Here is a 57671-nt window from a genome sequence, read left to right as displayed (position 1 = left end):
AAGACCAAGAGCACCCAGCGCCTGGTCGATTCCAAGCGCCTGGTGCCGAACGAGGAACTGTCGCTGGAAGAAAAAGCGCGCCGCGAGCGCGCCCGCACTGCAGGCCTGTCGGGCATCATCGCCTATTACTGGTCGCCGGACGGCAAGCAGTTGCTGGTGCCGATCGGTGGAGACCTGTTCCTGGTCGATGCCGCAAGGCCGGACGCACCGCGCAAGGTCGCGTCGGGCAACGTGACCGACCCGAAGATTTCGCCGAAGGGCCGCTACGTCTCCTTCGTGCGCAACCAGAACCTGGTCGTGATCGACCTGCAGACCGGCGCCGAGCGCCAGCTGACGCTTGATGGCAAAGGCACCATCCACAACGGCGAAGCCGAGTTCGTCGCGCAGGAAGAGATGGACCAGCATACCGGTTACTACTGGGCGCCGGACGATTCCGCGATTGCCTACCGCCGCTATGATGAGAAACCCGTTCCGGTGGTGCGCCGCTTCGAGATCTTTGCCGACCGCACCGAAGTGATCGACCAGCACTACCCTGCTGCCGGCGACCCGAACGTCCTGATCGAGCTGATGATGGTCAACCCGGCCACCGGCCAGCAGCGCAAGGTCGACCTCGGTCCTGAAAAAGACATCTACCTGGTGCGCGCCGACTTCAGCGCCGACGCCAAAACCCTGGTATACCAGCGCCAGACCCGCGACCAGAAGCGCCTCGACCTGGTGGCGGTCGACGTCGACACCCTGGCCCAGCGCCCGCTGCTGAGCGAGACCTCGAAGACCTGGGTCGAGATCAATAACGACCTGCGCTTCCTGAAGAACAAGAAGGCCTTCATCTGGGCTTCCGAGCGCAGCGGCCGCAAGCACCTGTATGTCTACGGCCTCGATGGCAAGCTGCAGTACCCGCTGTCGAAAGGCGACTGGGGCGTGGACAACGTGCTGGCGGTCGACGAAGCCGCCGGCCGCGTCTACATCTCGTCGGGCAAGGACGCGATGATCGACAAGCAGACCTATGCGCTCAAGCTCGATGGCAGCAATGCCGGCAGCCCGGTCCGCATCACGGCCGGCGACGGCTGGCACGAAGCGGCGTTCGCGGGCAACGGCAAGATCTTTGTCGACACCTGGTCGAACCCGAACACCCCGCCACAGGTGTCGATCCGCCGCGCCGACGGCAGCATGGTGGAGTGGCTGGAAAAGAACGAGCTGAACGCGAACCACCCGTACGCCAAGCACGTCGCCGACCACCTGCCGACCGAGTACGGCACGATGAAGGCCAAGGATGGCCAGACCCTGCATTATTCGATCATCAAGCCGGCCGGTTTCGATGCGAGCAAGCGCTACCCGGTCTTCCTGTTCACCTACGGCGGCCCGCACTCGCAGCGCGTCACCCGCGCCTGGGGCAATTATTTTGACCAGTACATGGCGCAGCAGGGCTTCGTGGTGTTCCGCCTCGATAACCGCGGCTCGGGCCGCCGCGAACGCGCCTTCACCGACGCCCTCTACAACGACCTCGGCAAGGTCGAGGTCGAAGACCAGGTGGCAGGCGTCGACTGGCTGGCCAAGCAAAGCTTCGTCGATCCGAAGCGCATCGGCGTGTTTGGCTGGAGCTACGGCGGCTACATGACCCTGCGCCTGCTGGCGGCAGCATCCGACAAGATCGCGATGGGCGTGTCGGTGGCGCCGGTGACCGACTGGGCGCTGTATGACACCCACTACACCGAGCGCTACGTCGGCGGCACGCCGAAATCCGACCCGGAAGCCTACAAGCGCAGCGGTGTGTTCGCCCACCTGGACGGCATGAAGTCGCCCCTGCTCCTGATCCACGGCATGGCCGACGATAACGTCCTGTTCACCAACACCACGCGCCTGATCGACGAGCTGGTCAAGCGCAACGTGCAGTTCGAGCTGATGACCTATCCGGGCGCCAAGCACGGCATCTCGGGCAAGGTCAACCAGCGCCACGTGTACGGGATGATCGAAGGGTTCTTCAAGAAGAACCTGGGTGGCGTGCAGGCGAAATAAGCCGGCGTCATTGCAAGTAGACGAAGCAGCCGCGCGCACACCGCGGCTGTTTTTTTGCCCTCATGATGTGTGGTTCATGGAATGCCAATGCGATTCAAACGCCTGCTGAAAGCCGCTTTCTACGGAACCAGCGCCAGTTCTGCGCCCAGCCTGCAGCCGGTGCCGGCAAGCCTCGATCGTCCTGAAGGCAGGCGCGACTACCTGATCGCCACGCCGGGCAAGCCGGCCACAGTCAAGCGGGCGCTGGTCGTGGTGCTGCACGGCGCCGGCGCTTCGCCGGAACAGGTATTGGGCATGGCCTTCCCGCCCTCTCCCCTGTCCCTGTGGCTGGAAATCGCCGCGCGCGAAGACCTGGTCGTCGCCGCGCCTGGTGCAGGCAAAGGTGGCTGGAGCGATTGTTTCGCCAGCGACGCGCGCGTTGCCAGGAAAGACGATGTCGCCTTCATCGCTGCCCTCATCGACCTTGCCATTTCCGGGCACGAGGTCGATCCCGGCCGCGTCTATGTCATCGGCGTCTCGCGCGGTGGCCACATGGCCTACCGCGTGGCCACCGAGATTCCGCACAAGCTGGCTGCATTCTCGGCCGTGCTGGCCTCCATGCCGCCGCCGGGCCGGGCCCGGATGCCCGCACTGCCGCTTCCGGCCCTGGTATTCGGGTGCACTGCCGATCCCCTGATGCCCTATCACGGAGGCAAATTCTTCTACACACTGGGTTTTGCGGATCCGGTGGGCAGCATCGAGGATGGCGTGACGGTATGGCGCGAGCTGGCCGGCCTGCCTGCCGAGCCTGAGGTGGTGCGGATCGCCAAGCGCAAGGACTCGGACAAGACCACTGCCACCCGCTTCATGTGGGGCGACGGCAAGAAGGGGCTGCAAGTGGGCCTGTACAGGATCGAAGGCGGCGGCCATGTGGAGCCGAGCCGGCTCAAGCGCTACCCGGCCTTCATCCAGGCACTGGTCGGCCGGCAGAACGCCGATGTCGAGGTTGCGGAGGCAGCCTGGGAATTTTTCAGGGACAAACGGGCCGGCATGGGTTCCTGACCCAACAAAAACAACAGCCGCCCGGGGGCGGCTGTTCTTATAACGCGAAAACGACAGCGTTATGGACGACGGGTGGTCGTCGTCGTGGTCGTGGTCGTGCGGCCGTCGGTCGCATCATCGAGCGCTTCGCGCACGTCGCCCAGCTTCTTCTGGGTCTTGCCTTCCACCTGGTTTGCCAGGCCCTTGGCTTCCTGCTCTGGGCTGTCGATGGCATCGCCGAACTCTTCCTGAATCTTGCCGCCGATGTCTTTCAGTTTGCCCGCAACTTGGTCTTTGTTCATGGTCTTCTCCTAAAGAAAACATGCCCGGATGGCCATGCATTGAGACAAGAATAAACCAGCTTGCCGAGGACTTCTGTTCGCGCCCGCACATAGCGCGCCGTCCGCTCCCGCGCGACATTTTGCTGCAGTGAATGGTAATCTTTTGTCAACGCGGCGCTGCTGCTTAACAAGGGTTTGCCATGACCGACCAACAACAAGAAATCTCCGCCGATCCACCCCAGGTCAAGCGCCGTGTCGCGCGCCGCATGACGATGATCAGCGGTATCGCCGTGCTGTTCGTGGCGGGCGTTGCCGCGGTCGTGCTTGCAGCCGACGCGCTGCTGCTGGTCTTTGCCTGCATCCTGTGTTCCATCCTGCTCTACAAGCTGAGCGAGATCCTGGCGCAGAAGCTGCACATGAAGCGCAAACTCGCGCTGGGGATCGTGGTGTTGCTGCTGGCTGCGATCATCGGCATCGGCGGCTGGGCAATGGCGCCGCAGATCGCCGAACAGTCGAGCAAGCTGGCGAAGGAAATCCCCGCCGCGGTCGAGCGCCTGCAAAGCGAAGTCCAGCAGCACCCCCTGCTCAAGCGCGTGGTGGCGGAACTGCCGCCGCCCGAGCAGATCGTCAAGCAGATGGGCAGCATGGTGCCGAATGCCGGCCTGTTCTTCGGCGGTGTCATCGGCGCCCTGGGCAATGTCATCATCATCCTGTTCGTCGGCATTTACTTTGCCACCTCGCCCCAGCTCTATACCAACGGCCTCATCCGGCTGGTGCCGCAAAGCAATCGCCCCCGTGCCCGCGAGGTGCAGAAGGAACTGGGCCATACCCTGTCGAGCTGGCTGATGGGCAAGGCGGCCTCGATGCTGATCGTCGGTGTCGTCACTTCAGTCGGCCTGAGCATGCTGGGGGTACCGCTGGCGCTGATCCTGGGCATCATCGCCGGCCTGCTCGATTTCATCCCCTACCTTGGCCCCATCATGGCGGGCATTCCGGCCGTGCTGCTGGCGCTGTCGATCAGCCCCGACCTGGCCCTGTACACGGTGCTGCTGTTCGTCGGCATCCAGCTGGTCGAAGGCTATGTCCTGCAGCCGCTGATCGAGGCCAAGGCGGTCGACCTGCCGCCTGCGCTGGTGATCGTGATGCAACTCGTGTTCGGCACCCTGTTCGGCTTTGCCGGCGTGGCACTGGCAACGCCGCTGGCCGCCGGTCTGGCGGTGCTGGTGAAGATGCTCTACATCGAGGATGTGCTGGGGGACCGGTCCGGCTTGCAGAAGAAGCCGGGCTGAGGCCGCCCACCAAGGAAAAAGCCGCGCAGTGCGCGGCTTTTTCATGTGGAAGAGGAACTTACCGGTTGCCTTTGACGATGTTTTTCACATCGCCGACCTTCTCCTGCACCTTGCCTTCGGCCTGGTTGGACACGCCTTCACGCTGCTGCTGGCGGTTGCCGGTGGCTTCGCCGACCTTTTCCTGGATTTTGCCGCCGATGTCCTTGGCCTTGCCTTTTACCTGGTCCTTGTTCATTGCAGTCACCTCATTGGTTTGTGAAACGAAGCCTCACCTTAGGCGCGATTATCACGGCGCTCTGTTCGCCAATTAACACTCCGGCTTGCGCCAGAGACTGGCCAGCCAGGGCTGCTGCTCGCGCGGTAGGCCGGGTGGACGATAGTAATGGTGCAGCGGAATAAAACCCGCCGCGACGAGGAAGCCTTCCCAGGTGTCGTAATCGTAATAGCTGCCGTAGCGTGGGCCGTTCCAGCCTTCGCGGTTGTCGCCGCGCGGATTCGAGCTGAACAGGACACCGCGGGGCTTCAGCGCGGCGTGCAGGTTCGCCAGCACGCCCGGCAGTTCGGCACTGGGGACGTGGAACAGCGACGCGTTGGCGAAGACGCCGTCGAAGCTCGCTTGCGGCAGGTCGAGATGCAGGAAATCCTGGCACCAGACTTCGCAGCCGCTGTAGGCGCGCGCCATCTCCGCGAAACGTTCGCTGCCGTCGAGGCCGATGGCCTTGTGGCCGAGTTCGCTGAAGGTCTTGAGGTCGCGGCCCGGGCCGCAGCCGAGGTCGAGGATGGTGAACGGCGCAGGACCTTCGATAGAGCCGAGCAAGGCGTCGATGTTCTGGCGCACGTCGTGGTCGATTGTGCCGGCGAAGAAGGAGTCGGCGTTGCGGTTGTAGTGGTCGAGCGTGCGGTGGGAGATGTCGTCGGGGGTCATCGGGGTGCCTGGAGGTGATGACGCATTATCGCCGTTTATGAAGTGGCGAGTCGTACCGCAATCTGTAGCCCGCAACGACAGCACGTCGTCCCGGCGAAGGCCGGGGCCCAAGTTTCACGATCCGTCGAACAGCGTACGTTGACGATGGAGCGGCGAACTTAGGTTCCGGCCTACGCCGGAAGTCGTAGGCGCCAGTGGCGCGTACGACGGTCTTCAAGCAGGCGGCAAGATCAGAGGTTACCAATGATCCAGCCTTACCCCATCACCAGACCCGCACCCGCTGCTCCGGCGCCAGGTACAGCTTCTGTCCCGGCTGCACGTCGAAGGCCTTGTACCAGGCATCCAGGTTGCGCACGGTGTAGGTGCGGTACTGGCCTGGCGCGTGGCCGTCGGTCAGCACGACGCGGCGCATCGAGGCTTCGCGCATCTTGCTGCGCCAGGCATGGGCGAAGCCGGTGAAGAAGGCGCGGTCGGCGTCAAGCCCAGTGCCCTTGCCGCTGGGCGAGACCTTGAACGCGTCATAGGCCGCGGCCAGGCCGGCCAGGTCGGACAAATTCTCGCTCAAGGTCAGCTGGCCATTCACGGCCAGGTCGTCGAAGGGTTTGTAGGTGTTGTACTGTTCCACCAGCTTCTGCGAAGCCTTCTTGAAATACGCCAGGTCTTCCTTGGTCCACCAGTCGCGCAGGCGGCCCTGGGCGTCGAACTGGGCGCCCATGTCGTCGAAGCTGTGGCTGATCTCGTGGCCGATCACCGCGCCGATCGCGCCGTAGTTCTGCGCATCCGACGCCTTCGGGTCGTAGAACGGCGCCTGCAGGATCGCGGCCGGGAAGTTCAGCGCATTCTGCAGCGGCAGGTTGACCGCATTCACCAGCTGCGGCGGCATGGCCCAGTCGGTCTTCTTCGGCTTCTGCTTCAGTTTGGCGAGCTGCTGGGTATAGTGGAATTCCTGGGCGCGCATCACGTTGCCCAGCGCGTCAAGCGGCGAGACCTGCAGGCCGCCATACGACTTCCAGGTGTCCGGATAACCGACGCCGACATACATCGTGCGCACTTTTTCCTTGGCCTGGGCGCGGGTCGACGGCGCCATCCAGTCGAGCTTGTCGATACGGCGGGTGAAGGCGTCCTTGATGTTGGCGACCATTTTCTGGATGTGCGCCTTGTTCTCGGCCGGGAAATACTTGGCGACGTAGAGCTTGCCGACGGCGTCGTCCATCGCGCCATTGGTGGCGGCCAGGGCCCGCTTCCAGCGCGGCGACTGCTGCGGTGAACCAGTCAGGCCCTTGCCATAGAACTCGAAGCGCAGGTCCGCGTAGGCCTTCGGCAGCGTGCTGGCGTACTGGTTCATGCTGTGAAAGGCCAGGTAGTCCTTCCAGGTGGCCAGGTCGGTGGCCGCCACCTGCTCGGCCGCGCCCTTGAGCGCGCCCGGATGGTAGGCGATGAAGCGGTCCTGGCCGCTAAGCCGCGCACCCTTCATGAAGGCATTCCAGTCCATGCCCGGCGCCTTGGCGGCGAAGTCCTTCATGGTCCACAGGTTGTTGGCCTTCTGGATGTCGCTCGATTCTTCGCGGCTGGCGTGGCTTTCGGCCAGCTCGGACTCGAGCGCGAAGATCCTGGCGGCGCGCTGCTCCACGTTGTCGTAGCCGGCCAGCTTGAGCATGGCCACGATGTATTGCTGGTATTTGGTGCGCAGCTCGGCCATCTTCGGGCTGGCGTCAAGGTAGTAGGCACGATCCGGCAAGCCGATGCCGCCCTGCAGGAAGTAAGGGACATTGCGCGACGGGTCCGTCAGCCCCTGGTTGATCCACACGCCGAACAAATTCGGGGTGCTGAAATTGGTAGCGTTCAGCGGGTCGACGTCGGCGCGCAGGAATTCGCCCAGGGTGCGCGCCAGGGCGGCGCGGTCCTGGAGGGCCGCGATCTTCGCCAGGCGCGGCTTGAGCGCCGCCAGGCCGGCCGCTTCGATCGCGCTTTCGTTCATGTAGGCGGTGTAGAAATCGGCCACCTTGCGCGCCTCGGCACTGGCGGACTTGCTGGCCGCCGCTTCTTCGATCAGCTTGACGATGCGGCCGTTGCTTTCGTCGGCCAGCGCATACATGGCACCCCAGGAGCCGCGGTCGGCCGGGATCTCTGTCTTGGCCATCCACTCGCCATTGGCCCAGGCATAGAAGTCGTCGCCCGGCAGCATGACGGCGGCGGCAGGCCTGGCCGGCTGGGCAGCGGGCGAAGCGCCCTGCCCGGCCTGGGCCGGGACGAATGCGAAGGCGGCGCCGCACAGGGCGAAGGAGATTGCAGTCTTGATCGGAGTCCAGCTGGTCTTCATAGCGTCCCTTGACTAAAGTGGTTTTATTTAATTGTGGTGCAGGTATTGCAAAGCGGCGCGAACCTGCGGCAGCAGGCGCGCCTTCTGGGCAGCGCGCACGCGCACGCCGTTGCCGACGCGCTCGGCTTCGACCACGCCGTCCGGCCCGAAGTGTTTGCGCATATAGGCTTCCATCATCTCGGCATGCGCCGGGTTGCTCGACGAAGCCACGATGCTGGCGAACACGGCGTTGCGGCCCAGCGATTCCATATTATTGAGCAGCGCCTCGCGGTTGGCCATCGCGAAATTCCAGGTCTGCTCTTGGTGCTCGTTGGCGACGCCGCCCACGATATATGGCACCAGGTCAGGCGGGGTCTGGGGCGACAGCAGAGACTGCAGCGTGCGCGCGGCCAATGCCGGGTCTTGCGCGACGGCCAGCGCGCGACCATACCGGTTGCGCTCTTCGCTGGTCGGGGCGTTCGCGGCACGGGCAGCCAGGATGTCATAGGTGGCGGCGTCCGCGTAGCGGCCGGCGGTGGCCGTGACGAAGTCGATCATGGACGGCGGCACCGCGGCCGGGTCTTGCAGCAGCCGTGCAAAGCGGGCGCGGCCTTCCGCGATCGCCACCGGGTCGCCGGCACGCGCCAGCGAGGTCGCAAGCATGCCGCGCAGCTGGCCGTCTTCGATGGTCTCGCCCGGCTTCTCGTCCCAGCCGAGCTGGTCGAACTTCGGGCGCGCCAGGTCGATGAAGAAGCGCCGGATCAGCGCCCGTTCCGGCTCGCCGCGCGCCAGCGAGTCGAGCGTGCGCAGGTGCGAAAGGATCGCTTCCCACACCGCCAGGCGTGGCTCGTCGCCGTAGCGCCGTACCAGGTTCAGGTAGCCATCGAGACCCATGCGGCCGTTCGATGCCAGGCTCCAGGTATCGGCCAGCAGGCGCAGGCGCGTGCTGTCCGGCAGGCGCGGCGCCTGTTCGGCCAGGGCGCGGAAACTGACCGGGTCGTAATGCAGGCGGAAATAGCCGACGCTGTAAGGGTCCACCACCAGCGCGCCTTCGCAACTGGCCTGGGTCAAGGTGGTGCTGGGGCCGGACAGCAGCGTGTACCAGGCCTTGCCGTTGACGGTGCCGACCTGCAGCGGCACGTTCCACAGGCGTTTTTCGACAGGCGGTTCGTCGAGGCGATATTGTTCCTGCGAGAGTGTGACCTTGCGCTTGCCGTCCTCGCACACCTGCTCCACTTTAATCAAAGGGAAGCCCGGCTGGGTGGTCCAGTCCGATGCCAGCTTGGCGACCGGCTTGCCGGAGGCTTTTTCCAGCGCCGCCCACAGGTCGGCGGAGGTCGTGTTGGAGTACTGGTGCTTCGCCATATAGGCGCGTATGCCCTTGCGGAAGGGTTCTTCGCCCAGATAGGCCTCGAGCATGCGCAGGAAGGCTTCGCCCTTTTCATAGGTGATGGCGTCGAAGGCTGCAGCGGCCTGCGCTTCGGTGTCGATCGGGGTCTGGATCGGGTGCGTCGTCTTGCGCGCGTCCAGGTTCATCACGTATTCGCGCTCGGCGATGCTGTCCAGGTAGGGACGCCATTCCGGGTGGAAGTGCTGGGTCGCCTTGGATGCCATCCATGACGCAAAGCCTTCGTTCAGCCACAAATTGTCCCACCAGGCCATGGTTACCAGGTTACCGAACCACTGGTGGGCGACCTCGTGGGCATTGATGTTGAAGGTGAATTTCTTGACCTTTTCCGGGCTCTTCTTCGGGTCGTACAACAGGGTCGGCTCGTTATAGACCACAGCGCCCCAGTTTTCCATGGCGCCATTGAAGCCGCCGGGAATCGCGATCTGGTCGAGTTTCGGTAACGGATACGGGATGCCGAAGTAATTATTAAAGTAATGCAGCAGGTCGCGCGTCGCGGCCAGCGGGAAGACGGCCGAGCCGAGCTTGCCCTCGGTGGTGACGATACCGATGTCGACGCCGTCCTGCTTGCCGGCCAGGCGCTCCAGCTCGCCCGCCACCAGCACCACCAGGTAGCTCGGCATCTTCGGCGTATTGCCGAAGGAAATGCGTTGCATGCCGCCGGCCAGCTTTTCCTGCTTCTCGATCGGGGTGGTGGAATAGGCCTTGAAGTGGCCAGGCACGTCGACCGTCAGCTTGAAGCGGGCGCGGAAGGCCGGTTCGTCCCAGGTCGGCAGCATGCGCCGCGCATCGCTCGGCGCCATGGTGGTGGCGATCAGCTTCTTGTCCGCGCTGCCGGCCTTGTAATTGACATAGAACAGGCCGCGCCCCTCACGGTTGATCTGGCCACGGAAACTCATCGCAAGGTCGTATTTACCCGGCGCCAGCGGCGCGGGCAGGTCGAAGCGCAGGGTTTGCTGGGTCTTATCGAGGACCGGGGTCAAGACGAGTTTGCCGATGCCCTTGCCGGACAGGCTCGCCGCGTCGATCTCCAGGTTGTCGGCGTTCAGCATGATAGTCGAGGTCGTTTTCAGGACCTCGATCTCGACGGTTTGCGTGCCGCGGAAGGTATTGCCCGCGACGTCGGGCATGATGTGGGCGGCGTATTGCAGCGGGATCACGTCTTTCGGCAGCTTGCCCGGCGTGGCCGCAAACGAAAACGGCGCCTCTGCCTGCGCCGTGGCGGCGCTCAGCGCGAACGCGACCGCAACAGCAGTGCGAGCTACTCGCATGTCTCTCATAGAGTTCTCTCTCGAATCTGTTTTTATTTGATGTCGGCCTCGCGCCGTGGCGCAAAAACCCAGCCTGCAGGGTAAGCAAGCTCCTTGATACCTGCGCCCGGAATGCGACAGACTGCAAAAAACCGGGCCAAACTGCTGAATTCAAGGAATGGCGACCGGCATTCTGGCCCATGCATGCGGGGTTGACGATGCATGACTGACAACATCCATGGCTATCGAAAAATATTTCAACTATTTTTAGTCGAAACCCTAAAGTTCCGAAAAACGCATCCGTAAATGGCTTAGATAGCCGGTAATCCAGCCGGTGAACCTTGCCTCGGTGCCAACATGAAATCGAACGACGTTCTCTCGATGTACGAAAACCTCGCTGGCCTGAGTGGCCAGATGAAGAACGCGGCACAGGCAGGCGAATGGAATGCTTTCGACAAGCTGAACGTGCAGGCAAGCGTGGCTGCAGGCGCCGCGATCTGCGGCGTACCGGCCCTGGACGGCGCCAAGCGCCAGCGCAAGATCGACCTGCTCAAGCAGCTGATGGCCAACGACCGCGCAATCCGCGACGTGACCGAGCCATGGATGGGGCAGCTGGACCGCGCGATGTGCGCGCACTGATTTAGTACGGATTCAAGCGAAGGCACCTGCGGGTGCCTTTTTTGTTGGCTGCGGCCGCCTGCTTCCGATTTGCCGCGCCCCGTAGGGTGGGCAGATTCTGCCCACGCGGTCAGCTAGTGGATGAATTGTCGCTCGATCGTTCTTCCGCTGGCTGACCGCGTGGGCAAGGAACTTGCCCACCCTACGAAGCCCCGCTGCCCTACTCTTCCAAATTACTTAACTTCCCCAAGCACCGCCGCTGGAAACTGTTGAGCCCCTCCGCCACCAGCGGATCATCCTCCGACAGCATCCCCGCATCGATCAAGATCCGTAGCTTGGCAATATGGTCACCCTGCGCCACCGCCTGCGCCAAACTCGATCCGCCTGGATCCCCCGCCAGCGCAATCGCGTCCGCCACATCGTTCGGAAAATCCCAGTGCGTTGCAATCACCGCAGACAAAGCCCGGCTGCGCGCCAGCAGCTCGGCGCCGAAGGCCGCCGATTTCGGCACCTTGCCGTTCTGGCAGACCCGGTCGGCCAGCCGGAAAGCGACGATCAGCCCCACGTCCTGCATCAGGCCGGCCAGGCAGGATTCGAAAATATCGGCCGTCAGCCCCGGCGCCATCAGGCTGGCCGCCACCGCGCATTTCTCGGAATGGTTCCAGACCAGCGGCGCCGCGCGGCGCGCGAAGCCGGCGTCCTGCATCCGGATCACCGGGCGGAAGGCGACCCGGGCCAGCAACATGCGCAGGCCGTTCTGGCCCAGCAGCATGATGGCGGCGTCCAGCGTCTTGATCGGGGTAATCGGCCGGTAATAGGCGCTGTTCGCCTCGCGCAGCACGTCGGCCACCAGCACCACGTCTTCCGCCACCTGGCGCGACAGTTCGCCCGTGGTGACGCTCTCGTCGCGCAGGCTGCGCAGAAGCTTGGGGATGAGCTCGGGGACGCGCGGCACCAGTTCGGCGGCCACGGCAGGATTCTGGGCCAGGCTGCGGACCTGTTCAAGGATCAGTAGCTCGGTTTCGGCGGGCGCGTCGAATCCCGCCGGGCCCAGCAGCCAGCGGTAATAGAGTTCGTCGGCCTGGGCGGCGTCCGGCGGCGCGTCCGGGGCGCCGGCATCCGGATGCGCAGCCACGTCGGCGGCCGCGGCCTGGCTGTCGGCGCTGCCCATCAAGCGGGTGATCCAATTTTTCATAGTATGCGGCTGGTCCTGTAGACGCGATTGTAGCGCCGTTCAGTGGGCAACAGGTATGGCCGCCATGCAGGCTGCATGGCAAACCGGAGGCCGTAAACGACAAAAAGCGCCCGCAGGCGCTTTGGTCGAGCCCGAGCGACGGGCGCGGGCAAGGAATTCGGGAGAGCGAGCACCAGGTATCTCCTGGCGTCGCCTCTTGCCGGTTGCATCCGGCGTCCGCTGCCTTGGTTGGCGCACGAACTGCTTCCGGCACAGGCGTTTCTTCAACGTTGCCTGTTTTCCGCGCCACGCTATCGGTGGTGGCTGCGACAGGCCTCTATGCCGTTTGTGATCTAAACGACCACATTTTTAGTATAACGCAATTATCAAACTTGTGTAGACGACTCGTGCGTGGCTGTTTCGGCTGGCGCATTCGCTTTCGGCTGCTTTCCCAATCCACCCAGCCGCGCTTTCAGGCGCGCGCCAAGGGGAACGGTCGGCTCGACGTGGCGCGGCGGGATCTTGCGCTTCGCCGCCTTCCTGCGGCGCACGGCGACCAGCACACCGGCCAGCAGCGCCAGCACACCGGCGATGCCGCCGCCCACCAGCAGCCACGGGGTGTCGGCTTCCGGCAGCGGTTCCGGCTTTTTCTTCTTCAGCTTGTAAGGTTTTGCGGCAGGTACGACAGCGGCCGGCGCCGCCCCCATCGCTACCTGCAGCACCTTGACCTTGTCCTCGAGCTGGCCGAGCTGCTCGCGCAGGATGGCGTTCTTGGCGCCGAGGGCGACGCAGGCGTTCTGTTCCGGCTGGACTTGCGGCTTACAGGCGGCCGGTGGCGAAGCTGGTGCGGGCGCAGGCAAGGGAGCCGGTTCCGCCACGGGCTTGCGCGGCGCCGCCACCGGGGCGGGCGTCAAGCGGCTCGGTGCAGGCACAGGCTTTTCCACGTGCACCGGCTCGGCAGCGACGGCTTTGACGGCCACTGCCTTGGCGACCACGGGCGGCGCAACAGGCACGACCGGTACGGTCGGCACCACCGGGACCGGCGGCGGCGCAGGCTGCGGATCCGGCGACAGCCACAAGGTCGCCAGGCGCACGCCGCGCTGGGAACCGTCGGACAATTCCAGGTAGAGGTGCAGGTGCGCCGCCTCGACCGGCCTCAAGGAAGTGACGTGCAAAAACTGCCGCCCGTCGCGCCGCATGACCGAGAAATTCAGCGTCGACAGCACCGGCGGCATGGCGATATTGGCGCCGCGGTAGACGTTCGGGTTGGCCAGGCGCGCCTGCACCGGCGTGGCGGCGTCTTCCAGCATGGTGAGCTCGATGTCGGCCACCAGCGGCTGGCCGATGAAGGAGCCCACGCGCGGCTCACCGAGCTCGGCCGCCGAAGCGGCGCCGGCCAGCAGCGAGGAAATCAACAACAGGAAAAGGCGGCACGCCATAAAGTCAATGCGGTAGATGCAAAAATGAAGCCTGAGCGTCTTTAACGGACATTGCGATAAACTCTTTAATCCCAGCCTTGCATTCGACAGGACATGCCCATGGAAAACAGGATAGAAAAAGACAGTTTCGGCCCGATCGAAGTCGCATCGAGCCGTCTCTGGGGCGCCCAGACCCAGCGTTCGCTGCACCATTTCCACATCTCGACCGAGCAGATGGCGCCGGAACTGGTTGCGGCGCTGGCCCAGGTCAAGCGCGCCGCAGCCGCCGTCAACCGCTCGCTGGGCAAACTGCCGCGCGACAAGGCCGACGCCATCATCCGCGCGGCCGATGAAGTCCTTGGTGGCCAGCACCCGCAGGAATTCCCGCTCGCCGTCTGGCAAACCGGCTCCGGCACCCAGAGCAACATGAACATGAACGAGGTGCTGGCCAACCGCGGCTCCGAGCTGATCGGCGGCGAACGCGGCGAAAAACGCCTGCTGCACCCGAACGACCACGTCAACATGGGACAGTCGTCGAACGACATTTTCCCGACCGCGATGCACGTGGCGGCGGCGCTGGCCGTGGCGAAAAACGTGCTGCCGGGCCTGGCACAGCTGCGTTCCACCCTGCTGCGCAAGTCGCGCGACTTCGAGGATATCGTCAAGATCGGCCGCACCCACCTGCAGGACGCCACCCCGCTCACCCTTGGCCAGGAATTCTCGGGCTATGTCGCCCAGCTGGAATTTGCCGAAAGCGCGATCCGCTCCACCCTGCCCGGCCTGCTGGCGCTGGCGGCGGGCGGCACGGCGGTCGGCACCGGCCTGAACGCGCACCCGGACTTCGCGCCCCGCATTGCCGCCGAGCTGGCGGCACTGACGGGGCTGTCGTTCAAGACCGCGCCCAACAAGTTCATGGCGCTGGCCGGCCATGACGCGCTGGTGTCGAGCCACGGCGCCCTGAAGACGCTGGCCACCGCCCTCATGAAAATCGCCAACGACGTACGCTGGATGGCCTCGGGCCCGCGCTCGGGCCTGGGCGAGATCACCATCCCCGAGAACGAGCCGGGCAGCTCGATCATGCCGGGCAAGGTCAATCCGACCCAGTGCGAAGCACTGACCATGCTGTGCTGCCAGGTATTCGGCAACGACGTGGCCATCACGATCGGCGGCTCGCAGGGCAATTTCGAGCTGAACGTGTTCAAGCCGATGATCGCGCATAACTTCCTGCAGAGCGCGCGCCTCTTGGGGGACGGCATGCGCTCCTTCGACACCCATTGCGCCCAGGGCATCGAGCCGAACCACCAACGCATTGCCGAGCTGATGGAAAAATCGCTGATGCTGGTGACCGCGCTGGCGCCTCACATCGGGTATGATCGCGCCGCGCAAATCGCCAAGACCGCGTCGCACGAGGGCCTGACCCTGCGCCAGGCCGCGCTGCAGTCCGGTTTCGTGGACGAGCAGCAATTCGACCAGTGGGTCGTGCCGATCGACATGACCCGGCCGGACGCGGTCGCTGAATGACCCAAAGGCGGCCTCGCCGGTCGCAGGCCGCTTTCACCACCCCCGAGGATAGAATGCAAAAAATAGTTTTCGATTTGACATCAGAATTCGTCGAAGTCAACCAGCTGCTGAAGCTGGTCGGCCTGGTCGACAGCGGCGGCGCCGGCAAGCACCTGGTCGCGGGCGGCGCGGTGCGGGTCGACGGCAAGAAGGAACTGCGCAAGACGGCCAAGATCCGCAGCGGCCAGACCGTCACCTTGGGCGACGTGCAGATCCGCGTGCAATAACTGCGCATCAATCACGGGCTTATGTTTGCGCGCTAACAAACAAAACGGGGCTTCCTTGTTTATATTTTAAGTCGTCAGGTATCGACTAATATCAACGGCTAAAGGTGAAGCGATGGAAACCCCGAACCGCTGCGCGCAGTCGCAGGAACAGCTCATCGGCGATCTGCGGATGGTGATTGAAAACGCCGAAGAGCTGCTCAAGAACACCGATCACTACACCAGCGTGCTCTACCAGACCGCGCGGGCCAAGCTGGCGCTGGCACTGGAAGCGGCCAACGAGGAACTGGCGCGTTTCGAAGACGCTCAGCTCGAGCGCATGATGGCCGCCACCCGCGCCGCCAACGAGCGCTATCAGGACTATTCCGGGGAACAGCGCATCCTGCGCGCCTTCCACTAAACCCTTGTTGCTGGTTCAATGGCGGCCACCAGGCCGAGCCTGAACCAGCCTTGCAGCATGGCGCCGATGTCCGGCACTCTGCTGCCCTCCCCGCACGCCAGCACTGCGTCGACCGCTTCACCAAAGTTCGCGCCGGCCAGCATCCGTTCCAGGGCGACAGCATCTGGCGCGCCCAGTTCCACCATCTCCACCTTCCAGTGCGGCCGCACGACCAGGGCCACGCAGGGCCGGTCCACGCCTGGCGGCAGGGCTGGCCCACCGGGCTGGTGCGCCTGCCACAGCGGCGCGGTGGCCCAGGGGCTGCGCAGCATAGCCACCGAGGAATGCAGGGTGAAACGGGCAGTATCCAGGGTCTCCGGGGCGAGGTTCACCAGCGTGTCGATGCCGAGCGGCTCCGCGTCCGGCGCCAGCCAGGCGCGGTGGACGGCCCATTCCAGGCGCGCCATGTCCGGCAAGTAGGGATAGGCCGAGGCTGGGGCAAACCCTGCAAGGAAATCCGCGAACCGCAGGCCGAAGCCAGCCAGGTCGGGATCCGTCGAGGGCGTGGCCTTGCCGTAGGCGCGTGCCAGGCCCTCGAAGAATTCTTCGCCGACCAGCTGGCGGATCACCGGGTAGGCATCGGCCAGTGCGCGCTCCCAGCCGGCGCTCAGGTTGCCGCGGTAGAGGGAAAGTCGTTTTATCCCGCCCTCGCTCAAGAACGGTTCGAGACTGGATTCATGCCGGTGGTCGAACAGCGCGTTGCCGAATTGCTGCTGGACAGCGGCCAAGGCGTCGTTTGCTGTGCTTGCCTGCCCGGCTCGCTGCGGCGGGAAGGCGTCCGGAACCGGCAGCGGATAGTCCCGCGCGACCTGGTCCGCCTTTGCCGCCTCGGCCAGCAGGACGTCGAGCGGCGGAATATCGGCATCCCATTCGACCAGCGTCGGCACGCGGCCGAAGCGCTGCAAGGCGGCGCGGTACAGCTCCCAGACCGGCTCCGCCACGGCCGCGCCATGGTGGTCGACCAGCGCCAGCGGCGTTGCCAAGTGGCCGGCGAGGTGGATTTCGCCGACGCTCCCCACCGGCAGCGCGGCGATCGCGGCCAGCGCGTCTTCGCCATGGTTGTGCTGGTTGACGTAGAGATTGTTCACGTCGAGCAGGATGGCGCAGCCGGTGCGCCGGGCCAGTTCGGCCAGGAATTGCGCTTCGCTCATCGCATCGGCGCGGAAGCGGACATAAGTCGAGACGTTTTCCACCAGCAGGCGGCGCTTGATCCCGTCCTGCACCCGGCTGACGCGCTCGCTGACCAGGGTCAGGGCGGCATGATCGAGGGTGATGGGCAGCAGGTCGTTGAGCTGGCGGTCGGCCAGCGCGCCCCAGCTCAGGTGTTCGGAAACGAGGAAAGGATCGACGGCCTCGACCAGCGCACAAACGCGCTCCAGGTGGGCCGGCGAAAAGCCGCGTGCCGATCCAAGGCCGAGCCCGACGCCATGCAGGCTGACCGGGTATTCGCGGCGCAGTTCGGTCAGTACGTGCCAGTCCCACCCGGCACGGGCCAGGTAGTTTTCGCTGTGGACTTCGATGAAGCCGACCGCTGGGCGCCCCTCGAGGAAGGCGCGGTAGTGCGGCGTGCGCAGCCCCACGCCGGCGTCGATGGCCGCGTCCGGGGCGCGCATGGGATTATTTCTGCGGTTCTGGCTTGGCTGGTTCAGCCTTGGCCGGCTGGGCCTTGCCTGGCTCGAGCGCGCCGCCGAGCTTGGTGCACGTGCCCTTGGCAACGAACTTCCATTCGTTCGGGTCGTTGTCGGTCTTGGCGGCGGCGGAGCAGCCATGGGTCGCGGTGCCGCAGTCGTTCTGGCCGGCCTTGGCGACGCCGTAGCAGGCTTCCTGGTCGGCTTTCGGCGTGCCCATGTCCTGCGCGGCAGCTTGGGTGGCGCAGACGCTGGCAAGCGCGGCGGCGATCAGGGCGTGGCGGTGGGTCATGCGAAGGCTCCGGTGCTGGGATGAAGCCGACAGTATTTATCAGGTGGGGGAAAGATGCAAGCTGGGGAGTGATGCTAGTTGTTACAGGCGAAGCTGGGGGCTGCGGCACGGAATTGGAGGGAACAATGCCACTGGCATTGCTCCGCCCAAGTTCGACGAACTGCCGAAAACCTAAGCCTAGGCCGTCGTATTGATCTTGTTACCCAAGTGCGCCGGCAAATTTGCCGACTGCACCGACGGAAGCGCCTCGAGCAGCTGGGTGGCGGTCGCCGCCTCGATCTGCTGTGCCTTCTTGAAGACAGCCAGGCTCACTTCCTGGCGGGTGCCGGTTTCGGCGATGCTGGTGGACAGCTTGGCAATGCTTGACACATCCATATCATTCTCCCATTGAGGCGTATCCACCATTATCGGCGGCTCCAGCGGGAACTTTAGGGCAATCGCGCATCCAGCCGGCCAGCCACTCCAGAACCTGATCCGGATCATTCAGGTCCAGCCAGGCCCGCCCTTCCAGCGCATCCGGGCGCGGCACGTCGGATACCACTGCGACGATGTCCGGATCGTCCGGGTACAGCGCCGGCTTGCCCAGCAGTGGCCGGAACACCTCCAGCTTGGGAAAGCGCTCCCATTTATAGCCTTCGACCAGGGTCAGGTCGCTTGGTGCCAGCCGCGCAAGGTGCTCGGCCAGCGAAGGTTCCACCTCCCCCCGCAGCTCGCGCAGGATGGCCACCCGGTAGGGCGAGGCGATCATCACCTCGGCCGCGCCGGCCATGCGCAGGCGCGCACTGTCCTTGCGCGGCGGTTCGAGCTCGATGTCGTGGTGGCTGTGCTTGACGATGTTGACGCGCAGCCCCTGCCCCGCCAGCCGGCCCACCAGGTGTTCCAGCAGCGAGGTCTTGCCGCTGCCCGACCAGCCGACCACGCCCAGCACCGGGCCGGGGGCCGCGTCAGTGCCCGGTTCAGTACGCGACACGGTAGCGATAGCCACGGAAATTCATGATGGCCGCTTTCGGCAGCAGGCGTTCCAGCACCAGCCCGGGCGCGACTTCCTCGCCTTCGCGGCGCAGCGTCTTGTCGACCAGGAGCAGGCGCTCGGCCGGGTTGGGCGAGTAGATATAGCCGCCAAAGGCCACTTTCGGCACGTCGCGCTGCACCGCTTCCGGCAGCGACTGCACCGGGCCAACGCTGTCGTCCGCGCTCGCCGGCGTAGCGGGAAGCACGGCGGCACGCGGCGCTTCCGGGATGGCCTCGACGGCTTCCTCGCGGCGCAGTGGCTCGGGCTCCGCGCGCCGTGGCGCTTCGGCCACCGGGGCGGCAACATCGGGCTTGGCGCGGGTTGCCGTTTCTTTTGGCTTTGGCGCGTCTGCTGCCGGTTCGACCGGCGCCGGCACGATGATCGCCGGGGCGGGCTCCTGGACCGGCGCCACTACTGTCGGCGCCACTACGCTGGCCACCTGCACGGGCGCAGGCGCTGGTGCGACCGCGGGCGGCTGGCGCAGCAGGAAGGCCGCCCCCGCCGCCACGACCAGCGCACCGGCGCCCAGCCCGACCAGCAGCGGCTTGCGGTTCCCGGTCGATGCGGGCGCTGCATACGAAGGCGCCGGTGCATGGATGGTCGGGGCGTTGCCGAGCTGGCGCTCCGCCTGTGCCTTCTTGAGGGCTTCGAGGATGTACGACATGCTTACTTTCCGGTGCCGGCGACGGCCAGCAGGCGCGGCTCGGGTACGCCGGTGAGCTGGTTCAGCCGCATGTAGGTGCGCGGTCCGGCAACGCCGTCCGCCTTCAGGTTCTGCGCGGCCTGGAAGCGCCGCAGCCATTCGCGCGTATTGGCGTCCAGCGGGCGCCCCGCCTGGACGGCCTTCACGCGGTTCAGGCCCGCAAGACGCGCGGCCAGCCAGTCGACGTCGGGGCCGCGGTCGCCTTCGGACACCTGCTCGCGAAAGCCGCGCGGCACCCGCCAGAAGGTCGTGTACTCGCCGCCGAAGCGGGCCACGAAGCTGGCCAGGTCGATGCGTTCGCGGCGAGCGCCGGCGCTCAGGGTCACGCTGTTGCCGTCGATCGCCGACAGCACGGCATAGCCGGTACGCGGGCCATCGTGCAAGGTGACGACGGCAGGCCGGTCGAGCAGGCGCAGTTCGTACAGGCCGCCGCGGCCCGTGTGGCAGCGCAGGCTGTAGCGGGGCGCTGCCTCGCAAGGCGCGTCGCCTTCCAGTGCCTGGCCCCAGAGCGTGGCCAGTTCGCGCAGCGCATCGGCCTCGATGGCCTGCACCGGCGGCACCGCTGCCCCTGCCCCTGCCGCTGCCGCTGCCGCTGCCGCCGCCGCTGCCGGTGCCGCTGCCGCTGCCGGCGCGGCGACCCGTGCGGCAGCCGCCGGCGCCGCCTCGCGCGCCGGCATCGCCTGCCAGGCGGCGGCGCTGAGCGCCACGGCCGCCAGCACCCCGCCCGCCACCAGCGGCAGGCGCAGGCGGCGCGCAGCGGGTTCGCCGGCGAACACTTCGGCGGCAGCCTTGTTCAGGATCGGGCGCGTCACCTGCGGGCTGTTCTCGACATAGGCGCCGAGCAGCGCGCGGTCGCAGAGCAGGTTAATGCGGCGCGGTACGCCGTGCGCCAGCGCGTGGATGGCCGGCGTGAGCGCAGGCGGGAATGGCATGCCGGTAGCCCCCGCCACAGCCAGCCGGTGCGCGACATAGGCGCCGGTCTCCGGCTCCGACAAAGGCCCCAGGTGGTAGCGCGCGATCACGCGCTGGGCCAGTTGCTCCAGCTCGGGCCGCGCCAGCATGGTGCGCAGTTCAGGCTGGCCGATCAGGATGATCTGCAGCAGCTTGCGCTCGCTGGTTTCGAGGTTGGTCAGCAGGCGCAGCTGCTCCAGCACCTCGGCCGACAGGTTCTGGGCCTCGTCGATCACCAGCACGTTGTTCAGGCCCTGCGCGTGGGAGTCGAGCAGGTAGCGGTTGATCGCATCGACATAGCCCTTGAGGCCCAGCGGCGTGTTCGCGGGCGGCAGCTCGATGCGCAGCTCGTCGCACACGCTCAGCAGCAGTTCCTCGACGCTCAGGCGCGGGTTGAAGATGTACGCCAGCCGGCAGTTCTCGGGCACCTGCTCGATGAAGGACCGGCACACCGTGGTCTTGCCGGCGCCAATTTCACCAGTCAGCAGCACGAAGCCGCCGCCGCTGCCGATCCCGTACAGCAGGTGCGCCAGCGCCTCGCGGTGGCGCTCGCTCATGAACAGGTAGCGCGGGTCCGGCGCAATCGAAAACGGCGCGCCCTTCAGCTGGAAATAGTGGTTGTACATGCTCAGTGAATCAGGGCTGACTAACGGACCGGCGGCGATTTGAACTTCGCGCAGTATATTTTGCTTTTGTCATTCATGTAAGCGATCGTGCTGCCCAGGTTCGATACGCGCAAGGGAAACGGTGTCGCGCCGGCTGGCTTGAAGACGATGCCGTAGGCGGTGCGGATGCCCTGCTCCAGCTCTTCCGGGGTGCTTTCCGTAATCGCCGCGATGAATACCAGCGGGTTGCTGTCGTCGCTGACCATGACTTCCTTCACCTCCGCGCCCCATAGCGTGGCTTCGGTCTTGAACCACCAAGCCCCGCCCTCGCGCTTGTAGGCCGGGCCGAAGGCCGTGGTGAGATAGTCGTGGAAATAGCGGTTCTCGAGGTGGCTCCGGCACAGCAGCGCATTGCCGATCACCGGCCCGAAGGTCGACGGCATGGCCTGCGCCTTCCCGTGGCTACAGGCGAGCAGCAGCGCCGCGGACAGCGCCCGTCGCAGCGTCATGGTGGGGAATTCAAGGTGGGAGCAGCCAGGCATGGCCCCATTATGCCACCGCCTGCCAAGGCCACCCGGCTCATGGCGCGCTGCTGCGGACCGCGCGCCAGGCGTCGCTGTTCTGGTCTAGCCAGATTTTCAGCAGCGCACGGTTGTCGTGCTTCCATGGGTGGAAAGTTGGCGAGAAATACTGCAGCACCGGCCCAACCATGTGCCAGGCCAGGCCGCGCCGCCCGAACCACATGCGCGCGGCGCTCGCCCAGGTGCCCAGCCGCCACAGGGCGCCGTCGCGGTGCAGGTTATGGAAGGTCTGGATGAAATTATCGAACCAGAACACCACGCTGACGTGCACGAACCACAGCACCCGGCGCCAGTAGCCGCCACCGGCGGCGCGGTAGACGTCGAAGGCCACGCCCTTGTGCTCCAGCTCCTCCACTGCATGCCATTCCCACAGGCGGCGCAGCGCCGGCTCGGCGTCCGCGATCCATTCCGGGTGGCGCAGGATGCCGTCGGCCAGCATGGCAGTGTAATGTTCGAAGGCGCAGGTGACCGCCACCTGGCTGCGCACGTCGAGGCGCGCGACCTGGCGCACTCGCCACAGGATGCGCTTTTCGATGACGAAGGCCAGGTTTTGCCGCGCGAGTTCGGCGTTGTACTGGATGTGCAGGTGCCGGTGGGTCGCTTCCTGGCCGATGAAGTCCTTGACCTCGCCGCGCAGAACGGGGTCGGTGATGCGGTCGGGAGGCACGGCGCGCAGGCTGTCGATGAACATCTGCTCGCCGATCGGGAAGGTCATCGACAGCGCATTGAACCACTGGCTGCGGTAGGCGTCGCCGCCAAGCCAGCGGCGGCCGAAGCCTTTGCCCAGGTCGACATCGAGCTTGCGGACGGTGAGTGATGACATGGTGGCTCCCCGGTGGAAGACGGACGGACGGATTCGCCGACTATAGCACCAGAGTTACCGCAGAAATACTGGAAAGCCACAATGAAGCACTGGTCCAGGAGTTAAACGCAGATCAGTTAGTTGACGTATGACCTGCCGAGCTTCGTAGGGTGGGCAGGTTTCCTGCCCACGCGTTCAACCGGCGGCAGCACGGACGCCGCGCGGCTTTCATCCGTTAACCATCACCGCGTGGGCGTTCGTAATTCTGGGCATTGCCCGAAATTACCCCGCCCACGCTACGAGTTAGCGGCTCTTATGTGGCCAGCATGGGACTTAGAAATTGACCTTGAACTGGGCGCCCAGGGTGCGCGGCTCGTTCAGGATGCCGGTCAGGTTGTCGAAGTCGATCGCGCCGACTACCTGCACGCGGTCGGTGATGTTGCGGGCAAATGCCGACACTTCGTACTTCCCGTCATTCCACTTGTAGCCCAGGCGCAGGCCGCCTTCGAACAGCGAACGCGCCTTGTACTCCTTCGCTTCGTACAGGAACATGTTGTAGGTGGTGCGGTAGGCCCAGTCGGTGTTGGCGAAGAAGTCGCCATTTGCCAGCGGAATCGTGTACGACAGGCTGAAGTTGGCCTGCCATTTCGGTGCGCGCGGCAGCGGGTTGCCGTCGATGCGCACGGTGCCGGCGAACGGACCGACCGGATCGGTGACCGTGCAGCCGGCGCGTCCGCCGGTGTTGGCGAAGTTGCCGCACTGCTGGACGAACAGGGCGCCGTCCTTGATCTCGGTGTCGTTGTAGCTCACGCCGGTGGAGAAGCGCAGGCCATCGGCCAGCACCGCCTGGAAGTCGAGTTCGACGCCCTGCCCGGTGACCTTGTCGGCATTGATCAACTGGTTCATGTTGATCACGCCGCTGCCGGCGGTGAGCTGCTTGTCCTTGACGCGGTACTGGAACACGCTGGCCGATACGCGCGCGCGGCGGTCGAACAGTTCCTGCTTGATGCCGGCTTCGTAGGACAGGACTTTTTCGGCGTCGGCAAACGAAGGACGGTCGGCCAGGCCGTTCAGGCGTCCCTGCATGCTCGGCGCGCGGTAGCCGGTGGCGATGCGCGCGAACAGGTTGGTGTCCGCATTGAGCGCATAGGTGCCGCTCAGGTCCCAGCTGATGTTGGTCGAATCATTGTTGATGATGAAGGGACCGGCGGTGGTGGCTTCGACGCGTTTGGCCGAGAAGTCCTTCTTGTCGCTGGTGTAGCGCAGGCCGCCGCGCAGCTTCAGCTTGTCCGAGACGGTGTAGTTCAGCGAGCCGAAAGCCGCCCACGATTCGGTCGACTGGTTCTGGGTCGCGAAGAACGGGCTCTGCGGGTTACCCGGCGCCAGCGAATCGAAGCTGATGCTGTCGATCTGGATGTCTTCGTTGAAGTAGAACAGGCCGCCGATCCACTGCAGCGGGCCAGTGCCGTTCGACTCGGCGCGGAACTCCTGGGTGAACTGGCGGTGGTGCGGCAGCAGGTCGGCCGTCTCCACCACGAACGGGATATAGCCCGGGCCCATCGGCTGCGCATACACGGCGCCGTAGCCGCCGTCGACGTCGGCGCGGCTGTAGAAATCGGCCGACTCGTAGCCGGTGATCGAGTGCAGCGTAATGGCGTCGCCGTTCCAGCGCAGGCGCATGTTGGCGCCCTTGGTCTTCAGGGTCTGCTTGTTGACGCCGTCGGTCGGGTAGCTGTCGTAATCGAAGCCGTCGACCAGGTCGTTGGTGCCGGCCTTGATGATGTTCGCGCGGAACAGCGTGGCGTTGTTGTCCAGGTCGCGCATATGGACGTTGAACAGTGCGCTGAATTCCTTGTTCGGCTGGACCAGCACCTGGATGCGGCCGGCGTTGTCGTGGTAGCCCTCGAAGTCGCGGGTGCCGGTCGGGCGCGGGTTGTGCACGCGGTCATCGCGGTTCTGCGACTGCAGCGAAACGCGCGCGGCAACGGTGTCGCTGAACGGCAGGTTGAACGCGCCTTCGGCATTCTTGGCGCCGTAGTTGCCCAAGCCCAGGCTCAGGTAACCCTCGCGCTTGAACACTGGCTTCACCGAATCGAACTTGATCACGCCGGCCGGCGAATTGCGGCCGAACAGGGTGCCCTGCGGGCCGCGCAGCACTTCGATCTGCTCGGTGTCGAACACCGGGAAGCCCTTGAGCATCGGGCTTTCCTGCACGATGTCGTCGACCACCAGGCCGACCGGCTGCGAAGCGTTCAGGTCGAAGTCGGTATTGCCCTGGCCGCGGATGTAGAAGCGCGGGAAGGAGCGGCCGTAGTCGGATTCGACGTTCAGGCTCGGCGAGCGGCCGGACAGAAAGCGGATGTCCTGACCGCCGGCGACCAGGGTGTCGAGCTTGTCGCCGCTGAGGGTGGTGATCGCCATCGGCACTTCACGGATGTTCTCGGCGCGGCGCTGGGCCGTCACGATCACCACGTCGAGCCGCTGGCCGCCCTGGGCGGTCGTAGCTTGCGCCACCGGTGCTTCCTGGACGGCGGCGGCTTCCTGGGCCAGGGCCGCCTCAAACGGGAAAGCACTGGAAATGGCCAGGCACATCAGGGTGCGGCAACGTGGGAAAGCGGGACGGTTCATGGGGTTCCTTGGGTAACGTGAACGGGAAGCTCGGGGACAGCTTGCAAAATACAAATTGTAAATGCTCAACTATAGCAAGTTGTCAAGAGTGCTTTCAAGCGAACTTACTAGACTGCACACCCTAACAACAAGGCTTGACAGCGGGCCGGGCACGGCCCATCCGCCAAATTTGCGGCTCGGGGCCCGTTTTTGCGCTTTCGTCGTTTTGCCCGGGCGCCGGGCGAAAGCTTGTCATATCGTTCAGGCTCCCATCGCTTCCACCGACGAAAAGAACATGCCAACCGTCTTCAAGCCCGCCCTCCTCGCCGCCGCCATCGCCGCCGGCTTCCTCCTGGCCCCATCGAGCCACGCCGAATCGCCGCGCGGCCCGGTCGTGACGCAGCAGCGCAGCGTGGCGGCCTTCAGCGCCATCGAGCTGTCCGGCCCCTTCGACGTCGTGGTGCGCGCCCAGGGCCGCCAGGCGCTCCTGCTGTCCGGCGAGCGCGCGCAGCAGCTCGACGAGATCGAAACCTTCGTGCGCGGCGACACCCTGGTGGTGCGGCCTGTGCAGCGCAACGGCTTCCACTTCAGCTGGGGCAAGCGCGAGACGCCGACCATCAGCATCACGGCCGCCCAACTGAAAAGCCTCAAGATGTCGGGCAGCGGCGACGTCGACCTGTCCCAGCTTTCCGGCGAACGCTTTGCCGTCAGCATCGACGGCCCGGGCGACCTGCAGGCCGCCGGCGCGGTGCGCGACCTGGCGGTGCGCTCCACCGGCAGCGGCGACGTCGACCTGCACCGCCTGAAGGCCGCCAATGTCGAACTGGCGCAGTCGGGGCCGGGCGACGTGCGCCTGGCCGGCGTCGGCAACGAACTGGTGGCGAACCTCACCGGGTCGGGCGACCTGGAGGCCGACGGCCTGCGCCTGGCGCGGCTGAACGCGCGCATGAGCGGCCCGGGCAGCATGAAACTGTCCGGCAACGCGCGCGAACTGCGCGCCGAGGTCGAAGGCTCGGGCGACTTCGAAGCCTGCTCGCTGGCGGTCGACGCGGCCTCCACCGTCCAGCGCGGCCCGGGCCGCGCCTGCGTGGCCGGCAATATCAAGCGGTTCGACGCGGAAGTCAGCGGCTCGGGCGAGCTGCAGGCCAGCGGGCTGCAGGCTGCGTCGGCGATCGTGCGGCTGGGCGGTCCCGGCGGCGCCACGCTCAGTGGTTCGATCGGCGAACTGACTGCCGAAGTCACCGGCTCGGGCGACCTCGATGCGGGCGAGCTCAAGGTCAGGCGCGCGACGGTCAAGGCGCGCGGTCCGGGCGGGATCGAGCTGGCCCACGTGTCCGATACGCTGGACGCGGAACTACGCGGCTCGGGCGGGCTGCAAGCGAACATGGACGGCAAGCGCCTGCTGCTCAAGATGAGCGGGCCGGGCACCGCCCGCGTCGAGGGCAAGGTGGAACTGGTCAAGGCCCAGCTGAGCGGATCGGGCGGGCTGGAAGGCCGCGGCTTGACGGCCGGGCGTGCGGAGATTTCGGTGAATGGCGCGGGGAATGCGGCGGTGAATGTGGTGGGCCGCAGCGCTAAGCGCGACGAAGATGGCCAGTTGCTGGTGGTGGACCGCAGTGGCAGCCGGCACGGGTCGCAGTAATCGCACAGAGGCGCACCTAAGGGTGGGCAGATTCTGCCCACCCTACGAGATCGCGGAAATCTACGAGATCGCGGAATTCTGGGTGCTCGACAATACCAATTCCCATACCACTAAAAACATTTGCATAATCAGTACGTTATGCAAATTTCCTCTGCCATTCCGCCCCAAATTGCACACGATATTTGCATACCACTTAAATACCTGTTGACAGCACCGACCCGCCTGCCTATAGTGCGCTGACCTCCCGGCAGAACACTACAATCCATCATGATCGACTATCTCATCGGCGTCGACGGCGGCGGCACCGGCACGCGCGTGCGCCTGGCCCGCCCCGACGGCACCGAACTGGCGCAGGCAAACGGCGGCCCGTCCGCCCTCTCGCGCGGCATCGACAACGCCTGGACCACCATCGGCAGCATCGTCCAGCAGGCTTTCGCAAGCATCGGCATCCCCACCGTTCCAATGAACTCCTGCGCCATCGGCCTCGGCCTGGCCGGCGTGCACAACAAGGAATGGGCAGCGCAGTTCGTCGCCGCCAATCCTGGCTACGCCTCCCTGGCACTCGACACCGACGGTTTCACGACGCTCATGGGAGCTCACGGCGGCCAGCCAGGCGCGATCGTCGCGATCGGCACCGGCAGCGTCGGCGAAGCGATGCTGCCGGACGGGACCAAGGTCGAAGTCGGCGGCTGGGGCTTTCCGGCCGGGGACGAAGCCAGCGGCGCCTGGATGGGCCTGCGCGCGCTCAACCACACCGAGCAGGTGCTGGATGGCCGCGTCGAAGGCGGCGCGTTTGCGCGCGAGGTGATCGAATTCTGCGGCGGCTCGCGCGATGCGGTGCAGGTCTGGATCGGCAAGGCCAACCCGGCTGCCTATGCCGGCCTGGCGCGCTTCGTAGTGGCGCATGGCGACACGGATCCGGTAGCGCGCGCCATCCTCGAACACGCCGGCCAGGAAGTGGCCAGCATCGCCGCGGCGCTCGACCGCACGCGTACACTGCCGCTGGCCCTTTGCGGCGGCCTGGGCGAGGTCCTGCGCGCATGGCTGCCCCCGGCCACCCTCGCACGCTGTGTCCCGGCGCAAGGCGATTCGGCCGCCGGCGCACTGCGCATGATCCGACGCCACCTTGAAGGAGCAGCACAATGAAAGGCAACATCCTCACCCCCGGCGGCTGGATCCACGGCGAACTGCGCTACGGCGCGCGCATCGAGGCCATCGAAGGCCATGAAGTCGACCCGTCGGCCAACGGCGACGACTACATCCTGCCCGGCTTCATCGACGTGCACGTGCACGGCGGCGCGGGCCGCGACATGATGGAAGGCGGCGATGCGCCGCACATCATCGCGGCGATGCATGCAAAGCATGGCACCACCGCCCTGCTCGCCACCACCATGACTGCCCCGGTCGAAGACATCGAGCGCGCACTTGGCGCGATCGGCGCGGCTTGCCGCGCCCGCGGCAAGAACGAAGCCCGCATCCTTGGCGTGCACCTGGAGGGCCCCTACATCAACTCGGGCAAGCTCGGCGCCCAGCCGCCGTTCGCGCGCGAAGCGAGCCTGGACGAAGTGAACCGCTTTAGCGAACAGGCGCCGATGCGCCTGATCACCGTGGCGCCCGAAATCGACGGCCACATGGTCCTGCTGCGCGCGATGGCCGATGCCGGCATCCGCGTGCAGATCGGCCATACCAATGGCTCGTATGAGGTCGGCGTGCAGGCCCTCGAACACGGCGCAGCAGGCTTCACCCACCTGTTCAATGCCATGCCAGGCCTGCACCACCGCGATCCCGGCATGGTCGGGGCAGCCCTGGCCCATGCCGAATACGCCGAGATCATCCCCGACCTGCTGCACGTGCACCCGGGCGCGATCAAGACCGCGCTGCGCTGCATCCCGAAGCTGTTCTGCGTGACCGATTCCACCGCCGCCGCCGGCATGCCGGACGGCGAATACATGCTGGGCCGCCAGGTCGTGCACAAGTGCATGGGCGGCGTGCGCCTGGCCGATGGCACCCTGGCCGGCAGCACCCTGACGATGGACCAGGCGCTGCGCAACCTGGTCAAGATCGGGCTGACCCTGCAGGACGCCAGCCGCCGCGTCTCCACCAATGCCGCCGACTACCTCGGCGAAACCCAGCGCGGGCGCCTGGCGCCGGGCTGCCATGCCGATTTCGTGGTGCTCGACCGTGAGCTGAACATCAAAGCCGTTTATATCGAAGGAGAAGCACTGTGACCCCGACCACCTCGCTGATGTACCAGGAAGCCCTGTCCGCAGGCGACTGCATCGCCCAGCAACTGGCGCAGGACGCCGGGCGCTACACGGAACTGGGACGCAGCCTGCGCGCCACCAATTTCCACAGCGTGGTGACGGTCGCACGCGGCAGCTCGGACCACGCCTCGAGCTACCTGGCCTACCTGATCATGGCGCGCATGGGCCGCCTGGTGACCTCGCTGCCGATGTCGCTGGTGACGCTGTACAAATCGCCGCTGGTCACGCGCGACACGCTGGCCGTGTCGATCTCGCAATCGGGCCAAAGCCCGGACGTAGTCGAGCCGATCCAGTATTTCCGCGCCGGCGGCGCCACCACGGTGGCGCTGGTAAACGACGACACCTCGCCGCTTGCCAGGGCAGCCGAATGGACCATGCCGCTGCATGCTGGTAAAGAGCAAAGCGTCGCCGCGACCAAGAGCTTCATCGCCAGCATGGTCGCGGGCGCCCGCCTGGTCGCCGAATGGCAGGACGATGCCGAACTGCGCGACGGTATTGCCGCCCTGCCCGACTCGCTGCGCGCCGCCAGCCAGGTCGACTGGTCCGCCGCCATCGAGGTGCTGGCCCCGGCCCGCAACATCATGGTGGTCGGACGCGGCATCAGCTTCCCGGTGGCGCTGGAGGCTGCCTTGAAATTCAAGGAAACCTCGGCGCTGCAGGCCGAAGCCTTCTCGGGCGCCGAGATCAAGCACGGCCCGATGGCGCTGATCGAGGAAGGCTATCCGCTGCTGATCTTCGCGACCCGCGGCCCGGCGCAGGCCGGCCTGGTGGCGCTGGCCGAGGAAATGCGCGGCCGCGGCGCCCGCGTGCTGCTGGCGGCACCCGAGGACGTCGCCAGCCGCGACCTGCTGCTGCCGACGGCCGCCATCCCCGACCTCGACCCGATCGTCGCAATCCAGGCCTTCTACATGATGGCCGCGAACCTGTCGAAAGCGCGCGGCCTCGACCCGGACCGCCCGCGCCACCTGAGCAAAGTCACCAGGACCAACTAAGCGAACCATGAGCGACTACCTCGATCTCGCCGGCCAGCTGATGATGGTGCGGCTGTTTGGCACCGAACTCGATGACGACACCGATGCCTTCCTGCGCGCCCACAAGGTGCGCGGCGCCTGCCTGTTCCGCCAGAACATGCTGGATGCGCCGCAGCTGGCGCGCTTCACCGCCGACCTGCGCGACGCGATGGGACCGGAAGCGCTGATCGCGCTCGACCAGGAAGGCGGCGCCGTGGTGCGCTCGACCTGGGTCCCGGCGCCGCCGAGCGCGATGGCGCTGGGCGCGGCCAACGACCCGATTCTCGCGCGCGACGTCGGCGCGGCCGTGGCGCGCGCGGTGCGCGCGCTCGGTTTCAACTGGAATTTCGCGCCGGTGCTGGACCTGAACAACAACCCGGACAACCCGGTGATCGCCGAGCGCTCCTTCGGCGCCGACCCGGAAACCGCCACCCGCATCGCCCTGGCCTGGATGGAAGGCAGCGAAAGCGAAGGCGTGGCCTGCTGCGTCAAGCATTTCCCCGGCCACGGCGACACCCACGTCGATTCGCACCGCGACCTGCCGACCGTCGACAAATCGCTCGATGAACTGGAACGCCTCGAGTTCGCCCCCTTCCGCATCGCCGCACAGGCAGACAAACCGGCGCGCGCCGTGATGACCGCCCACATCGTCTACCCGGCGCTCGACCCCGAGTTCCCGGCCACGATGTCGCGCCCCATCCTCACCGGCATCCTGCGCGAACGCTTCGGATTCCAGGGCGTGATCATCACCGACGGCATGGACATGCATGCCATCGCGCACCGCTACAGCGCCGGCCAGGCCGCCGTGAATGCGCTGGTGGCAGGCGCCGACATGGTGATGGCAATCGGCTCGCGCGAGACGCAGCTGGAAACCGTGCAGGCGATCGCTGCCGCGATCCGCGACGGCGTGCTGCCGCTGCACGACGTCGAAGCACGGCTGGCGCGCTTGTCAGGGCTGGCCGCAAGCTTCCCGGCCGGCCCCGTCCACTATCTCACCGACAGCGATGACCGCGCCCTGATGGCCAGGGCATGGCGGGCCGGCCTCACCCTGCTTGGCCAGCCGCAGCGTCCCGCGCGTGGCAGCAAGATACGCCTGGTCGCGCGCGCCGATGTGGTCAGCGACGGCGTCTCGGAATCGGGCGTGCCGGCGGCCAGCGTCGCCGCAGCCCTTGGGCGCCTCTACGACGTCGACCTCGTCACCTTCCTGGACGCCGACAGCTTCGACTGGAGCGCGCTGCCGCAGGACGGCCGCTTCACGATCCTGGCCTCGACCTCGCGCCGCCGCTATGGCCCGCATGCGCGCGCCAGCTGGCACCCGGACCTGCACCTGGCACTGTGGAATCCCTACCAGGCGCTCGACTTCGATGCGCCTGCCCTGATGACCTATGGCTTCGCGGCGCCCGCCGTGGATGCTGCCATCGCCTGGCTGGCCGGCGAGCTCGATGCCCAAGGCCGCTGCCCGGTGCCGGGCTTCGAACATGAGCCTGAGCAAGACGGTAACGCTATGTAACCGCACGGGCGCCGTTGCGCGCCCTGCGGCACAATTGCCGAGCCTGAAAACGGCGCTTTATGGGACAATGCACCCTTTGCCGAGATTGGCATTTTCGCCATGTTGGCGTATATGCATTTCTCATCATTATCGACTTGATTGAAGGATACTCCATGGCCCAATTCCGTCTTGCCCGCCTCTGCCTGATGCTCGCCGCAATCGGCGTCTCCGCCCCGGCGCTGGTAACCAGTGCCCACGCGCAGCAAAAGACCGATGCGCCTGCCGCGGCAGCCCCAGCGAAGGACACCGTCCGTCCGGAAATCTTCAAGCTGCTCGATCCGACCGCCATCAAGCCTTTGATGGACGCCAAGAACTACACGGAAGTGCAGAGCCGCATCACCCAGGCCGAAGCCTTCCCGAACCAGACCCCGTACGAACAGTACGTCGTCAACCGCATGAAGCTGTCGCTGGGTTCGACCACCAACAACAACGCCCTGGCAATGCCGGCACTCGAAGCCGTGATCAACTCGAACCGCCTGACCGGCGCCGAGCAGGCCAATTTCATGCAGGCGCTGGGCAACATGCACTTCAACGCCAAGGATTACCCGAAGGCAATCGAATGGTTCAAGCGCTACCAGAAAGAAAGCCCGACCCCTGAGGCCGTGCGCCCGGCTCTCGTCCGCGCCTACTACCTGAACAACGATTTCGCCACCGCCAAGACCGAGTTGTCCGCGATGATGGCCGAGTCGGCAAAGACCGGCAAGGCGCCGAGCGAAGAAGAGCTGCGCCTGCTGGCGACCGCGGCCAACAAGACCAAGGACGATGCGGGCTACCTGATGGCGCTCGAGCAGTTGGTGCGCTACTACCCGAAAGACGAGTTCTGGGTCGACCTGCTCAGCCGTGGCGTGGCGCGCAAGGCCGGCTTCGACGAGCCGACCTTCGGGCCGCACATGCTGCGCCTGGAGTTCGCCGCCGCCAAGAACGACATGCCGCCGGAGCACTACACCTTCCTCGCCGAGACCTCCCTGCGCGACGGCTTCCCGGCCGAGGCCAAGCAGGTGCTGGACGCGGGCTTCGCCGCCGGCGTGCTGGGCAAGGGTGGCGATGCCAAGACCCACAACGCCCTGCGCGGCAAGGCCACCAAGCAGGCCGCCGACGATGCGAAGAACATCGCCGCGGGTGAAGCGAGCGCCGCCAAGTCGAAGACCGGCGCCGGCCTCGTGAACATCGGGTGGGCTTACGCCACGATGGACCAGGCCGACAAGGGCATCGGTTTCATCCAGCAAGGCATCGCCAAGGGCGGCCTGAAGAACGCCGACGAGGCCAAGTTGCGCCTCGGCATGGCGCAGGTGCGCGCCGGCAAGAAGGCCGAAGCGATCCAGACCTTCGAAAGCGTCAAGGGCGGCAAGGGCGCGTCGGACTTGGCCAAGTACTGGATCATGTTCCTGAACAAGGCAGCCTGATCCGCGGGCAGCAGCCCAGGGCCGCGAAAAGCCGGACAATGTCCGGCTTTTTTTTCGCCCCGGCTTTGTCCGCATTTTCCACAGGTTTATGTGCGCGCCCGAACATCCGCCCTGCCGCGTCCGGCCGATAATCCGCCCACTACCATGGAGGCCACATGACAGAGGTACGCAAGGGGCAGGCGCCCGCCAAGCTTGGGCGCGACGAATTTCACCTGCGCTTCCGGCGCGCTTTCTTCGACCCCGCCTATGACGAGCTGGGGCAGGAACTCGGCGCGATCGAGCAGGTGGCCTGGGAAGCCTACGACGAAGGCCGCAAGGCGCCGCGCACCGTGAAAGCCGGACCGGGCTTCGCTGATCCCGATTACGACCTCTCGATCGAATGGAAGGAAGCGCGCGACCGCCTGCTCGCCGCCGAGCAGCACCAGAAAGACCCCTCCACCCGCAACCGCGTGCTGGTCATCAACGGTTCGGCGCGCAACGACGGCACCTGTCCCGGCGAAGTCTCCAAGAGCTGGCGCATGACGCAGCTGGCGCGCGAGGTATTGGAGGCGGATGGTTTCGAGGCCGACGTACTCGACCTGAGCCTGCTCAATTCCGATTACGACCGCCACATCCACCCCTGCAAGGGCTGCGTGTCCACCGCCATGCCGCTCTGCCACTGGCCGTGCAGCTGCTACCCCAACCACGCCGAGCGCCAGGTCAACGACTGGATGAACGAGATCTACGAGCGCTGGACACTGGCGCACGGCGTCGTCATCGTCACCCCGGTCTACTGGTACCAGGCGCCCGCCGTGCTCAAGCTGATGATCGACCGCCTGGTCTGCGCCGACGGCGGCAACCCCGACCCGACTTCAACCCGCGGCAAGGATGCCGAACAGGCCAAGGCGATCGAGCTGGCCGGCTGGGATTACCCCAAGCACCTGGCCGGCCGCGCCTACGGCCTGATGGTGCATGGCGACGTCGCCGGCATCGAAGGCACGCGCCGTTCGCTGGCCGACTGGCTGTCGTGGATGGGCCTTATCGATGCAGGCAGCTTCGCCCAGCTCGACCGCTACATCGGGTACTACGAGTCGTATGCGGAAAGCCACGACACGCTGGACCGCGACACCGCGGTGCAGGAAGAAATGCGCAACGTGGCGCGCGCGGTCGGCGCCGCCGTGACCGAAATCCGCGCCGGCCGGGTGGCCGTGGTCGAGCACCCACTGAAGAACCCGCGGCCGAAATAAGCGCCGCTGCGGTGGTATGATGCGGCCGACCCGATTCCCATCCATGGCCCGATGAACGACCTCGCCGCACTGATGCAGTCTGCCGCCGCCGCCGGCAAGCTTCCCCTGTACCAGCAGCTGCAGCAGGCGCTGCGCCAGGCGATCGACGATGGACTATTCGGCGCCGCCTCGGCGCTGCCGGCCGAGCGCCAGCTGGCCGAAGAACTGGGAATCTCGCGCATTACCGTGCGCAAGGCCATCGACGCGCTGGTTGAAGAAGGCCTCCTGGTGCGGCGCGCCGGCGCGGGCAATTTTATCAATACCCGCATCGAAAAAAACTTCGCCCGGCTCACCTCGTTTTCCGAAGACATGCGCGCGCGCGGACGGGTGCCGCGCAACGAATGGCTCAAGCGTTCGGAGGGGCTGGTGACGCCTGAAGAAGCGCTACGGCTGCGGCTCTCGCCCGGCACGCCGGTCTACCGCTTCCATCGCATCCGCTACGCCGACGAGCTACCGATGTGCCTGGAATACGCGACCATTGCCGCCTTTGCCCTGCCCTCGCTCGATGCGGTCGACGATTCGATGTACGAGGCGCTGGAGGCGACCGGCAACCGGCCGGTGCGGGCGCTGCAAAGGCTGTCGGCGCTGCTGCTCAATGCGGAGCAGGCGGGGCTGCTACGGACGCGCGAGGGCGATGCGGGGCTGTGCGTGGAAAGGCTGGGCTTTGCCCGCGATGGGCGGGCGGTGGAGTTGTGCCGGTCGTATTTCAGGGGGGATATGTACGATTTTGTGGCGGAGTTGAATGCGGGTTAAAACGGCATCCCGGCTGTTTTGATGATGGTTGAACGCGTGGGCAGAATCTGCCCACCCTACGGGTCTCGACTTTCGAAGGGTGGGCAAATTCTGCCCACGCTACGGCTCTCGACTTTCGAAGGGTGGGCAAATTCTGCCCACGCTACGGGTCTCGACTTTCGTAGGGTGGGCGGGTCCTCCCGCCCGCGCGTCCAGATCACCCTTGATCAGAGCATACGCACGACCTCAGACCGCCGTAAACCCGCCATCCACCACCAGCTCGTGCCCATTCACATACGACGCGCCTTCGGAACACAGCCACAGCGCCGCATTCGCAATCTCCGCCGTCTCGGCAAAGCGCCCCATCGGGTGCGCCGCCTTGAGCTTCTTTTCGCTGGCCGGATCGCGCTCGACCGCGCGCGCCAGCATCGGCGTCTTCACCGCCGCCGGGCACAGGGAATTGATGCGGATGCCGGACCTCGCATATTCCGCCGCCGCGCTCTTGGTCAGTCCCACCACCGCATGCTTGCTGGCAGCGTAGATCGCGCGGTTCGGCATGCCCACCAGTCCGGACACCGAGGCCACATTGACGATCGCGCCGCCGCCCTGCTTGAGCATCTGGCGCAGCTGGTATTTCATGCACAGCCAGACGCCCTTGACGTTGGCGCCCATGATGCGGTCGAACTGGTCTTCCTCGCCCTCTGCCAGCGGCGCGCCCTCTTCGTCGAGGGCGGCGTTGTTGACGGCGATGTCCAGGCGGCCGTAATAGCTGACGGTTTTCTCGACCAGCGTTTCGACTTCGCCCGCGCGGGCGATATCGGCGCGCACGAACAGCGCCTTGCCGCCAGATTCGACGATCATGGCGGCGGTGGCATGGCCACCGTCGATCGTGGTGTCGGCGACGACGACGTGGGCGCCTGCGCGCCCGAAAGCCAGCGCGGTGGCGCGGCCGATCCCGCTGGCGGCGCCGGTGACGAGTGCGACTTTTCCGGCGAACGGAAGCGTGTCCGCCGGCAGTGCTTTGGATGTGCCATTCATGATGCTCCTGATGCCTTGCAACTGATGCTTCTCAAAGGAAACATTTTAACGCAGCATCAGGCCGCTGTCACAATTGGACGCCTGCAGTGTTGCTTCTAGGGCGTGCCTGTCGCCTTCGCGCCAGCCTTGGACTGGTCGCCCGCCATCACTACCGTCAGTTTCGCCGGGTCGATCGCCTTGCGGAAGGCCGCGTTCAGCTGCGGCAGCGTGACGGCCGCCAGCTTGCGGTCCAGCGCCGCCGACCATTCGAAGGTGCGTCCGCGGTACAGGTAGCCCGTCCACCCCGATGCCACCACGCCGTCATTGGTGCGGTTCTGCAGGCGCTGCTGCATCAGGCCCGATTTGGCGTCGGCCAGTTCGGCGGCCGTGAAGCCGTCCTTCACCGCCCGTGCCAGTTCGGCGCGCACTGCCCCGTCCAGCTTGCGCAAATTCTGCGGCGCCGCGATCGCGCTGATCATGAAGACCCCGGCGCGGTCGAAGTCGCCGCCCGACAGGTCCGAACCGCCGCCATACGACAGGCCATCCTTCTGGCGGATGCGGTCCATCAGGCGCGATTTCAGGCCGCCTTCGCCGAAGATGTAATTGGCCAGCATCAGGGCCGGGTAGTCCGGATCTTCCAGGTTCAGGTCCAGGTTCATGCGCGCCACGTAGAAGCCGTTTTCCTTGTCCGGCGTGTCGAGCATCTTCGTGGCCGGCGCCACTTCCGCATGCTTGCCCAGGATCGGCGCCACATTCGCGGGCGCGGTCCACTTACCGAACAGCGCATCGACCAGCGACACGACCTCTTTCGGGTCGAAGTCGCCGACTATCGCCAGCTCGGCCGGGCTGGAGTTATGGAACTCGCGATGGTGCGTCGGCAGGTCTTCCAGGCGCACGGCCTTGATGTCCTCGATGTCTTCTTCCAGCGTATTGGCATGGCGGATGTCGCCGCGCGGGTACTGCTCGAAGTGCACGCCCAGCGCACGCGAGGCCACGCTCTGCGGCTCGGCGCGGCCCGCTTCCAGGCCCACCAGCATCTGCTTGCGCAGCTGCTCGAATTCGAGCGCCGGGAAGGCCGGTTCCTTCAGCACGTGGGCCGCCAGCTTGATGGCCTCCACCAGGTTTTCGCGCGTGGTCTGGAAGTGGTTCGGGCCGCCCGCCATCTTGAGCTTGTCGAAGGCATCGGCCAATTCCGCGCGGCTGTATCTGGTGGTGCCCCGCATCAGCATGGCCGAAGTCAGGCCGGCCACGGCGCTCTTGCCGAACAAATTCTTCTCGTCGCCGAAATGCTGGCGCAGGCTCACCGTCACGGTCTCGCCGCGGTTCTTCTTCGGCAGCAGCGCCAGCTTCACGCCGCCCGCCGTAGTGAGCGTGGTGCGCTTCATGATGTTGGCCTGGCTCGGGTCGAAGTCTTCCGACACCAGGCTGGACGCCGCCGGCTTGAAGTCCTTCATCACCGATTCCACTGTCGGCGCGGCCGGCACCAGCGCACGCTGCGGCGCGTCGTCCGGCACGAAGGTGCCGATCACGCGGTTGCTGCGCATGAAGTAACGGCTACTACTCGCCGCCACCTCTTCCGCCTTGACCGTCTTGAGGCGCTCGCGGCTCAGGAAGTACAGGCGCCAGTCGCCCAGCGCGATCACTTCGGACAGCGCCACGCCGACCGCCTGCGGGTCGTTCAGGCTGCGCTCGATGGTGTTCAGGTAAGAGCGGCGCACGCGCTCCATTTCGTCAAGCGTCGGCGGCTGCCTGGCCAGGCCTTCGACGGCGTCGACCAGCGCATCGCGCACCGGCTCGACCGGCTCGCCTTTTTTCACCACAGCGCCGAAGAACTGCAGGCCCGGCGCATAGCCGGTCTGGCCGAAGCTGAACACCTGGCTGGCCTTGCCCGACTCCACCAGCAGCTTGTGCAGGCGGCCATTGGGCGCGTCGCCCAGCACTTCGGAGGCGAAGCCGAGACCTTCGGCATCGTCGTGCAGGTCGGACGGGATCTTGTAGCCGACCGCGACGATCTGCACATCGCCCTGGCGCCGCACGGCGAAGCTGCGTTCGCCGTCCTGGGTCGGCTCGACGGTCCAGAATTGCGGCAGCGCGCGTTTCGGTTTCGGGATGGCGCCGAACAGGCGGTTAATTCGGGCCAGCGTCGCGTTCGCGTCGAATTTACCTGCCACCAGCAGGGTCGCATTGTCGGGCTGGTACCAGGTCCGGTAGAAGGCCTGCAGGTTGCCGATCCTGACGTTCTCGATATCGCTGCGGTTGCCGATGGTCGAGCGGCCGTAGCTGTGCCAGTCGTAGGCCACGCTCTGCATGCGCTTGAACAGCACGTTGCCGGGCGAATTCTCGCCGCTCTCATACTCGTTGCGCACCACGGTCATCTCGGAGGCCAGGTCTTTTTGCGCGACCGGCGAATTGACCATGCGGTCCGCTTCCATCTGCAGCGCCCAGTCCAGGTTGTCCTGCGATGCCTGGAACACTTCATAGTAATTGGTGCGGTCGAGCGAGGTGGTGCCGTTGAACTCCATGCCGCGGCGCGAGAACTGGCTGGTGATGTCGGGGTTCTTTTTGGTTCCCTTGAACAGCAGGTGCTCGAGCAGGTGGGCCATGCCGGTTTCGCCGTAGTTCTCGTGGCGCGATCCAACCAGGTAGGTGACGTTGACGGTCACGGTGGGGCGCGAGGTATCGGGGAACAGCAGCACCTTGAGGCCGTTCGCGAGGCGGTATTCGGTGATGCCCTCGACCGAGGGGCCGAGCGTGACGCCCTTGGGCAGCAGCGCCGCCCTGGGTACCGGCGCGGACCTGGCCGGCGGCGCGTCTTTTTGCGGCGCGCTCCATGCGGCTCCGGCCATCAGGAAGGCCAGGCTGCCGGCCACCGCTTGCACGGCAACGCCGCGCCGCACGTAAATCACATCATTGATCCAGCTCATGGTGTCCTGTCATGTTGGCAGGACACTGCCGTCCCGCATGTTTTTGAACATGCAGGATGGTAGCAGACCGGGTCGCGCCAGACCGGGTCGCGCCAGACCGGGTCGCGCCAGACCGGGTCGCGCCAGACCGGGTCGCGATCGACCGGGTCGCGATCGACCAAAAACGCTACTGGCGGGCCCGGCGTTCGTGCGCTTGTTGGTATGGGCTAATACGGGACAATTCTCCCATCTCCTCGGCCAGGAATTCGAGCAGGTCGTCCGCGCTGACGATACCGGACAGGCTGCCGCCGGCGTCGATGACGGGCACGCGCCGGATGCCGCGCAGGCGCATGCGCTCGATGGTCTCGTAGACGTCGTCGGTCTCGCGCGCGGTCAGGAGGTCGTCGGTCATGATGTCGCCGACGAGCAGGCTGGTGGGATCGAGCCCGGGCGCGATGACGGACACCACGATGTCGCGGTCGGTCAGAATGCCGACCGGGATGCTGACGCCATCAGACTGGTCGACCACGACCACGTCGCCCACATGGTGGCGGCGCATCATCAGCGCCGCTCCCTGAACGGTTTCGTCGCGGGCGCAATGGGTGGCCTGGTTGGTGCAGATTTCGCCAATGTGCATGATGCTCTCCCCTGCCTTGCGCCAGAGTTGCGGCGCAAAAAAAACTGGCGCCATGAATTCATCATAGCGCCAGTTCTGGAATCCGGAAGGCGAATCGGCCGATCTATGCGCCCGGCGTCTTTTCGCCCGGCGGCGGCACGAAGCAGGCATCGGCTACCTGCAAATCATTGTCCTTGGCAAAATTCAGCACGAAGTGATAGGCCAGCGGCTCGACCTTCTGCAGCTCGCGGCTGACGACCACGGCCTTGACGCCGTTGACGATGGTCGGGTGGACCCAGGGGGAAAATTGCAGGTGGGCGTTGCGGTTGGCCGCGCCGGGCGCAAAGCACGACATGACCCCGCACAGGCGCTCGGCCCAGTCGCTGGGTCGGAACTGCCTGCCGTTGCTCGTAATGCCCAGGATAAAAAACTCGTCCTTGAGTCCCTTATCCGCGGTTTGCGGTAACTCGGCCATAGTGCTGCTTGCTGAAACAAGAATACTGCGTGGATGAGAACAACTTCAGCGCAGTATTATATCTTATAGAAGACTCACGGACGAGGCAGTGAGCACTTATGGATCAACCGAGCCACACCACGCTCGACAGCAGGAGCAGCAGGATCATCCACAAAACCAGCGCCCGCCACACCAGCCCGACCGTGCTCTGCATCGAGCGCAGGTTCGGCTCCTCGCCCGGCAGCATGTCGGATTCGCTGTCGCCCAGGTCCACGGTTGCGGCGTCCGGCGGCAGCAACTGCGGCGCGTTCTCGTTCGGCGTTCCCAGGCGCACGCCCATCGCGCCCCCGCCCGCCGCCAGGATGATGCCGCGCGATTCGTCGGCCCAGCGGCCGGCGAAATTGCGCCAGGCATAGATCGCATCCTCGAAATTGCCGACCACGGCAAAGGCCACCGCCGTCAGGCGCACCGGCATCCAGTCGATCCAGTAGAAGGCCCTGGCGGCAAACTGGCCGAAGGCTTCGTTGCGCATGTGGTCAGGTTCGTTCCAGGCGCGCGCCAGGTATTCGGAGACGCGGTACATCACCGCGCCCGCCGGCCCGAGCGGCATCAGGAACCAGAAGAATACGCCGAATACGTTGCGGTGGGTGGTCACCAGGGCCTTTTCGACGGCCACCCGGGTAATTTCGGTGGCGTCCATCCCGACCGTATCCGTGCGGGTCCATTCCGCCAGCAACTGGCGCGCGGTGGCTTCATCGCCCGTGTTCAGGGCCAGCTGGATCGAGGTGAAATAATGGCTGTAATGGCGGAAACCCAGGGTCAGGTAGACGATCAGGACATTCCATGCAAAAGCCAGCAGCACCAGGTTGTAGTACATGAAGACCCAGTAAACCAGCCAGGTCGGCAGCATCAGCGCCAGCATCATCAGGATCCAGCCCATGCGGCCATTCTTCTGCTCGCCCGCGTTGAACCAGCCCTCGATGCGCATCGCGAAGCCCTTGATGCTGCCGTAGACCTGGTTGTCGGCGCGCAGCGGCTTGAGCTGCTCGATGATCAGCGCGACGAGGATGGAGAAAAATGTCATTCAGGAATCCTTTTTTGTTCTGGCAATACTGTGCTGCCGCTACGATAGCGGAGAAGTGGGCCGGAATCAAATTCGGGGGTGGAATAAAGCTTCAGTCGCGGAGCCAGGTTCTAGGGCTTTTGTAGGGTGGGCGGGTCTCCCGCCCACGCGGTCAATCATCGCAAGATCTGCCGACACGATTGCTCAACCGTTAACTATCACCGCGTGGGCAGGAAACCTGCCCACCCTACGGTGCGTGGCAATTCAAACCGTCGCGATCAAGCCCTGAGGAAGTGAAACAAATTCCGTAACATCGCCGCCGTCGCCCCCCAAATAAAATACTCCTCATACGGCATCGCATAGAACGTGCGCCTGCCCGCCCCTTCCGGCAACTCCACCGAGCGCCGCTCATGGTGCGCGCCGGCCATCAGGAAGCCCAGCGGCACCTCGAAGATCTCGGCCACTTCATTGGGGTCGGCATTGAGCTCGAATGGCGGCGTCACCAGCGCCACTACCGGCGTGACCCGGTAGGCGCTGATGGTCACGTGATCCGGCAGCACGCCGACGATCTCGATGTGGCGGCGGTGCAGGCCGATTTCCTCTTCGGTTTCGCGCAGCGCGGTCTCGATCGGCGACGAATCGAGCTCTTCGGCGCGGCCGCCGGGGAAGCTGACCTGGCCGGCATGGCTCGACAAATGGTCGGTGCGCTTGGTCAGCAGCACGGTCAGCCCTTCGGGACGTTCGACCAGCGGCACCAGCACGGCGGCGCGGCGCAGGCGCAGGGGTGGCGCCAGCAGGGCTTCGTCCGACGCTTCCGGGTCCCAGGGCAGCGTGCGGGCAAAACGTGCACGCACCGCCTCGGCACTCAACTGCCCGGGCAGGAGCGCGGCTTCGCCCGCGACGCCGTCAACCAGCATCGCCATCGGATCGAACAGGGGCTTGATCAAATCGCATTCCTCCAGCTTGAAACGAAAAAAGGCATCCTTGCGGATGCCTTTTCCTGAACACAGACGCTATTACTCTGCTGCTGGTGCAGCTTTGACTTTGCGCTGTGGCAGCTTTTCTTTGATACGTGCCGACTTGCCCGAACGCTCGCGCAGGTAGTACAGCTTCGCACGACGGACGTCACCACGGCGCTTCACTTCGATCGAAGCGATCAGCGGCGAATACAGTTGGAACGTACGCTCGACGCCTTCGCCCGACGAGATCTTGCGAACGATAAAGTTCGAGTTCAGGCCACGGTTACGACGCGAAATGACGACGCCTTCGTATGCCTGGGCGCGCTTGCGGTTGCCTTCGACGACGTTGACGCTGACGACAACGGTGTCGCCTGGTGCGAAATCAGGGATGCTGCGGCCGAGGCGCGCGATCTCTTCTTGCTCGAGTTGCTGAATCAGATTCATTTTTATGACTCCATTAACCATCATGCTGGCGCGTACTGTAGAACTGCGACGCCCGGTAGAGGATGGGGTTGAACGTGCGGGCAAGATGCCCGCATTACATGCACACAAGGTACATTCTTACTCGGCAGGCTTTTCCAAACCTGCCAGAAACTTTTCGTCAAGCTTGCTCAAGAGGCCAGCGTCGCGCGCCTTGCCTATGAGTTCCGGCCGTTTCTTTGTAGTCTCTTCCAGCATGCGCTGGCGGCGCCACTTCATGATCTCTGCGTGGTTGCCGCCCATCAGGACCGGCGGCACCGGTTCGCCCTCATGGACTTCCGGGCGCGTGTAATGCGGCGAATCGAGCAGGCCGTTGACGAAGCTGTCTTCGACCGCCGAGGCATCGTCACCCAGCACGCCAGGCAATTGCCGCACCACTGCATCCATCAGCGCCATCGCCGGCAATTCGCCGCCCGACAGCACGAAGTCGCCGAGCGAAATTTCCTCGTCGACGCAGCGGTCCAGCAAACGCTGGTCCACCCCTTCGTAGCGTCCGCACAGCACGACCAGTCCCGGCTCGTCCTTCAGCGCCATCACGCGCTCATGCGTCAGCGGTTTGCCCTGCGGCGACATGAACACCACGCGCGGCGCGCTCAAGCCGAGATCGACCTGACGCTGCTTGGCGGCAGCGATCGCGGCTTCGAGCGGTTTTGCCAGCATCACCATCCCGGGGCCGCCACCATAGGGGCGGTCATCCACGGTGCGGTGGCGGTCCTGCGTGAAATCGCGAGGATTCCAGAGCGTCAGGCCCCAGCGCTGCTGCTCGATGCCGCGCCGGGTCACACCCGACTGCGTCAATGCGGCAAACATTTCTGGAAACAAGCTCACGACGTCAAACTGCATCGGGACCTCGCTTCGCATGGGACGGGTCAATAATCCAGACCCCAGTCCACGGTAATCAGTTTTCTGCCTAAGTCAACGGTCTTCACGAACTGGTCCACAAACGGCACAAGGCGCTCGGACGCTTTCGCATCGGGCGCTTCAGGATTCACGACCGGTGCAATTCGAAGAATCGATTGCGCGCCATTGTGCATCATGTCAGTCACCTTGCCGAGGGCTTCGCCTTCGAGGTTGACCACATCCAGGCCGATCAGGTCGGACCAGTAATACTCGTCTTCTTCGAGCTGCGGGAATTCTTTACGCGATACCAACACCGCCGCACCCTTGAGTGCTTCGGCATCATTTCGGTCGCGCAAGCCGACCAGGGTGACGACCACGTCGCCACCATGCATCTTCGCATTCCGTGGCTTCACGGAATGCAGTGCCGGCTTGTCGATCCACCAGGTCTTGATATTCAGCAGCGCGTCTGCGTCGGTGGAGAACGGGGTAACGCGAAGTCCACCCACGATTCCAAACGCACCAGACACATAGCCAACCTGGACCAGGTCGTCGGGGGTTTCCACCCCGGCTGCTGCTGAATCGATCAAACCGGTAAAACCTTACTTAGGCTGCAGGCTGCTGGTTTGCGACCAGGCGGGCAACGGTTGGCGACAGTTGTGCGCCAACGCCTTGCCAGTGAGCCAGGCGGTCAGCTGCGATACGCAGGCCGACTTCAGCGCCCGATGCCATCGGGTTGTAGAAACCGATGCGCTCGATGAAACGGCCATCGCGACGGTTACGCGAATCGGTTGCAACGATGTTGTAGAACGGGCGCTTTTTTGCGCCGCCACGAGCCAAACGGATAACGACCATAATAATTCCAAAAAGTTGTACTGGACGGAGAAAGCCGACGATTATAGCGCGCATGTCCGCACAGCGGCAAGCGTTAATGACAACCCGGCGCGCAACCCCGGCGAATTGAGCATTATCGCCGATTTCGCGCCACAAGGCCATCGTTGCCGCCCTTCCCTAGGATTGCCCCATCAGGATCTTGAGCATGCGCGCCGGGTTGGCGAGGAAATCGCGGGTCACGCGGTAGTGTTCCGTTTCTTCGTAGGCGACCGGTCGGATGCCGTGCTCGCCGCATTCGTAGATGATGGCGTTCGGATAGGCCATCAGGATCGGCGAATGGGTGGCGATGACGAACTGGCTATGCTCTTCGACCAGGTCGTGCAGCCGGCTGAGCAGGGCGAGCTGGCGCTGCGGCGACAAGGCCGCCTCCGGCTCGTCCAGCACGTAGAAGCTGTCCCGCCCGAAGCGGCTCATGAACAGGCTCAGGAAGGCCTCGCCGTGGGACTGGTCGTGCAGGGACTTGCCGCCATAGGCCTGCCCCACAGCCAGGCGCTCGATCTCGCTGGCGACGTTATAGAAGCTCTCGGCGCGCAGGAAGAAGCCGTCGCGCGGGCGCTCGATGCTGCGCACCAACCGCAGGTGCTCGTGCAGGCTCGAATGCGATGCGCGGGTGGCGAAGTTGAAATTCTGGCTGCCGCCTTCCGCGTTGAAACCCATGCCGACGGCGATGGCTTCGAGCAGCGTGGACTTGCCGGAACCGTTTTCACCGACCAGGAAGGTGACGTTCGGATGCAGCACCAGGCGCTCCAGCGCACGCACCGCTGGCAGGCTGAAGGGAAAATCCTGCGACCCGACCGGGGCCGATGCCTTGAGCTGGATTTTCGACAGGTAGGGACGCGATTTGATCATCGTGGAGCGATCCTGGGTAGCGGCCGCAGGAGACGCGTGCCTTCCTTGCCATTTTGCACCATACTCGTGGCTTCCTGAACTTTTGGCAACGCTCATGGCTGTCCGGCACAAGAACAAAACCATCGCTACCCTCCTCGCCCTGCTGCTGGGCGGATTCGGCGTCCACCGCTTCTACATCAAGGGGCCGGTCGACCGGCTTGGCCTGCTACACCTGTGCAGCCTGCCCGTCACCGGCATCCTGTGGGGCGCGGTGCATCCGCATCCGTTCTATGTCGTGCTGCCGATCCTGCTGTCCTATGTGGTGGGCTTCGTCGAGGCACTGGTCATCGGGCTCACGCCGGACGAGGCCTGGGATGCGCAGCACAACAAAGACAGCGGCAAAGCATCGCGCTCGAACTGGATGCTGGCCCTGCTGCTGGTGCTGACCGTGGGTATCGGCGCGATTGCACTGATCGGGATGATTGCGCGGGTGTTCGATCTGCTCTACACCGGCGGCGCCTACGGTTGATTGGTTTTGTAGGGTGGGCGGGGTAATTTCGGGCAATGCCCGGAATTACAAACGCCCACGCGGTGATAGTTAGCGTGAAAAAGCCGCGGCGTGGCCGTGCTACCGCTGCTTGAACGCGCGGACGGCAAAGCCGTCCACCCTACCAACTACTTAGAACTGCTCGGCCTCCAGCGCCAGCACGCCAGGCGCGCCTTCCACGATCGCGGTACGCAGGCCAGGGGCCGTCGACAGCACGTGGTCGGCAAAGAAGCGCGCAGTGGCGATCTTCGCGCGCAGGAAAGAGGCATCGCCCTCGCCCGCTTCCAGCTTCTTCGATGCTACCAACGCAGCACGCGCCATCTGCCAGCCGCCCAGCACGATGCCGGCCAGCTTCAGGTAGGTCACGCTGCCGGCGAACACGCCGCGCACGTCCGATTTAACGTTCGCCACCATGTAGTCGACCACTTCTTCCAGCGCGCTGCTGCCCAGCGCGAGCTGGCGGCGGATCGCTGCGAACTCGTCGCCCTGCACTTCACCGAGCTGCGCCTCGACCGCACGCACCTGTGCGATCAAACCTTTGGCGACGGCGCCACCATCACGCACGGTCTTGCGGCCGACCAGGTCGTTGGCCTGGATCGCGGTGGTGCCTTCGTAGATGGTCAGGATCTTGGCGTCGCGGTAGTGCTGGGCGGCGCCGGTTTCTTCGATGAAGCCCATGCCGCCATGTACCTGCACGCCGTCGCGTGCGACGTTCTCGCTCATCTCGGTCGACCAGCCCTTGATGATCGGGACCAGGTATTCATAGACGGCGAGGTTTGCTTTCCGGGTCGCTTCATCCGCGTGGCTGTGGGCGATGTCCGAGTAAGCCGCGCCGACATAGGCAAGCGCGCGCGCGGCTTCCGTCTGCGAGCGCATCGACATCAGCATGCGGCGCACGTCCGGGTGGTTGATGATCGCCACCGGGCCAGGCGAGCCAGCCACTTCGCGCGACTGCACGCGGTCTTTCGCGAACGCCACCGCCTGCTGGTAGGCGCGATCGGCCAGGCCGACGCCCTGCATGCCGACGCCGAAGCGGGCCGCGTTCATCATGATGAACATGTATTCGAGGCCGCGGTTCTCTTCGCCCACCAGGGTGCCGATGGCGCCGCCACCGTCGCCGAACTGCAGCACCGCCGTTGGCGAGGCCTTGATGCCCAGCTTGTGCTCGATCGAGACGCAGTGCGCGTCGTTGCGCGCGCCCAGCGAGCCGTCGGCGTTGACCAGGAATTTCGGCACGATGAACAGCGAGATGCCCTTCACGCCCGCCGGTGCATCCGGGGTGCGCGCCAGCACGAGGTGGATGATGTTCTCCGCCATGTCGTGCTCACCGTAGGTGATGAAGATCTTGGTGCCGAAGACCTTGAAGGTGCCGTCGCCCTGCGGCTCGGCGCGGGTGCGCACGGCGGCCAGGTCGGAACCGGCCTGCGGCTCGGTCAGGTTCATGGTGCCGGTCCACTTGCCGCTGATGAGCGGCTCGAGGAACAGCGCCTTTTGTTCATCCGTGCCTGCGGTCAGCAGCGCTTCGATGGCGCCGTCGGTCAGCAGCGGGGCCAGCGCGAACGACAGGTTCGCGGCGTGCAGCATCTCGATGCATGGCGTGGCCACCAGCTTCGGCAGGCCCTGGCCGCCGAATTCGCTCGGGTGCTGGATACCCTGCCAGCCGCCTTCACCAAAGGCGCGGAAGGCTTCCTTGAAGCCCTTCGAGGTGGTGACGCTGCCGTCTTTCCAGGAGCTCGGCTCCTTGTCGCCCGCGTGGTTCAGCGGCGCGATGACTTCGCCGCAGAACTTCGCGCTCTCTTCGAGCACGGCGCTGACGGTATCTTCGGTCGCGTCTTCGCAGCCGGGAAGCTGGTTGATCTCGGCCAGGTTGGCCAGTTCGTTCAGCACGAACTGCATGTCTTTCAGCGGGGCTTGGTAGCTCAACTTTGTCTCCTGATGTGACGATGTGTCTATCGCCGGGCCCACGGCGTCGAACGCCACAGGCAACCTACGTTATAAAGTAAAACGTCGTTCCCGCGAAGGCGGGAACCCAAGTTTGTTCGCGCCGCCACTAGCGTCGAACGCTACAGGATACGCATCGAAATTGGGTTCCCGCCTGCGCGGGAACGACGGTTCATGCTTCGGTGGTGGAATCCACCGCGAACGGTTTAATCAGTTCCCTGAACGGCTTAACCCAGTTCCTGCACCAGCTGCGGCACGACTTCGAACAAATCGCCCACCAGGCCGTAGTCCGCCACCGAGAAGATCGGCGCTTCCGGGTCTTTATTGATCGCGACGATGACCTTCGAATCCTTCATGCCGGCCAGGTGCTGGATCGCGCCGGAGATGCCCACTGCGATGTACAGGGTCGGGGCGACGATCTTGCCGGTCTGGCCAACCTGCCAGTCGTTCGGCACGAAGCCCGCGTCGACCGCGGCGCGCGAGGCGCCCATGGCGGCGTTCAGCTTGTCGGCGAGCGGCTCGAGGATCTTGAAGTTCTCGGCCGAACCCAGGCCACGGCCACCCGAGACGATGATCTTGGCGGCGGTCAGTTCCGGACGGCTCGAGACGGCCAGTTCGCGGCCGACGAACGCCGACTTGCCGAAGTCGCCGACGGCTGCGACCTGTTCGATCGCAGCCGAACCACCGCCGGCTGCGGAATCGAAGGCGGTGCCGCGCACGGTGATGACTTTCACGCTGTCGTTTGATTGCACGGTGGCGATCGCGTTACCGGCGTAGATCGGGCGCTCGAAAGTGTCCGGCGAATCGACCTTGGTGATTTCCGAGATCTGGGCCACGTCCAGCTTGGCGGCGACGCGCGGCAGGATGTTCTTGCCGTAGGCGGTGGCCGGGGCCAGGATGTGCGAATAGCTGCCGGCGATCGCCAGCACCTGCTCGGCGACGTTTTCGGCCAGGCCATCTAGAAAATGCGGCGCGTCGGCGACCAGCACTTTGGAGACGCCCGCGATTCCAGCGGCGGCTTCGGCGGCGGCGCCGCAACCGGAGCCTGCGACCAGGATGTGGACTTCGCCGCCGCACTGGGCGGCCGCGGTTACGGTGTGGTGGGTAGCGCCCTTGAGGGAGCCGTTGTCGTGTTCTGCAATGACGAGTGCGACCATGTTATTTCCTTGTATTGGGTACGAGCGCGGATTTAGATGACTTTGGCTTCGGTGCGCAGCTTCTGCACCAGCGTCGCCACGTCCGGCACTTTCACGCCCGCCGAGCGCTTGGCCGGCTCGACGACCTTCAGGGTCTTCAGGCGCGGGCTCACGTCGACGCCCAGGTCTTCCGGCTTGACGGTTTCCAGCGGCTTCTTCTTCGCCTTCATGATGTTCGGCAGCGTCACGTAGCGCGGCTCGTTCAGGCGCAGGTCGGTGGTGATGATCGCAGGCAGGGTCAGGGAGATGGTCTCCAGGCCGCCGTCCACTTCACGGGTCACGGTGACCTTGCCGTCTTCCAGCACGACCTTCGACGCGAAGGTCGCCTGCGGCCAGCCCAGCAGCGCAGCCAGCATCTGGCCGGTCTGGTTCGAATCGTCGTCGATCGCCTGTTTGCCCAGAATGATCAGCTGCGGCTGTTCCTTGTCGGCCAGCGCCTTCATGATCTTGGCCACGGCCAGCGGCTCGGTCTCGCCGTTGGTCTCGACCAGGATGCCGCGGTCGGCGCCGATCGCCATACCGGTACGCAGGGTCTCCTGGCACTGGGCCACGCCCACCGACACCGCCACCACCTCAAGGACCTTGCCGGTCTCCTTCAGGCGCGTGGCTTCTTCCAGCGCGATCTCGTCGAACGGGTTCATCGACATCTTGACGTTGGCGATATCCACGCCGCTGCCGTCGGATTTGACGCGGACCTTGACGTTGTAGTCGACCACGCGTTTGACGGGTACCAGGACTTTCATAGGGTGCCTTTAGAAAATGAAGTGAGTGACAGACGAGGGCCTAGATTATATGAGAAATTCGGCTTCAGGTCGAAATTAAAGCACGATCGTGCGATTTGCGGCTAGAGGTTTTCTCCTAAACCTGCGCGTGCGCAAGTGCGGGCAGCAGCAGGCCGCGCGCTTGCACCCTGCTACAGCGCACCGCGCACCCCGGGCTCGGCGCGCGCCCAGCTGTCCGCGAGACGGCGCCGGGTAGCGTCGGCGTCCAGCGTCTTGCCCTGCGCGGCCAGCGCCTTGCCCAGGCCATGCAAGGCCCAGCCGCTGGCCGGATGCGTGGCCAGGTCGGCGCGGAAAGTCTGCTCTGCCTCGGCGAAGCGGCGCGCCCGCAGCTGCATGGCGCCCAGGCGCAGGCGCGGCCCACTGGCCAGCATCGGCGGCTCGGCGCGGCCGGCATCGAGCCCGGCCTCCACCGCCTGCGCCTGCAGCGCCAGCGCCGCATCGATGCGGCCTTCCGTGAACGCCAGTTCGGCGGCCAGCTCCCTGGAGGCGCTGCCGGCCAGGCTGCGCAGCATGCGCGCGATGTAGTCCTTGCCAGTGTGTTTCGCCACCAGTGCGTCGGCCTGCGGCTGGGCCCGCGCCAACGCGGCCCTGGCGCCGGCGGCATCGCCCTTGCGCAGCATGGCAATCCCGCGCGCCATCTCGCCGAGGACCAGGCCCAGGCCCTTGTCGCCGGACGGCAGCGGCTCGACCAACAGGGCGTCCCAGCGCTGCAGGTGCAGCAGGGTCAATGCCGGCAGGCTGCGCACGTACTCGGCGTATTCATGCGTGCCCTTGGCACGGCCGGCGGCGGCGCGCGCGGTGTCGAGCGCCAGCTCGCCCCGGCCTTCCATCAGGGCGCCGTACCACTGGAAGTGCGTATTGTGGCCGCGCCAGTCGAAGGCGACGGGGAAACCCTGGCGCCCCAGGTCGGCGATCAGCGCTTCGTCCGCCGCCACCGCCAGCTGGTTCACGCGGGTCGCGTCGGCATAGCGCCCGACGTGGGCGTAGGTGTGCGAGGGCATGTGCAGCAGGTGCGGCGACTTCGGCGCCAGCCGGCCGAGCCGGTCCGCCGCGTGCACCGCGCGCGCCGCGACCGGCACCGCGTCGACAGCGTGGATCATGTAGTGATTCAGGCCCACGTGTTCGGGGGTGCGCGCGAGCGCCGCTTGGATGCGGTCGGCCACCTCCCCTACCCGGCCTGACGGCTTGCCGGTGGCGTCGTCCCACCAGTCGCGGTCGCTCGCCACCAGTTCGGCCTCGGCGTACAGCGTCAGGACGTCGGGGTCGAGCGGGAACTGATCGGCGAGTTCGCGCAGGCGGGCCGCGTAGGCGATATCCAGCGGGTCTGCCGGTTCGCCACGCCCGCCGGCGGGCGAGCGGCAGATTTCTGGAGCAGGCAGCGCGCGCCCGCGGGCGGACGCATGGCCATAGCGCAGCGCCAGCGATTCGACCAGGGCGCGGTCGCGCTTTGATGCGCCGTCGAGCTTGTCCAGCGCGTGGTCGACGTGGCGCACCGCCTCGCGCAGGTCGCCCCGCTTCGGGTTGTTGATGTTGGGCCCCATCTGCCAGGCGACCGCCCAGGCGCACATGCCGCAGGACGGGTCTTGCGCCAGCGCGGCCTTGAAGGCGCGGATCGCTTCCGGACGGTTGAAGGCATAGGCCTGCGCCATGCCTTGCGCGAACAGGCTACGCGCCGCGGGGTTGGCGCTGGATGGTTGCAAGGTAGCGCCGCCATAACCGTCCAGCACCGGCGCCTTCGCCGTCTTGTCCACGGCCGTGGGTGCCACGGTGCAGGCGCCGACCAGCGCCAGCGACAGCGCAATCGTGCCGAGGCGGCGCATGTGGGACGAGCGGAAGGGATGGCGCATGATCGAAACCCGTGACGGATCGAGAATGGTCGATTTTGCCACAATCACAACTGCCGGCGACGGCTTTTATTCGGGGATGCAGGGCGTGCGCGACATGGGGAAGTCGATGCCCTTGCCCTTGCCTTCGATGCGGGCGTGCAGGCCGCTTGCGCCGGCGCGGCGGTAGATGACGCGCTGGGGGAAATCATGCGCCAGGTTCTCGAACACGACGCTGTCGCCGTCCTCGCGCAGCAGCGGGAAGGAAGCCTGCGGCTGGCCGGATGGCTGGGCGACGAAAGCGAGCTTGCCGTCCGCGCCCTGCTCGATGCGGATGAACTCGTACTCGACGGTACGGCCTTTGCGCACGGTGCGGCTCATGCCGAGCATGGTGCCGCCGGCGGGGCCCATCCATTGTTCGCCGGAGCCGCGCTCGGCTCCACTAGCGGCCCAGCATCCCTGCAGCCAGGCCAGTTTCGCCAGCGTGTCGTCAGATGCGGATGCGGATGTGAATGCGGCTGAGGTGCATGCCGCCAACAGTGCGGCAATCATGCGCTTATGCATTCGTGAAGAGCCTTTTATGCGAAGCGGGCAGCCTGGTCGAGGCTGCCGCTGGGAGAAGGCGCTGCTGTTATTTGCGGCGCATCAGGAAGGTGAACTCGCCGTGTTCGTGGGTATGCGCCAGCAGGGCGTTGCCGGTCTGCTTGGCAAACGCCTGGAAATCGCGCACGGAACCGGTGTCGGTCGCGACGATGCGCAATACCTGTCCGCTCTCCATTTCGGCGAGTGCCTTCTTGGCTTTAAGGATCGGCAACGGGCAATTCAGTCCGCGCGCATCCAGGTCTCTCTGGAATTCCATGGTGTCAATATCGATAATGGTGACGCTCATCGCTTGCCCTACTCAGTGGGTGGTGCTGGAACTCGAATACTACTCCAATTTCGGCCGTATGACGCAGCGCACCAAAATAGTCACACATTGTTGCAGGCCTGCAACCGAATGTCAAATTAACCATGCTTGTGCACTTTTTTGCAACAAAAATGAGTACAGGCAGCATCGACGTGGTGCGCCACCCGATATATGCAGTACGGGTAAAGAAACTTCAAGCGAGCCCGGCAGCGCCAGCAACTGCCCTTACGGCTCCATCATGCCGGCTTCACAGAAAATCAAACCGGAGGCGATTGTAAGAAACTATTGTCAATACTGCACTGCGCAAAAACAGTGCCCTCCTTGCGCCAGATCGACTGCCGGATGAACCAATAAAAAAAGCCGCCCGAGGCGGCTGATGCCGTTCAGTTAAAGCAGGGTGGCCGGGGTCGTTCAGGCCAGTGACCTGAACGACGAACGGCCGCGCGTCCAGCTCCGATGTGATCTGCCACAGAGCATCGGTGATTTGAACGCGCGGCCGGCGAAGCCGGCCACCCTACATTTTCATGCTAACTGAACAGCATTAGTCCGAGGCGGCTTTCATGTTCAACAGGAACCAGGATCAGGCGCGTTCGCCCACCCAGCCAGCCACGCCGGCCAGTGCCGCAGGCAGGTTGGAAGGATCGGTACCGCCGGCCTGCGCCATGTCCGGACGGCCGCCGCCCTTGCCGCCAACCTGCTGGGCGACAAAGTTCACCAGCTCGCCCGCCTTGACCTTGCCGGTGGCATCCTTGGTCACGCCGGCGATCAGGCTGACCTTGCCGTCGAGCACACTCGCCAGCACGATGGCGGCGGTGCCCAGCTTGTCCTTGAGCTTGTCCATGGTCTCGCGCAGCGCGGTGGCGTCGGCGCCGTCCATGGTCGCGGCCAGCACCTTGATGCCGTTCACGTCGATGGCCTTGGCCAGCAGCTCGTCGCCCTGGCCCGACGCCAGCTTCGACTTCAGTGCCGCCACTTCCTTCTCGAGCGACTTGACCTGGTCCTGCACCTGGGCGATGCGCGACGGCAGTTCGTCCGGGCTGGTCTTCAAAGCGCCTGCGGCCTCCTGCAGCTTGCGATTGATAACCTGCACCAGCGCCAGCGCGCCCTCGCCCGTCACCGCTTCGACGCGGCGGATGCCGGCGGCGACGCCGCCTTCCGACACGATCTTGAACAGGCCGATGTCGCCGGTGCGGGTCACGTGGACGCCGCCGCACAGTTCTTTCGAGCTGCCGATGTCCAGCACGCGCACGGTGTCGCCGTACTTCTCGCCGAACAGCGCCATCGCGCCATGCTTCAGAGCGTCGTCGAAGGACATGTTGTGCGAGGCGGTCGCGTGGTTCTCGAGGATCTCGCGGTTGACGATGGTCTCGACCTTCGCGATTTCGTCAAGCGTCAGCGGGGCGCCGTGGCTGAAGTCGAAGCGGGTCTTGTCCGCATCGACCAGCGAGCCTTTCTGCTGCACGTGGCTGCCCAGCACTTCGCGCAAGGCCTTGTGCATCAGGTGGGTCGCCGAGTGGTTGCGGATGGTGCGTGCGCGCTTGGCGGTGTCGACTTGCGCATCGACCGTGTCGCCGACCTTGAGCGAGCCTTCGCGCAGCACGCCGTGGTGGCCGAAGACGTCGGCCTGGATCTTGAGCGTGTCTTCGACTTCGAACACGTTGGTGCCCGAGCCAATCACGCCCTGGTCGCCGACCTGGCCGCCGGATTCGGCGTAGAACGGGGTGGTGTCGAGCACCACGATGCCGTCCTGGCCGGCCTTCAGTTCCTGGACCGACACGCCGTCGGCATACAGCGCCAGCACGTGGGTGTTGTGGGCCAGCGATTCATAGCCGACGAACTTGGTCTTCTCGCCCGCATACTCGACCTTGGCGGCCATCTTGAACTTGCCGGCGGCGCGCGCGGTCTTCTTCTGCTGCTCCATCGCCGCGGTGAAGCCCTCTTCATCGAGCGTGATGCCACGCTCGCGGCAGATGTCGGCGGTGAGGTCGAGCGGGAAGCCGTAGGTGTCGTACAGCGTGAAGGCGGTGCCGCCATCGAGCTTGTTCGCGTCCTTGGCGAGCTGCGCTTCCAGGATCTTCATGCCGTTTTCCAGCGTCTCGCCGAAACGCTCTTCCTCGGTCTTGAGGGTCTGCGCAACGCGCGCTGCCGCCTCATGCAGTTCCGGATAGGCGGTGCCCATTTCAAGATCGAGGTCCGCCACCAGCTTGTGGAAGAACGGGCGGGTTTGCCCAAGCTTGTGGCCGTGGCGCAGCGCGCGGCGGATGATGCGGCGCAGGACGTAGCCGTGGCCTTCGCTGCTCGGGATGATGCCGTCGACGATCATGAACGAGGCTGCGCGGATGTGGTCGGCGATGACCTTCAGCGAGTTGTTGTTCAAATCTTCGGCGCCGGTTTCGCGCGCGGCGGCCTTGATCAGGGCCTGGAACAGGTCGATCTCGTAGTTGCTGTGCACGTGCTGCAGCACGGCGGCGAGGCGCTCCATGCCCATGCCGGTGTCGATCGACGGCTTCGGCAGCGGGCTCAAGGTGCCCGATTCGTCGCGGTTGAACTGCATGAACACCAGGTTCCAGATCTCGATGAAGCGGTCGCCGTCTTCGTCTGGCGAACCCGGAGGGCCGCCCCAGATGTCGGCGCCGTGGTCGTAGAACACTTCGGTGCACGGGCCGCATGGGCCGGTGTCGGCCATCTGCCAGAAGTTATCCGACGCGTAGCGCGCGCCCTTGTTGTCGCCGATGCGGATGATGCGCTCTTTCGGCACGCCGATCTCATTGGCCCAGATGTCGTAGGCTTCGTCGTCCTCGAAATAGACGGTGACGGTGAGCTTCTCGGCCGGCAGCAGGTAGACCTTGGTCAGCAGCTCCCAGCAGTAGTTGATCGCGTCGCGCTTGAAATAGTCGCCGAAGCTGAAGTTACCCAGCATCTCGAAGAAGGTGTGGTGGCGCGCGGTGTAGCCGACGTTTTCCAGGTCGTTGTGCTTGCCGCCGGCGCGCACGCAGCGCTGCACGGAGGTCGCGCGCGAGTACGGGCGCGTATCCAGGCCCAGGAACACATCCTTGAACTGCACCATTCCGCTGTTGGTCAGCAGCATGGTCGGGTCGTTGCCCGGCACCAGCGGGCTGGAACGGACAATGGCGTGGCCTTTGGACTCGAAGAACTTGAGGAACTTTTCGCGGATTTCAGAGGATTTCATGTCGTATGGGCGTGAGGAGGCAGCATGCTGTATAAAAAATCGATTATAGCGTAGCCGACTGGGGGATTATTAGTCCGGCCAATATTTACGGGTAAGGAGCAATGCCAGTCACTTAAGAGCCGCCGGCGACTCGTAGGGTGGGCAAGGTAATTCAGTCCACTGGACTGAACTACCCTGCCCACCCTACGTTTCTCACTAACTGGCTAACATTGGGGTAAGGAGGGAAAACGCGCGCTGCGGAGCAGGGAGGCATGTCAGCGCAACAGGGAAAGCACCGCCCGCGGCTGGCTGTTCGCCTGCGCCAGCATCGCCGATGCCGCCTGCTGCAGGATCTGCGCGCGCGTCAGTCCCGCGGCCGTGCCGGCGTAGTCCACGCCCTCGATCCGCTCCTTGGCCGCGGCCAGGTTGACGGCATTGGTCTGCAGCCCGCTGGCGACCAGGTCGAGCCGGTTGCTGGCCGCGCCCACGTTCACCCGCTGCTGGTTGACGAATTCCAGCGCCTGGTCAAGGTGCAGCAGCGAGACGGCCGCGTTCTCCAGGTCCAGGTCGGCCAGCCCGAGCGCGCCGGCGTTCATCGACGAGAATTGCAGCTCGATCAGGTCGTTCGCACCGTCGCCGACCTGGATCTGCATCCGGTTCACGCCGGTGGCCCCGCCCAGCTCCGGGTAGGTCACCACGAAGTTCGCCAGCCCGTCCGAGGCGTTGCTGGTGCCGCTGTCCGGCACCACGGCGCGGGCGTTGCGCGCCGTGGTGCCATCGGCATCGAGGCCGCCGATGGCGCCGGTGTCGGCGTTCCACAGGTCCATCTTCGTAGCGATGAAGTTCGCGCCGTTGGTGCCGAAATCGCTGAGGAAGGCAGCCGTGCTGGCAATCCGGCCGCCGGTCACCGCATTCAGGGCCACGCCCAGGTCGGCCGACTGGTTCTGGTCCAGGTACTGCATCACGCCCTTGATGCCGCCCTCCACGCCCAGGTCTTTCAGCTTGTCGTGCATGTAGCGGCTGGCGACATAGCCGCCTTCGTAGGTAAAACCGCCGCCGGCGATGACGCCGACGATGCCGGCCGCGGTGGAGCCGCCCGCGATGGCGCCGCGCAGGCGCTCGTCCGCGCCGTGGATCAGTTCCGCCGTGCCTTCGCGGAACCACTGCGGCAGGCCAAAGTAGTTCATCGAACGCCCCATGATGGCGTGCGCCATCTCGTGCGCGACGATGCGGTCGCTGTAGAACGGCGCGCCGCCGCCATCGGGCGTCGCGGCCGTGCCGAAGTCGGCCATGTCGAGGTTCAGGCTCAGGTTGTTGAACTTGCCGTCGCCGCCAACGGTGCCGGACACCGAGGCCAGTACGCCGCCGCCCCCATCGCCACCCTCGAGGTTGACCGTGATCCTGGCGCCGTCCGCACTGATCCCGTAATACTGCTTGATCATGTCCTCGCTTGATGCCAGCCAGCCCGTCTTCAGGCCGTCGAGCACGGTGCGCTTGCGCTCGTCGCCGCCGATGCTGGTGCGTTCCTGGGCGAAGATGGTGTTGCCGTTGAACTGGGTCTGCCCACCCACCTCGTTGATCTGCTTGAGCAGCTGCGCGGCCTCGTGCTGCAAGGCGGCGCGGTCCTTGTCGGTGTAGGCGCCGTTGCCGGAAGCCACCGCCAGCTCGCGCAGGCGCTGCAGGTTGTCGACCACGTTCGCCATGGCGCCATCGGCCACCTGCAGCATGGAGGTGCCGTCGCTGATGTTGCGCGCCGCCTGGCTCATCCCGCGCTGGGTCGCCGTCATGCGCGCGGCAATCGCCTGCCCGGCCGCATCGTCGGACGCGCTGTTGATGCGCGAGCCGGAGCTCAGGCGAGCGATGAGCTTCTCCTGGCTTGCCGCGTGCAGCGTGAGCGCACGCTGCGTATTCAGCGATTGGACGTTGGTGTTGATCGATAGTGACATGGTGGCCTCGGCCCGGAGGGGCGGTCGCCTGTCATTAACGACAACTGGTCAATCTACTTGAGGCTGGGAATGATTATTTTCGTAAATATCATTTGATCCAGAGCTCATCGGCGTTGTTGGCCGCGTTGTTGGCCGAACTCCGGGCCAATCAGGTCCACGCGGTCGGTGCAGAAAGCGTCGACGCCCCATTCCAGCAGCTCGGCGGCCCGGACCGGCTCGTTGACCGTGTAGCAGAACAGGCCGAAACCGGCATCGATCACGGCCTGCGCCAGTTCCGGCGTCAGGTGCTTGTGGTTGGTATGGATCGCGACCGCCCCGACCGAGCGCGCCAGCGGCTCCCAGCCC

At 65.3% G+C, this 57671-nt stretch carries 52 protein-coding genes (2 of these 52 running past the window's edge); 16 read left to right on the top strand and 36 right to left on the bottom strand.

The window, feature by feature from the left end:
• Both HGB41_RS16075 and HGB41_RS16070 read left to right on the top strand, forming a co-directional pair.
• On the top strand, positions 1-2013 hold the 3' portion of the coding sequence (locus tag HGB41_RS16075; protein WP_171086218.1) for a S9 family peptidase. Its footprint begins 219 nt before the window's first position; the window shows 2013 of its 2232 coding nt (coding positions 220-2232); its start codon lies off the left edge, out of view; the stop codon is at positions 2011-2013.
• An 87-nt stretch (positions 2014-2100) separates the two neighbouring features.
• Positions 2101-3054 carry a CE1 family esterase gene (locus HGB41_RS16070; RefSeq protein ID WP_171086216.1) on the top strand — a complete coding sequence of 318 codons (954 nt, stop codon included), beginning with the start codon at positions 2101-2103 and terminating at the stop codon, positions 3052-3054.
• A gap of 59 nt (positions 3055-3113) precedes the next feature.
• Here the strand turns inward: HGB41_RS16070 and HGB41_RS16065 are convergent, their stop codons facing one another.
• On the bottom strand, positions 3114-3335 hold the full coding sequence (locus HGB41_RS16065; protein WP_171086213.1) for a CsbD family protein: 222 nt from the start codon (positions 3333-3335) through the stop codon (positions 3114-3116).
• A 179-nt stretch (positions 3336-3514) separates the two neighbouring features.
• On the opposite strand from HGB41_RS16065, the gene HGB41_RS16060 reads away from it, so the two are divergent.
• Positions 3515-4603 carry an AI-2E family transporter gene (locus tag HGB41_RS16060; RefSeq protein WP_171086211.1) on the top strand — a complete coding sequence of 363 codons (1089 nt, stop codon included), beginning with the start codon at positions 3515-3517 and terminating at the stop codon, positions 4601-4603.
• 58 nt (positions 4604-4661) lie between these two features.
• On the opposite strand, the gene HGB41_RS16055 is transcribed toward HGB41_RS16060, so the two are convergent.
• The 4 genes from HGB41_RS16055 to HGB41_RS16040 all read right to left on the bottom strand — a co-directional run bounded on the left by HGB41_RS16055 (position 4662) and on the right by HGB41_RS16040 (position 10506).
• Positions 4662-4838, bottom strand: coding sequence for a CsbD family protein (locus tag HGB41_RS16055; protein ID WP_171086209.1), 177 nt, complete (start codon positions 4836-4838; stop codon positions 4662-4664).
• 72 nt (positions 4839-4910) lie between these two features.
• A complete protein-coding gene (locus tag HGB41_RS16050) occupies positions 4911-5528 on the bottom strand; it encodes a class I SAM-dependent methyltransferase (protein ID WP_171086207.1) in 618 nt (205 codons plus the stop codon).
• A gap of 262 nt (positions 5529-5790) precedes the next feature.
• Positions 5791-7848, bottom strand: coding sequence for a M13 family metallopeptidase (locus HGB41_RS16045; RefSeq protein ID WP_171086205.1), 2058 nt, complete (start codon positions 7846-7848; stop codon positions 5791-5793).
• Between the two features lie 27 nt (positions 7849-7875).
• Positions 7876-10506 (bottom strand): M1 family metallopeptidase, encoded by a 2631-nt coding sequence (locus HGB41_RS16040; RefSeq protein ID WP_171086203.1) that lies wholly within the window; start codon positions 10504-10506, stop codon positions 7876-7878.
• Between the two features lie 336 nt (positions 10507-10842).
• On the opposite strand from HGB41_RS16040, the gene HGB41_RS16035 reads away from it, so the two are divergent.
• The gene (locus HGB41_RS16035; protein WP_171086201.1) at positions 10843-11124 is read left to right on the top strand and encodes a flagellar protein FliT; all 282 of its coding nucleotides are present in this window, start codon (positions 10843-10845) and stop codon (positions 11122-11124) included.
• 199 nt (positions 11125-11323) lie between these two features.
• On the opposite strand, the gene HGB41_RS16030 is transcribed toward HGB41_RS16035, so the two are convergent.
• A complete protein-coding gene (locus HGB41_RS16030; RefSeq protein ID WP_171086198.1) occupies positions 11324-12298 on the bottom strand; it encodes an HDOD domain-containing protein in 975 nt (324 codons plus the stop codon).
• A gap of 365 nt (positions 12299-12663) precedes the next feature.
• Positions 12664-13716, bottom strand: coding sequence for a FimV/HubP-related protein (locus HGB41_RS16025; RefSeq protein WP_171086197.1), 1053 nt, complete (start codon positions 13714-13716; stop codon positions 12664-12666).
• Between the two features lie 99 nt (positions 13717-13815).
• Here HGB41_RS16025 and fumC point away from each other — a divergent pair, with 99 nt between their 5' ends.
• The 3 genes from fumC to HGB41_RS16010 all read left to right on the top strand — a co-directional run bounded on the left by fumC (position 13816) and on the right by HGB41_RS16010 (position 15879).
• Positions 13816-15216, top strand: coding sequence for a class II fumarate hydratase (fumC, locus tag HGB41_RS16020; protein WP_171086195.1), 1401 nt, complete (start codon positions 13816-13818; stop codon positions 15214-15216).
• A gap of 53 nt (positions 15217-15269) precedes the next feature.
• On the top strand, positions 15270-15482 hold the full coding sequence (locus tag HGB41_RS16015) for an RNA-binding S4 domain-containing protein (protein ID WP_171086193.1): 213 nt from the start codon (positions 15270-15272) through the stop codon (positions 15480-15482).
• A 112-nt stretch (positions 15483-15594) separates the two neighbouring features.
• Complete coding sequence (locus HGB41_RS16010; protein ID WP_171086191.1) at positions 15595-15879, top strand: DUF883 family protein; 285 nt, start codon at positions 15595-15597, stop codon at positions 15877-15879.
• On the opposite strand, the gene bufB is transcribed toward HGB41_RS16010, so the two are convergent.
• The 9 genes from bufB to HGB41_RS15965 all read right to left on the bottom strand — a co-directional run bounded on the left by bufB (position 15876) and on the right by HGB41_RS15965 (position 25120).
• Positions 15876-17531 carry an MNIO family bufferin maturase gene (bufB, locus tag HGB41_RS16005; protein WP_171086189.1) on the bottom strand — a complete coding sequence of 552 codons (1656 nt, stop codon included), beginning with the start codon at positions 17529-17531 and terminating at the stop codon, positions 15876-15878. The two genes, HGB41_RS16010 and bufB, sit on opposite strands and share 4 nt — an antisense overlap.
• Before the next feature lie 4 nt (positions 17532-17535).
• On the bottom strand, positions 17536-17838 hold the full coding sequence (locus HGB41_RS16000) for a BufA1 family periplasmic bufferin-type metallophore (RefSeq protein ID WP_171086187.1): 303 nt from the start codon (positions 17836-17838) through the stop codon (positions 17536-17538).
• A 177-nt stretch (positions 17839-18015) separates the two neighbouring features.
• Complete coding sequence (locus tag HGB41_RS15995) at positions 18016-18213, bottom strand: YjfB family protein (protein WP_171086185.1); 198 nt, start codon at positions 18211-18213, stop codon at positions 18016-18018.
• Position 18214: 1 nt separating this feature from the next.
• A complete protein-coding gene (gene mobB / locus HGB41_RS15990; RefSeq protein WP_371868532.1) occupies positions 18215-18823 on the bottom strand; it encodes a molybdopterin-guanine dinucleotide biosynthesis protein B in 609 nt (202 codons plus the stop codon).
• The gene (locus HGB41_RS15985) at positions 18795-19514 is read right to left on the bottom strand and encodes a general secretion pathway protein GspB (protein ID WP_171086182.1); all 720 of its coding nucleotides are present in this window, start codon (positions 19512-19514) and stop codon (positions 18795-18797) included. The genes mobB and HGB41_RS15985 overlap by 29 nt, the downstream gene beginning before the upstream one ends.
• Before the next feature lie 2 nt (positions 19515-19516).
• Positions 19517-21130: an ExeA family protein gene (locus tag HGB41_RS15980; RefSeq protein ID WP_171086180.1), complete on the bottom strand. Its 1614-nt coding sequence runs from the start codon at positions 21128-21130 to the stop codon at positions 19517-19519.
• A gap of 20 nt (positions 21131-21150) precedes the next feature.
• A complete protein-coding gene (locus HGB41_RS15975; RefSeq protein WP_229423063.1) occupies positions 21151-21618 on the bottom strand; it encodes a hypothetical protein in 468 nt (155 codons plus the stop codon).
• Positions 21619-21688: 70 nt separating this feature from the next.
• Positions 21689-22513, bottom strand: coding sequence for a metal-dependent hydrolase (locus HGB41_RS15970; protein WP_171086175.1), 825 nt, complete (start codon positions 22511-22513; stop codon positions 21689-21691).
• A gap of 312 nt (positions 22514-22825) precedes the next feature.
• Positions 22826-25120, bottom strand: coding sequence for a TonB-dependent receptor (locus HGB41_RS15965; RefSeq protein WP_171086173.1), 2295 nt, complete (start codon positions 25118-25120; stop codon positions 22826-22828).
• 274 nt (positions 25121-25394) lie between these two features.
• Between HGB41_RS15965 and HGB41_RS15960 the strand changes: the two genes are divergently transcribed.
• The 8 genes from HGB41_RS15960 (at position 25395) to HGB41_RS15925 (ending at position 34985) form a co-directional block, all read left to right on the top strand.
• Positions 25395-26741, top strand: coding sequence for a GIN domain-containing protein (locus HGB41_RS15960; RefSeq protein WP_171086171.1), 1347 nt, complete (start codon positions 25395-25397; stop codon positions 26739-26741).
• A gap of 267 nt (positions 26742-27008) precedes the next feature.
• A complete protein-coding gene (locus HGB41_RS15955; RefSeq protein WP_171086169.1) occupies positions 27009-27887 on the top strand; it encodes a glucosamine kinase nucleotide-binding domain-containing protein in 879 nt (292 codons plus the stop codon).
• Positions 27884-28969, top strand: a complete 1086-nt coding sequence (gene nagA, locus HGB41_RS15950) for an N-acetylglucosamine-6-phosphate deacetylase (RefSeq protein WP_171086167.1) — start codon at positions 27884-27886, stop codon at positions 28967-28969. The genes HGB41_RS15955 and nagA overlap by 4 nt, the downstream gene beginning before the upstream one ends.
• 17 nt (positions 28970-28986) lie before the next feature.
• Entirely contained in the window at positions 28987-29997 is a 1011-nt protein-coding gene (locus HGB41_RS15945) for an SIS domain-containing protein (protein WP_171086363.1), read from the top strand.
• 7 nt (positions 29998-30004) lie between these two features.
• The gene (nagZ, locus tag HGB41_RS15940; RefSeq protein ID WP_171086163.1) at positions 30005-31525 is read left to right on the top strand and encodes a beta-N-acetylhexosaminidase; all 1521 of its coding nucleotides are present in this window, start codon (positions 30005-30007) and stop codon (positions 31523-31525) included.
• 152 nt (positions 31526-31677) lie between these two features.
• Positions 31678-32967, top strand: a complete 1290-nt coding sequence (locus HGB41_RS15935) for a tetratricopeptide repeat protein (RefSeq protein WP_171086161.1) — start codon at positions 31678-31680, stop codon at positions 32965-32967.
• A gap of 155 nt (positions 32968-33122) precedes the next feature.
• On the top strand, positions 33123-34193 hold the full coding sequence (locus tag HGB41_RS15930) for a flavodoxin family protein (protein ID WP_171086159.1): 1071 nt from the start codon (positions 33123-33125) through the stop codon (positions 34191-34193).
• Positions 34194-34244: 51 nt separating this feature from the next.
• Positions 34245-34985 (top strand): GntR family transcriptional regulator, encoded by a 741-nt coding sequence (locus HGB41_RS15925; RefSeq protein ID WP_171086157.1) that lies wholly within the window; start codon positions 34245-34247, stop codon positions 34983-34985.
• A 225-nt stretch (positions 34986-35210) separates the two neighbouring features.
• On the opposite strand, the gene HGB41_RS15920 is transcribed toward HGB41_RS15925, so the two are convergent.
• The 11 genes from HGB41_RS15920 to HGB41_RS15870 all read right to left on the bottom strand — a co-directional run bounded on the left by HGB41_RS15920 (position 35211) and on the right by HGB41_RS15870 (position 45036).
• Positions 35211-36002, bottom strand: coding sequence for an SDR family oxidoreductase (locus tag HGB41_RS15920; RefSeq protein ID WP_171086154.1), 792 nt, complete (start codon positions 36000-36002; stop codon positions 35211-35213).
• 95 nt (positions 36003-36097) lie between these two features.
• Entirely contained in the window at positions 36098-38905 is a 2808-nt protein-coding gene (locus HGB41_RS15915; RefSeq protein WP_229423062.1) for a M16 family metallopeptidase, read from the bottom strand.
• 166 nt (positions 38906-39071) lie between these two features.
• A complete protein-coding gene (locus HGB41_RS15910) occupies positions 39072-39521 on the bottom strand; it encodes a CBS domain-containing protein (RefSeq protein WP_171086152.1) in 450 nt (149 codons plus the stop codon).
• 103 nt (positions 39522-39624) lie between these two features.
• Positions 39625-39975, bottom strand: coding sequence for a DUF3579 domain-containing protein (locus HGB41_RS15905; protein ID WP_171086146.1), 351 nt, complete (start codon positions 39973-39975; stop codon positions 39625-39627).
• A 103-nt stretch (positions 39976-40078) separates the two neighbouring features.
• Positions 40079-41038: a CobD/CbiB family protein gene (locus HGB41_RS15900; protein WP_171086144.1), complete on the bottom strand. Its 960-nt coding sequence runs from the start codon at positions 41036-41038 to the stop codon at positions 40079-40081.
• A gap of 257 nt (positions 41039-41295) precedes the next feature.
• Complete coding sequence (locus tag HGB41_RS15895) at positions 41296-41964, bottom strand: CoA pyrophosphatase (RefSeq protein WP_229423061.1); 669 nt, start codon at positions 41962-41964, stop codon at positions 41296-41298.
• Between the two features lie 69 nt (positions 41965-42033).
• Positions 42034-42420: a 50S ribosomal protein L19 gene (rplS, locus tag HGB41_RS15890; RefSeq protein WP_171086142.1), complete on the bottom strand. Its 387-nt coding sequence runs from the start codon at positions 42418-42420 to the stop codon at positions 42034-42036.
• A 117-nt stretch (positions 42421-42537) separates the two neighbouring features.
• A complete protein-coding gene (gene trmD, locus HGB41_RS15885; protein ID WP_171086140.1) occupies positions 42538-43299 on the bottom strand; it encodes a tRNA (guanosine(37)-N1)-methyltransferase TrmD in 762 nt (253 codons plus the stop codon).
• 26 nt (positions 43300-43325) lie between these two features.
• Positions 43326-43859 (bottom strand): ribosome maturation factor RimM, encoded by a 534-nt coding sequence (gene rimM, locus HGB41_RS15880; RefSeq protein WP_171086138.1) that lies wholly within the window; start codon positions 43857-43859, stop codon positions 43326-43328.
• A gap of 40 nt (positions 43860-43899) precedes the next feature.
• Positions 43900-44148, bottom strand: coding sequence for a 30S ribosomal protein S16 (rpsP, locus tag HGB41_RS15875; RefSeq protein WP_036216003.1), 249 nt, complete (start codon positions 44146-44148; stop codon positions 43900-43902).
• A gap of 156 nt (positions 44149-44304) precedes the next feature.
• The gene (locus tag HGB41_RS15870; RefSeq protein WP_171086136.1) at positions 44305-45036 is read right to left on the bottom strand and encodes an AAA family ATPase; all 732 of its coding nucleotides are present in this window, start codon (positions 45034-45036) and stop codon (positions 44305-44307) included.
• A 94-nt stretch (positions 45037-45130) separates the two neighbouring features.
• Between HGB41_RS15870 and HGB41_RS15865 the strand changes: the two genes are divergently transcribed.
• Positions 45131-45544, top strand: coding sequence for an NINE protein (locus HGB41_RS15865; protein ID WP_171086134.1), 414 nt, complete (start codon positions 45131-45133; stop codon positions 45542-45544).
• 150 nt (positions 45545-45694) lie between these two features.
• On the opposite strand, the gene HGB41_RS15860 is transcribed toward HGB41_RS15865, so the two are convergent.
• The 9 genes from HGB41_RS15860 to ugpQ form a co-directional block, all read right to left on the bottom strand.
• Complete coding sequence (locus HGB41_RS15860) at positions 45695-47485, bottom strand: acyl-CoA dehydrogenase (protein WP_171086132.1); 1791 nt, start codon at positions 47483-47485, stop codon at positions 45695-45697.
• A 245-nt stretch (positions 47486-47730) separates the two neighbouring features.
• Complete coding sequence (locus HGB41_RS15855) at positions 47731-48660, bottom strand: electron transfer flavoprotein subunit alpha/FixB family protein (RefSeq protein ID WP_171086130.1); 930 nt, start codon at positions 48658-48660, stop codon at positions 47731-47733.
• 32 nt (positions 48661-48692) lie between these two features.
• Positions 48693-49442, bottom strand: coding sequence for an electron transfer flavoprotein subunit beta/FixA family protein (locus HGB41_RS15850; RefSeq protein ID WP_171086129.1), 750 nt, complete (start codon positions 49440-49442; stop codon positions 48693-48695).
• 170 nt (positions 49443-49612) lie between these two features.
• Positions 49613-51328, bottom strand: a complete 1716-nt coding sequence (locus tag HGB41_RS15845; RefSeq protein ID WP_171086127.1) for a hypothetical protein — start codon at positions 51326-51328, stop codon at positions 49613-49615.
• Positions 51329-51394: 66 nt separating this feature from the next.
• Positions 51395-51856, bottom strand: coding sequence for a DUF6265 family protein (locus tag HGB41_RS15840; RefSeq protein ID WP_171086124.1), 462 nt, complete (start codon positions 51854-51856; stop codon positions 51395-51397).
• Positions 51857-51935: 79 nt separating this feature from the next.
• The gene (locus tag HGB41_RS15835; protein WP_171086358.1) at positions 51936-52163 is read right to left on the bottom strand and encodes a sulfurtransferase TusA family protein; all 228 of its coding nucleotides are present in this window, start codon (positions 52161-52163) and stop codon (positions 51936-51938) included.
• Between the two features lie 628 nt (positions 52164-52791).
• Positions 52792-55401, bottom strand: a complete 2610-nt coding sequence (gene alaS / locus HGB41_RS15830) for an alanine--tRNA ligase (RefSeq protein WP_171086122.1) — start codon at positions 55399-55401, stop codon at positions 52792-52794.
• 254 nt (positions 55402-55655) lie between these two features.
• Positions 55656-57326, bottom strand: coding sequence for a flagellinolysin (locus HGB41_RS15825; RefSeq protein ID WP_171086120.1), 1671 nt, complete (start codon positions 57324-57326; stop codon positions 55656-55658).
• Positions 57327-57430: 104 nt separating this feature from the next.
• Positions 57431-57671 carry the end of a glycerophosphodiester phosphodiesterase gene (gene ugpQ, locus HGB41_RS15820; protein WP_171086118.1) on the bottom strand. The gene runs 536 nt beyond the window's last position, so only the last 241 of its 777 coding nucleotides appear in the window; its start codon lies off the right edge, out of view — the gene reads right to left on this strand; its stop codon occupies positions 57431-57433.

It is taken from the genome of Telluria aromaticivorans (assembly GCF_013003915.1).
Taxonomy (GTDB): Bacteria; Pseudomonadota; Gammaproteobacteria; order Burkholderiales; family Burkholderiaceae_D; genus Telluria; species Telluria aromaticivorans.
This window is presented reverse-complemented; position numbering and strand designations above follow the sequence as displayed.

Coding starts and splice junctions, on each gene's coding strand:
- HGB41_RS16070 (WP_171086216.1), top strand. CDS start 2,101: ATGCGATTCAAACGCCTGCTGAAAGCCGCTTTCTACGGAACCAGCGCC.
- HGB41_RS16065 (WP_171086213.1), bottom strand. CDS start 3,335: ATGAACAAAGACCAAGTTGCGGGCAAACTGAAAGACATCGGCGGCAAG.
- HGB41_RS16060 (WP_171086211.1), top strand. CDS start 3,515: ATGACCGACCAACAACAAGAAATCTCCGCCGATCCACCCCAGGTCAAG.
- HGB41_RS16055 (WP_171086209.1), bottom strand. CDS start 4,838: ATGAACAAGGACCAGGTAAAAGGCAAGGCCAAGGACATCGGCGGCAAA.
- HGB41_RS16050 (WP_171086207.1), bottom strand. CDS start 5,528: ATGACCCCCGACGACATCTCCCACCGCACGCTCGACCACTACAACCGC.
- HGB41_RS16045 (WP_171086205.1), bottom strand. CDS start 7,848: ATGAAGACCAGCTGGACTCCGATCAAGACTGCAATCTCCTTCGCCCTG.
- HGB41_RS16040 (WP_171086203.1), bottom strand. CDS start 10,506: ATGCGAGTAGCTCGCACTGCTGTTGCGGTCGCGTTCGCGCTGAGCGCC.
- HGB41_RS16035 (WP_171086201.1), top strand. CDS start 10,843: ATGAAATCGAACGACGTTCTCTCGATGTACGAAAACCTCGCTGGCCTG.
- HGB41_RS16030 (WP_171086198.1), bottom strand. CDS start 12,298: ATGAAAAATTGGATCACCCGCTTGATGGGCAGCGCCGACAGCCAGGCC.
- HGB41_RS16025 (WP_171086197.1), bottom strand. CDS start 13,716: ATGGCGTGCCGCCTTTTCCTGTTGTTGATTTCCTCGCTGCTGGCCGGC.
- fumC (WP_171086195.1), top strand. CDS start 13,816: ATGGAAAACAGGATAGAAAAAGACAGTTTCGGCCCGATCGAAGTCGCA.
- HGB41_RS16015 (WP_171086193.1), top strand. CDS start 15,270: ATGCAAAAAATAGTTTTCGATTTGACATCAGAATTCGTCGAAGTCAAC.
- HGB41_RS16010 (WP_171086191.1), top strand. CDS start 15,595: ATGGAAACCCCGAACCGCTGCGCGCAGTCGCAGGAACAGCTCATCGGC.
- bufB (WP_171086189.1), bottom strand. CDS start 17,531: ATGCGCGCCCCGGACGCGGCCATCGACGCCGGCGTGGGGCTGCGCACG.
- HGB41_RS16000 (WP_171086187.1), bottom strand. CDS start 17,838: ATGACCCACCGCCACGCCCTGATCGCCGCCGCGCTTGCCAGCGTCTGC.
- HGB41_RS15995 (WP_171086185.1), bottom strand. CDS start 18,213: ATGGATGTGTCAAGCATTGCCAAGCTGTCCACCAGCATCGCCGAAACC.
- HGB41_RS15985 (WP_171086182.1), bottom strand. CDS start 19,514: ATGTCGTACATCCTCGAAGCCCTCAAGAAGGCACAGGCGGAGCGCCAG.
- HGB41_RS15980 (WP_171086180.1), bottom strand. CDS start 21,130: ATGTACAACCACTATTTCCAGCTGAAGGGCGCGCCGTTTTCGATTGCG.
- HGB41_RS15975 (WP_229423063.1), bottom strand. CDS start 21,618: ATGACGCTGCGACGGGCGCTGTCCGCGGCGCTGCTGCTCGCCTGTAGC.
- HGB41_RS15970 (WP_171086175.1), bottom strand. CDS start 22,513: ATGTCATCACTCACCGTCCGCAAGCTCGATGTCGACCTGGGCAAAGGC.
- HGB41_RS15965 (WP_171086173.1), bottom strand. CDS start 25,120: ATGAACCGTCCCGCTTTCCCACGTTGCCGCACCCTGATGTGCCTGGCC.
- HGB41_RS15960 (WP_171086171.1), top strand. CDS start 25,395: ATGCCAACCGTCTTCAAGCCCGCCCTCCTCGCCGCCGCCATCGCCGCC.
- HGB41_RS15955 (WP_171086169.1), top strand. CDS start 27,009: ATGATCGACTATCTCATCGGCGTCGACGGCGGCGGCACCGGCACGCGC.
- nagA (WP_171086167.1), top strand. CDS start 27,884: ATGAAAGGCAACATCCTCACCCCCGGCGGCTGGATCCACGGCGAACTG.
- HGB41_RS15945 (WP_171086363.1), top strand. CDS start 28,987: ATGTACCAGGAAGCCCTGTCCGCAGGCGACTGCATCGCCCAGCAACTG.
- nagZ (WP_171086163.1), top strand. CDS start 30,005: ATGAGCGACTACCTCGATCTCGCCGGCCAGCTGATGATGGTGCGGCTG.
- HGB41_RS15935 (WP_171086161.1), top strand. CDS start 31,678: ATGGCCCAATTCCGTCTTGCCCGCCTCTGCCTGATGCTCGCCGCAATC.
- HGB41_RS15930 (WP_171086159.1), top strand. CDS start 33,123: ATGACAGAGGTACGCAAGGGGCAGGCGCCCGCCAAGCTTGGGCGCGAC.
- HGB41_RS15925 (WP_171086157.1), top strand. CDS start 34,245: ATGAACGACCTCGCCGCACTGATGCAGTCTGCCGCCGCCGCCGGCAAG.
- HGB41_RS15920 (WP_171086154.1), bottom strand. CDS start 36,002: ATGAATGGCACATCCAAAGCACTGCCGGCGGACACGCTTCCGTTCGCC.
- HGB41_RS15915 (WP_229423062.1), bottom strand. CDS start 38,905: ATGAGCTGGATCAATGATGTGATTTACGTGCGGCGCGGCGTTGCCGTG.
- HGB41_RS15910 (WP_171086152.1), bottom strand. CDS start 39,521: ATGCACATTGGCGAAATCTGCACCAACCAGGCCACCCATTGCGCCCGC.
- HGB41_RS15905 (WP_171086146.1), bottom strand. CDS start 39,975: ATGGCCGAGTTACCGCAAACCGCGGATAAGGGACTCAAGGACGAGTTT.
- HGB41_RS15900 (WP_171086144.1), bottom strand. CDS start 41,038: ATGACATTTTTCTCCATCCTCGTCGCGCTGATCATCGAGCAGCTCAAG.
- rplS (WP_171086142.1), bottom strand. CDS start 42,420: ATGAATCTGATTCAGCAACTCGAGCAAGAAGAGATCGCGCGCCTCGGC.
- trmD (WP_171086140.1), bottom strand. CDS start 43,299: ATGCAGTTTGACGTCGTGAGCTTGTTTCCAGAAATGTTTGCCGCATTG.
- rpsP (WP_036216003.1), bottom strand. CDS start 44,148: ATGGTCGTTATCCGTTTGGCTCGTGGCGGCGCAAAAAAGCGCCCGTTC.
- HGB41_RS15870 (WP_171086136.1), bottom strand. CDS start 45,036: ATGATCAAATCGCGTCCCTACCTGTCGAAAATCCAGCTCAAGGCATCG.
- HGB41_RS15865 (WP_171086134.1), top strand. CDS start 45,131: ATGGCTGTCCGGCACAAGAACAAAACCATCGCTACCCTCCTCGCCCTG.
- HGB41_RS15855 (WP_171086130.1), bottom strand. CDS start 48,660: ATGGTCGCACTCGTCATTGCAGAACACGACAACGGCTCCCTCAAGGGC.
- HGB41_RS15850 (WP_171086129.1), bottom strand. CDS start 49,442: ATGAAAGTCCTGGTACCCGTCAAACGCGTGGTCGACTACAACGTCAAG.
- HGB41_RS15845 (WP_171086127.1), bottom strand. CDS start 51,328: ATGCGCCATCCCTTCCGCTCGTCCCACATGCGCCGCCTCGGCACGATT.
- HGB41_RS15840 (WP_171086124.1), bottom strand. CDS start 51,856: ATGATTGCCGCACTGTTGGCGGCATGCACCTCAGCCGCATTCACATCC.
- HGB41_RS15835 (WP_171086358.1), bottom strand. CDS start 52,163: ATGGAATTCCAGAGAGACCTGGATGCGCGCGGACTGAATTGCCCGTTG.
- alaS (WP_171086122.1), bottom strand. CDS start 55,401: ATGAAATCCTCTGAAATCCGCGAAAAGTTCCTCAAGTTCTTCGAGTCC.
- HGB41_RS15825 (WP_171086120.1), bottom strand. CDS start 57,326: ATGTCACTATCGATCAACACCAACGTCCAATCGCTGAATACGCAGCGT.